General features: G+C 74.6%; 42 protein-coding genes (1 of these 42 running past the window's edge). 28 read left to right on the plus strand and 14 right to left on the minus strand.

The window, feature by feature from the left end; all coding sequences use genetic code 11:
- The 5 genes from ABD296_RS21055 to ABD296_RS21075 all read left to right on the plus strand — a co-directional run.
- Positions 1 to 1,592 (plus strand): sensor histidine kinase (locus ABD296_RS21055; protein ID WP_407061494.1); only part of this gene is annotated, 1,592 nt, incomplete at its 5' end.
- Between the two features lie 165 nt (positions 1,593 to 1,757).
- Positions 1,758 to 2,378, plus strand: a complete 621-nt coding sequence (locus ABD296_RS21060) for a TetR/AcrR family transcriptional regulator (protein WP_344269566.1) — start codon at positions 1,758 to 1,760, stop codon at positions 2,376 to 2,378.
- 87 nt (positions 2,379 to 2,465) lie between these two features.
- Positions 2,466 to 3,281 carry an IclR family transcriptional regulator gene (locus ABD296_RS21065; protein WP_344269570.1) on the plus strand — a complete coding sequence of 272 codons (816 nt, stop codon included), beginning with the start codon at positions 2,466 to 2,468 and terminating at the stop codon, positions 3,279 to 3,281.
- 130 nt (positions 3,282 to 3,411) lie between these two features.
- On the plus strand, positions 3,412 to 4,434 hold the full coding sequence (locus ABD296_RS21070; protein WP_344269572.1) for an aromatic ring-hydroxylating dioxygenase subunit alpha: 1,023 nt from the start codon (positions 3,412 to 3,414) through the stop codon (positions 4,432 to 4,434).
- Entirely contained in the window at positions 4,431 to 4,592 is a 162-nt protein-coding gene (locus ABD296_RS21075) for a hypothetical protein (RefSeq protein ID WP_344269575.1), read from the plus strand. Before ABD296_RS21070 ends, ABD296_RS21075 begins: the two co-directional genes overlap by 4 nt.
- Before the next feature lie 49 nt (positions 4,593 to 4,641).
- Here the strand turns inward: ABD296_RS21075 and ABD296_RS21080 are convergent, their stop codons facing one another.
- From ABD296_RS21080 to ABD296_RS21090, 3 genes are read right to left on the minus strand one after another with little or no spacing between them, the layout of a single operon-like run.
- Positions 4,642 to 6,279 (minus strand): ABC transporter permease, encoded by a 1,638-nt coding sequence (locus ABD296_RS21080; protein ID WP_344269579.1) that lies wholly within the window; start codon positions 6,277 to 6,279, stop codon positions 4,642 to 4,644.
- Positions 6,276 to 7,193, minus strand: coding sequence for an ABC transporter ATP-binding protein (locus ABD296_RS21085; protein ID WP_285913739.1), 918 nt, complete (start codon positions 7,191 to 7,193; stop codon positions 6,276 to 6,278). The genes ABD296_RS21080 and ABD296_RS21085 overlap by 4 nt, the downstream gene beginning before the upstream one ends.
- Complete coding sequence (locus ABD296_RS21090) at positions 7,190 to 7,891, minus strand: TetR/AcrR family transcriptional regulator (RefSeq protein ID WP_344269585.1); 702 nt, start codon at positions 7,889 to 7,891, stop codon at positions 7,190 to 7,192. Before ABD296_RS21090 ends, ABD296_RS21085 begins: the two co-directional genes overlap by 4 nt.
- Before the next feature lie 146 nt (positions 7,892 to 8,037).
- On the opposite strand from ABD296_RS21090, the gene ABD296_RS21095 reads away from it, so the two are divergent.
- From ABD296_RS21095 to ABD296_RS21105, 3 genes are all read left to right on the plus strand, one after another.
- Positions 8,038 to 9,099 (plus strand): FecCD family ABC transporter permease, encoded by a 1,062-nt coding sequence (locus tag ABD296_RS21095; protein WP_344269588.1) that lies wholly within the window; start codon positions 8,038 to 8,040, stop codon positions 9,097 to 9,099.
- Positions 9,096 to 10,124 (plus strand): FecCD family ABC transporter permease, encoded by a 1,029-nt coding sequence (locus ABD296_RS21100; RefSeq protein WP_344269591.1) that lies wholly within the window; start codon positions 9,096 to 9,098, stop codon positions 10,122 to 10,124. Before ABD296_RS21095 ends, ABD296_RS21100 begins: the two co-directional genes overlap by 4 nt.
- 68 nt (positions 10,125 to 10,192) lie before the next feature.
- Entirely contained in the window at positions 10,193 to 13,552 is a 3,360-nt protein-coding gene (locus ABD296_RS21105; protein ID WP_344269594.1) for a non-ribosomal peptide synthetase, read from the plus strand.
- A 66-nt stretch (positions 13,553 to 13,618) separates the two neighbouring features.
- Here ABD296_RS21105 and entS read toward each other — a convergent pair whose 3' ends face one another.
- Positions 13,619 to 14,869: an enterobactin transporter EntS gene (gene entS, locus ABD296_RS21110; RefSeq protein WP_344269597.1), complete on the minus strand. Its 1,251-nt coding sequence runs from the start codon at positions 14,867 to 14,869 to the stop codon at positions 13,619 to 13,621.
- Between the two features lie 79 nt (positions 14,870 to 14,948).
- On the opposite strand from entS, the gene panD reads away from it, so the two are divergent.
- Both panD and ABD296_RS21120 read left to right on the plus strand, forming a co-directional pair.
- A complete protein-coding gene (gene panD, locus ABD296_RS21115) occupies positions 14,949 to 15,356 on the plus strand; it encodes an aspartate 1-decarboxylase (protein ID WP_344269600.1) in 408 nt (135 codons plus the stop codon).
- Positions 15,357 to 15,361: 5 nt separating this feature from the next.
- The gene (locus ABD296_RS21120) at positions 15,362 to 16,936 is read left to right on the plus strand and encodes a (2,3-dihydroxybenzoyl)adenylate synthase (protein ID WP_344269603.1); all 1,575 of its coding nucleotides are present in this window, start codon (positions 15,362 to 15,364) and stop codon (positions 16,934 to 16,936) included.
- A gap of 221 nt (positions 16,937 to 17,157) precedes the next feature.
- On the opposite strand, the gene ABD296_RS21125 is transcribed toward ABD296_RS21120, so the two are convergent.
- On the minus strand, positions 17,158 to 18,480 hold the full coding sequence (locus ABD296_RS21125; RefSeq protein ID WP_344269606.1) for a salicylate synthase: 1,323 nt from the start codon (positions 18,478 to 18,480) through the stop codon (positions 17,158 to 17,160).
- A gap of 142 nt (positions 18,481 to 18,622) precedes the next feature.
- On the opposite strand from ABD296_RS21125, the gene ABD296_RS21130 reads away from it, so the two are divergent.
- The 4 genes from ABD296_RS21130 to ABD296_RS21145 all read left to right on the plus strand — a co-directional run bounded on the left by ABD296_RS21130 (position 18,623) and on the right by ABD296_RS21145 (position 33,278).
- Positions 18,623 to 30,679: an amino acid adenylation domain-containing protein gene (locus ABD296_RS21130; protein ID WP_344269609.1), complete on the plus strand. Its 12,057-nt coding sequence runs from the start codon at positions 18,623 to 18,625 to the stop codon at positions 30,677 to 30,679.
- A 99-nt stretch (positions 30,680 to 30,778) separates the two neighbouring features.
- Entirely contained in the window at positions 30,779 to 31,795 is a 1,017-nt protein-coding gene (locus tag ABD296_RS21135) for an iron-siderophore ABC transporter substrate-binding protein (protein WP_344269612.1), read from the plus strand.
- Positions 31,795 to 33,081, plus strand: a complete 1,287-nt coding sequence (locus ABD296_RS21140; protein ID WP_344269615.1) for a lysine N(6)-hydroxylase/L-ornithine N(5)-oxygenase family protein — start codon at positions 31,795 to 31,797, stop codon at positions 33,079 to 33,081. The genes ABD296_RS21135 and ABD296_RS21140 overlap by 1 nt, the downstream gene beginning before the upstream one ends.
- The gene (locus ABD296_RS21145; protein WP_344269618.1) at positions 33,081 to 33,278 is read left to right on the plus strand and encodes an MbtH family protein; all 198 of its coding nucleotides are present in this window, start codon (positions 33,081 to 33,083) and stop codon (positions 33,276 to 33,278) included. The genes ABD296_RS21140 and ABD296_RS21145 overlap by 1 nt, the downstream gene beginning before the upstream one ends.
- A 67-nt stretch (positions 33,279 to 33,345) precedes the next feature.
- Here the strand turns inward: ABD296_RS21145 and ABD296_RS21150 are convergent, their stop codons facing one another.
- The 4 genes from ABD296_RS21150 to ABD296_RS21165 form a co-directional block, all read right to left on the minus strand.
- The gene (locus tag ABD296_RS21150; protein ID WP_344269621.1) at positions 33,346 to 34,218 is read right to left on the minus strand and encodes an alpha/beta hydrolase family esterase; all 873 of its coding nucleotides are present in this window, start codon (positions 34,216 to 34,218) and stop codon (positions 33,346 to 33,348) included.
- Between the two features lie 96 nt (positions 34,219 to 34,314).
- Entirely contained in the window at positions 34,315 to 35,583 is a 1,269-nt protein-coding gene (locus ABD296_RS21155; protein WP_344269624.1) for an MFS transporter, read from the minus strand.
- On the minus strand, positions 35,580 to 36,047 hold the full coding sequence (locus tag ABD296_RS21160) for a MarR family winged helix-turn-helix transcriptional regulator (protein ID WP_344269627.1): 468 nt from the start codon (positions 36,045 to 36,047) through the stop codon (positions 35,580 to 35,582). Before ABD296_RS21160 ends, ABD296_RS21155 begins: the two co-directional genes overlap by 4 nt.
- 188 nt (positions 36,048 to 36,235) lie before the next feature.
- Positions 36,236 to 37,918 carry an MFS transporter gene (locus ABD296_RS21165; RefSeq protein ID WP_344269630.1) on the minus strand — a complete coding sequence of 561 codons (1,683 nt, stop codon included), beginning with the start codon at positions 37,916 to 37,918 and terminating at the stop codon, positions 36,236 to 36,238.
- Positions 37,919 to 38,382: 464 nt separating this feature from the next.
- On the opposite strand from ABD296_RS21165, the gene ABD296_RS21170 reads away from it, so the two are divergent.
- From ABD296_RS21170 to ABD296_RS21180, 3 genes are all read left to right on the plus strand, one after another.
- A complete protein-coding gene (locus ABD296_RS21170; RefSeq protein ID WP_344269633.1) occupies positions 38,383 to 39,423 on the plus strand; it encodes a phosphotransferase family protein in 1,041 nt (346 codons plus the stop codon).
- 115 nt (positions 39,424 to 39,538) lie between these two features.
- Positions 39,539 to 39,991, plus strand: a complete 453-nt coding sequence (locus tag ABD296_RS21175) for a MaoC family dehydratase (protein WP_344269636.1) — start codon at positions 39,539 to 39,541, stop codon at positions 39,989 to 39,991.
- Positions 39,992 to 40,026: 35 nt separating this feature from the next.
- Entirely contained in the window at positions 40,027 to 41,673 is a 1,647-nt protein-coding gene (locus tag ABD296_RS21180; RefSeq protein WP_344269640.1) for a long-chain fatty acid--CoA ligase, read from the plus strand.
- A 124-nt stretch (positions 41,674 to 41,797) separates the two neighbouring features.
- Here ABD296_RS21180 and ABD296_RS21185 read toward each other — a convergent pair whose 3' ends face one another.
- A complete protein-coding gene (locus ABD296_RS21185; RefSeq protein WP_344269643.1) occupies positions 41,798 to 42,403 on the minus strand; it encodes a TetR/AcrR family transcriptional regulator in 606 nt (201 codons plus the stop codon).
- A gap of 230 nt (positions 42,404 to 42,633) precedes the next feature.
- Between ABD296_RS21185 and ABD296_RS21190 the strand changes: the two genes are divergently transcribed.
- The 8 genes from ABD296_RS21190 (at position 42,634) to ABD296_RS21225 (ending at position 49,201) form a co-directional block, all read left to right on the plus strand.
- Positions 42,634 to 43,416 (plus strand): ABC transporter ATP-binding protein, encoded by a 783-nt coding sequence (locus ABD296_RS21190; protein ID WP_344269646.1) that lies wholly within the window; start codon positions 42,634 to 42,636, stop codon positions 43,414 to 43,416.
- Positions 43,409 to 44,116: an ABC transporter ATP-binding protein gene (locus ABD296_RS21195; RefSeq protein WP_344269649.1), complete on the plus strand. Its 708-nt coding sequence runs from the start codon at positions 43,409 to 43,411 to the stop codon at positions 44,114 to 44,116. The genes ABD296_RS21190 and ABD296_RS21195 overlap by 8 nt, the downstream gene beginning before the upstream one ends.
- Positions 44,116 to 44,994, plus strand: coding sequence for a branched-chain amino acid ABC transporter permease (locus ABD296_RS21200; RefSeq protein WP_344269652.1), 879 nt, complete (start codon positions 44,116 to 44,118; stop codon positions 44,992 to 44,994). Before ABD296_RS21195 ends, ABD296_RS21200 begins: the two co-directional genes overlap by 1 nt.
- 4 nt (positions 44,995 to 44,998) lie before the next feature.
- Positions 44,999 to 46,192: a branched-chain amino acid ABC transporter permease gene (locus ABD296_RS21205; RefSeq protein WP_344269654.1), complete on the plus strand. Its 1,194-nt coding sequence runs from the start codon at positions 44,999 to 45,001 to the stop codon at positions 46,190 to 46,192.
- On the plus strand, positions 46,074 to 47,426 hold the full coding sequence (locus ABD296_RS21210; protein WP_344269657.1) for an ABC transporter substrate-binding protein: 1,353 nt from the start codon (positions 46,074 to 46,076) through the stop codon (positions 47,424 to 47,426). The genes ABD296_RS21205 and ABD296_RS21210 overlap by 119 nt, the downstream gene beginning before the upstream one ends.
- A gap of 144 nt (positions 47,427 to 47,570) precedes the next feature.
- On the plus strand, positions 47,571 to 48,170 hold the full coding sequence (locus ABD296_RS21215) for a sulfite oxidase-like oxidoreductase (RefSeq protein ID WP_344269659.1): 600 nt from the start codon (positions 47,571 to 47,573) through the stop codon (positions 48,168 to 48,170).
- Entirely contained in the window at positions 48,140 to 48,892 is a 753-nt protein-coding gene (locus ABD296_RS21220) for a ferredoxin reductase (RefSeq protein WP_344269662.1), read from the plus strand. The genes ABD296_RS21215 and ABD296_RS21220 overlap by 31 nt, the downstream gene beginning before the upstream one ends.
- Before the next feature lie 3 nt (positions 48,893 to 48,895).
- The gene (locus ABD296_RS21225) at positions 48,896 to 49,201 is read left to right on the plus strand and encodes a DUF6510 family protein (protein ID WP_344269665.1); all 306 of its coding nucleotides are present in this window, start codon (positions 48,896 to 48,898) and stop codon (positions 49,199 to 49,201) included.
- Between the two features lie 26 nt (positions 49,202 to 49,227).
- Here the strand turns inward: ABD296_RS21225 and ABD296_RS21230 are convergent, their stop codons facing one another.
- Entirely contained in the window at positions 49,228 to 50,043 is an 816-nt protein-coding gene (locus ABD296_RS21230) for an SAM-dependent methyltransferase (protein WP_344269668.1), read from the minus strand.
- 233 nt (positions 50,044 to 50,276) lie between these two features.
- Between ABD296_RS21230 and ABD296_RS21235 the strand changes: the two genes are divergently transcribed.
- From ABD296_RS21235 to ABD296_RS21245, 3 genes are all read left to right on the plus strand, one after another.
- On the plus strand, positions 50,277 to 52,298 hold the full coding sequence (locus tag ABD296_RS21235; RefSeq protein ID WP_344269670.1) for a bifunctional phosphatase PAP2/O-acyltransferase family protein: 2,022 nt from the start codon (positions 50,277 to 50,279) through the stop codon (positions 52,296 to 52,298).
- Entirely contained in the window at positions 52,298 to 53,179 is an 882-nt protein-coding gene (locus ABD296_RS21240; protein WP_344269672.1) for a DMT family transporter, read from the plus strand. The genes ABD296_RS21235 and ABD296_RS21240 overlap by 1 nt, the downstream gene beginning before the upstream one ends.
- Before the next feature lie 101 nt (positions 53,180 to 53,280).
- The gene (locus ABD296_RS21245) at positions 53,281 to 54,177 is read left to right on the plus strand and encodes an alpha/beta hydrolase (RefSeq protein WP_344269674.1); all 897 of its coding nucleotides are present in this window, start codon (positions 53,281 to 53,283) and stop codon (positions 54,175 to 54,177) included.
- Positions 54,178 to 54,190: 13 nt separating this feature from the next.
- Here the strand turns inward: ABD296_RS21245 and ABD296_RS21250 are convergent, their stop codons facing one another.
- The 3 genes from ABD296_RS21250 to ABD296_RS21260 all read right to left on the minus strand — a co-directional run.
- Positions 54,191 to 55,399 (minus strand): PucR family transcriptional regulator, encoded by a 1,209-nt coding sequence (locus tag ABD296_RS21250; protein WP_344269676.1) that lies wholly within the window; start codon positions 55,397 to 55,399, stop codon positions 54,191 to 54,193.
- A 171-nt stretch (positions 55,400 to 55,570) separates the two neighbouring features.
- Positions 55,571 to 56,896: an acyltransferase family protein gene (locus ABD296_RS21255; protein ID WP_344269678.1), complete on the minus strand. Its 1,326-nt coding sequence runs from the start codon at positions 56,894 to 56,896 to the stop codon at positions 55,571 to 55,573.
- A gap of 127 nt (positions 56,897 to 57,023) precedes the next feature.
- Positions 57,024 to 57,671: the 3' portion of an SAM-dependent methyltransferase gene (locus ABD296_RS21260; RefSeq protein WP_344269679.1), read on the minus strand. Its footprint extends 177 nt past the window's final position; only the last 648 of its 825 coding nucleotides appear in the window; its start codon lies beyond the right edge, outside the window; its stop codon occupies positions 57,024 to 57,026.

The following is a 57,671-nucleotide window of genomic DNA, read 5'->3' on the forward strand; positions in this document are numbered from 1 at the left end:
CGGGGCGGCTCGGCCGGCGGACCGGCGCGGCGTTCACCGCCGGCGCGGCGGTGTGGGCGCTGACCTGGGCGGCGAGCTGGAACGCGGGCGCCGGGCCGGTGGCGTCGGTGTTCGCCCAGTCGGTGTTCTTCGTGACGATCGGGGTGGGCGTGCTGGTATACCCGGGCGGCCGGCTCGACGGGACGGTCGCCCGGCTGTGGACGGGTGTCACGGCCGTCGTCATGATCGGCGGGCAGGCGCTGCTGTGCGCGGTGTCGCGGCCCGCGTGGAACGGGTTCGCCGCCTCGGCGGCGTGGCCCACGGTCGCCCCCGAACGCGAGGCGTTCCAGTGCGCGTACCGCGCGATCACGACCGTGGAGGCGGTGCTGGCCGGCGCGCTGGTGATCATCCTGCTGCTCCGGCTGCCGGGGACCGGCCGGCTGGACCGCCGCTTCACGGTGCCGATCGCGGCCGCCGTCACGGTCGGCGTCGCCGGCGCGCTGGCGGTGCAGGGGTCGCTCATCGGCGGCCACGTGACCCTGGACGACGTGATGGAGGTCTACCTGTTCCAGGGCGTGTCCGCGACGGTGCTGCCGCTGGCGTTCCTCGCCGCGGCGCTGCGCGCACGGCTGGCCGAGCTCACCGCCGCCGCGCGGATGCAGCGCCTCACCGGCCACCCGGTGTCGGTGGAGAAGGTGCGGGACGCGCTGCGCCGCGTCCTGCACGACGGCACCCTCGCCCTGTGGCTGTGGGCCGACGGCGGCTACGTCGACACCACCGGCCGCCCCATCGCCGCCGGGCCCGGGCCCGGCACCGCCGCCGGGCCCGCCGCGGGCCGGTGGCGGCACGCGGTCCGCACGTCCGGCGGGGAGCCGCTCGCCACGGTCGACGCCGACGACCGGCTGCGCGGCCACGAGGCGCTCGTCGAGGCGGCGCTGGTCGCCGGGGGCCGCGCGCTGGAGACCGTCCGGCTGCAGGCCGCGGCGCGGGCGCATCTGGAGCGGGCGCGGGACGCGCGGGAGCGGCTGGTCCGCGCCCAGGCGGCGGAGCGGGAACGGGTCGCGGCGCAGCTGCAGCGCAGCGCCCAGCAGCGGTTGCGTGCGCTGGAGACGCTGCTCGCCGGGCTGGAGGCGGCGGCCGGCCCGCGGGCCCGCGAGCAGGCGCGCGCGTGCCGCCGGGAGCTGACGGAGGCGGCCGCGGAGCTGGACGGCCTGGCCCGCGGCGTGCATCCGGCGGTCCTGACCGACGCGGGACTGGCCGCCGCGATGCGGCCGGTCGCCGCCCGCGCCGCCGCGTCCGTCCGGCTCGACCTGCCCGCCCGCCGGTACCCGCCGGAGGTCGAGTCGACGCTGTACTTCGCGCTCTGCGAGGCGCTGGCGAACGCCGCCAAGCACGCCGGCGCCCGGGAGGTCCGGCTGAGCGTGCGGGACGAGCCGGGCCGGGTGGTCGCCGAGGCCCGCGACGACGGCGCGGGCGGCGCCCGCCCGGCCGACGGCGGCGTGCTCGCCGGCCTCACCGACCGGGTCCGCGGGCTGCGCGGCCACGTCGACGTCGAGAGCCCGCCCGGCGCGGGCACCACCGTCCGGATCATCCTGCCGGCGGCCGATGATTGACCGGCCGACGCACCTCGCAACGGTCGCGGGGGCGCTCCGGTCCGCCTGCTCTGACCTCGTCGCGGCAGGGCGCGGACGGCCGCCGTTCTGGAACACTGGGACGCGCCCGCCGCGGGGAGCACGTCACCGGGCGGCGGCGGGCGATGAGGGCGCGGACAGGGAGACATGGGCGAGCGGGTGCGGGTGCGCAAGGACCGTGACGAGCGGCGCGAGCAGATCCTGGTGTGCGCGCGGGAGCTGTTCAGCGAACGGCCGTACGAGGAGGTGTCCAACACCGAGATCGCGGCGGTGGCGGGCGTCAGCCGCGGCCTGCTGAACCATTACTTCGGCACCAAGCGGGAGCTGTACCTGGCGGTGGTGGAGCGGATGCTGCAGATCCCGCCGGTGCCGGTGCCCGCCTACGAGCCGGGCGCGAGCGTCCGCGAGCGGGTGACCGAGAGCATCACCGGCTGGCTGGAGCTGCTGGAGCGCAACGCCGGGACCTGGCTCGTCGCGCTGGACATGGCGGCCGGGTCGGCGGGCGACGACGAGCTCGCCCGGCTGGTGGACGCGGCGCGCGAGGGCGCCGTCGACCACGTCACCGAGGTGGTCGGGCTGTCCCGGCTGGCCGCCGGGCACCCGGAGGTGCGCTCGGCGCTGCGCGGGTTCAGCGGGATGGCGGAGGCGGCCACCCGCGAGTGGCTGCGGCACGGCCGGCTGACCCGCGCCCAGGTGCACGTGCTGCTGGAAGAGACGATCATGCATCTGATCGAGGAGACCGTGCCGAAGATGACGGCGGCGGACTGAGCCCGCGGGGCCGACGTTCTGCACATAATTGACAGCTGTGCGCATTGCGCCTAATTTCTGGGTCGACGCTCGGAGAGGACGGTCCGCATGCGCAACGGAGGACTCGCCGCCCGGCCCGCGCCCGCGCCGCCGCGTCCCACCGTGACCAGCCGGGTCCTGGACATCATCGGCGCCTTCACGCCGGACCGCCCGGCGCTGACGATCACCCAGATCGCCCGCCGCGCCGGGCTGCCGCTGTCCACCGCGCACCGGCTCGTCGGCGAGCTGACCTGCTGGGGCGCGCTGGAGCGCGACGGCACGGGCCTCTACCGGATCGGCCTGCGGCTGTGGGAGGTGGGCGCGCTCGCCCGGGGCCCGGTGCTGCGCGAGGCGGCGATGCCGTTCCTCGAGGACCTGTACGAGGCGACCCACGAGAACGTCCACCTCGCCGTGCTGGACGGCCTGGACGTCGTCTACATCGAGCGGATCTCCGCCCGCGACGCCGTCCACGTCTTCTCCCGCGTCGCGGGCCGCTGGCCGGCGCACGCGACCGGGGTCGGCCTGGCGATGCTCGCGCACGCCGATCCGGAGCTGCAGGAGCGGGCGATCGCCGGGCCGCTGCGCGGGTTCACGCCCAGGACCATCACCACCGGTCCCGAGCTGCGCCGCGTCCTGGCCGAGGTCCGCCGCACCGGGGCCGCGGTGAGCGACGGGCAGGTCGAGACGTTCGCGATGTCGGTCGGCGCGCCCGTGTTCGGCCCGGACGACACGGTGGTGGCGGCCGTCGCGATCGTGGTCCCGGCGTCCGGCTGGGAGGCGCGCTCGCTCGTTCCGGTCGTGCGGGCCGCCGCCCGAGGCATCTCCCGCGCCCTCGGCGCCCCGCGGGCCCTGCGCCGCCCGGAGTCGGCGCGGCGCGAGGGCTGACGGCCCTCCTCCCGCAGGGCGTCGCGGGCGGCTTCTTCCGCTGGACGGAATCGGTGTGGTCCGGCCTCGCGGGCGGCGGCGAAGGTCGTGGCGACCGCACCGCCCGCCGTTCACCGCCGAGGAGCAGCCCATGGCCATCGCGCGCAACCAGTGGTACGTCGCCGCCTACAGCGAGGAGGTCGGCGACGGCCTGCTCGCCCGGACGATCTGCGGGGAGCCGCTCGTCTTCTACCGGACGGGCGCGGGGCAGGCCGTCGCGCTCGCCGACCGGTGCGTGCACCGCCGCTTCCCGCTCTCGGAGAGCAACCGCGACGGCGACCGGATCGTCTGCGGCTACCACGGCTTCACCTACGCGCCCGACGGGGCGTGCGTCGCGGTGCCGGGGCAGACGCGGATCCCGCGCACCGCCCGCGTCCCCGCGTACCAGGTCGTCGAGCAGGACTCGCTGGTCTGGGTGTGGATCGGCGACGGGACGGGCGACGCCGCCGCGATCCCGCGCGCCCCCTGGCTGAGCTCCCCGGACTACACGACCGTCCGCGGCATGGAGCCGCTCGCCGCGCGGTACGAGCTGCTCGTCGACAACCTGCTCGACCTGTCGCACGAGACCTACCTGCACGCGGGCTACATCGGCACGCCGGAGGTCGCGCAGACCCCGATCACCACGGAGGTGGACGACGAGGCCGGCGTCGTCTACGTCAGCCGCCGCATGAAGGACGTCGAGTGCCCGCCGTTCTACTCGGAGTCGACCGGCATCGAGGGCCGCATCGACCGGTGGCAGGACATCGAGTACCACCCGCCGGGCTTCTACCTGCTGCACAGCCGCATCGCGCCGACCGGCGTGGAGCCCGGCCCGGACGGCGACGACCCGCGCGCCTTCCACGTGGAGGTCGGCTACGCGATCGTCCCGGAGACCGAGACCACCACGCACGACTTCTGGTGGGTCGCCCGCGACTTCGCGCTCGACGACGAGCGGGTGTCGGAGTTCCTGCACGAGAACAACCGCACCGTCGTCCTGCAGGACGTCACGGCGCTGAACACCCTGGAGAAGGTGATCGCCGCCGAGCCGGAGGGCTACCAGGAGCTGTCCATCAACATCGACACCGGCGGCCTGGCCGCGCGCCGCCTGCTCCAGCGGCTCACGGCGGCGCGGTGAGCGCCGGCACGGCGGGTGGGGGCCGCCTGCGGGTCGAATGGTCCCCGGGCTCGGACCGGCTCACCGGCATCTGCCACTGCGGCGCCCGCCGCACCGCCGAGGACCCGGCCGAGATCTGGGCGTGGCTGCTCTCCCACCCCGGCCACGACGCCGGCTGACCCGGCAGGGGCGGACCGCTCCCACCCCGGCCGGGCCGTGCCGTGCCGGTCAGGCGATGTCGCGGCGGCGGAAGGCGAGCAGGCCGGCCGCGGCGGCGGCGACCGCGACGGCGGTCAGCGCGGCGACCGGCAGGACGTCGAAGCCGCCGCCGGGCAGCTTCGGCGTGTGCGTGAACGGCGAGACGTCCATGACCGCCTGCGGCAGCTTCAGCAGCGGCCCGACCTGGCCGAGCAGCAGGCAGACGGTCAGCACGCCCCACCCGGCGGACGTCGCGCGGGGCACCAGGCCGAACAGCAGCACGGTCACCGCGGCGATCACCCAGACCGCCGGCAGCTGGACGAGCGCCGCGCCGAGCTGGCGGGGCAGCTGCCCGCCGAGGTCGCCGGAGCGGGCCCCGTGGACGACCCCGATCGCGAGGCCGGTGGCGCCCAGCAGGACCACCGTGCCCGCGACGGTGACGGCGAGGTTCGCGGCGGCCCAGCGGACCCGGCCGACGGCGGTGGCGAGAACCGGCTCCAGGCGACCCGCGCTCTCCTCGGCCCGCATCCTGAGGACGCTCTGCACCGCGTAGGCCGAGGCGAACAGGGCCATGAGGCCCATGGCGGTGGCGAGGAACGCGTCCGCGAGGTCCTGCTGCCCGCCGATCTTGCGGATGTCGTCCAGGACGGCGTCGCTGCCGTTGACCAGGTCGTCGACGCCGTCCACGACACCGCCGATCGCCAGCCCGTACACCAGGAACGCCGCGGACCAGCCGGCCAGCGTGGCCCGCTGCAGCCGCCACGACAGGGCGAGCGGGCCGCGCAGCGACGGTGCGGCCCGCGCGGGACCGGGCGCCGGTGCCAGGATCCCGGCGCCGAGGTCGCGGCGCTCGGCCAGCGCGTAGGCGGCGGCGACCAGGAGCAGGAAGGCGGCGAGGGGGAGCAGGAGCACGGCCCAGCGGTCGCCCGCGTGCGGCCGCACCAGCTGTGCCCAGCCGATCGGCGACAGCCACGCCGCCCAGTGCGCCGAACCGGCGTCCGCCACGCCCCGGACCAGGTAGGCGGCGCCGAGCACCGCGAACGCCAGCCCGTTGGCGAGCCGGGACGTCTCCGCGAGCTGCGCGGTGACCGCGGCGACCCCGGCGAACACCAGCCCGGCGCCGAACCAGGACAGTCCGAACACGACCGATCCGGCGATGGGCAGCCCGAACACCATCATGACGACCGCGACCACGGCCGCCAGGGTGGCGGCGGCCGTCACGGCGGCGGCCAGGGCCGCGGTCAGCGGCGCGCGGCGCCCGACGGCGGCGGCGCCGACCAGCTCCAGCCGTCCCGTCTCCTCTTCGGCGCGCGTGTGCCGGACGACGAGCAGCACGCACATCACGGCGGTGAGGGCGGCACCGGTCGCGCCGACCCGCCACGCGCTGACGCCCGCGGCCGTGTGCTCGTTCAGCACCGGCCCGTACATGGCCCGCATGGACGGGTTGTCGTTGATGCCGCGCGCGAAGCTCTCCAGGGACCCCGGCGCGTCGTACCCGTTCTTGAAGCTGTAGACCGTGCTGGAGACGAGCGCGGTCAGCCCGTAGATCCACGCCGGCATCATGACGCGGTCGCGGCGCAGCCACATCTTCAGCAGCGTGCCCAAGCCGGCGAGCGCGCCGTCCGCGCGGGCGTCGCGCGCGGACGGGCGCACGGTCGTGGCGGTCATGACACGCCGCCTTCCTGGAGGGCCCGCCCGGCGTGGTCGTTCTCGTAGTGCCGCAGGAACAGCTCTTCGAGGGTCGGCGGGCGGCTGGTGAGGGCGCGGACGCCGATCTCGGTGAGCTGCCGCAGCGCGGCGTCCAGCTCGGACGTCTCGACCTCGAAGGTGACGGTGTTGCCGTCGATGTGGACGTCATGCGCGCCGGGCAGCGGGACGCCGTCGGGCGGGCCGGCGAGCTCGGCGCGGATGGAGGTGCGGGTGAGATGGCGCAGCTCGGAGAGCGTGCCGGTCTCCACCGTGCGGCCCTTGCGGATGATGGTGACCCGGTCGCAGAGCGCCTCCACCTCGCTGAGGATGTGGCTCGACAGCAGCACCGTCCGCCCGGCCGCGCGCTCCTCCTTCACGCACTCCTGGAACGCCTCCTCCATGAGGGGGTCGAGGCCGGAGGTGGGCTCGTCCAGGATGAGCAGCTCCGCGTCGGAGGCGAACGCGGCGACGAGCGCGACCTTCTGCCGGTTGCCCTTGGAGTAGGCGCGCCCCCGCTTCTTCGGGTCGAGTTCGAAGCGGTCGAGCAGCTCGGTGCGGCGGCGGTCGTCCTGCCCGCCGCGCAGCCGCCCGAGCAGGTCGATGACCTCGCCGCCGGACAGGTTGGGCCACAGGGTGACGTCCCCGGGCACGTAGGCGATGCGCCGGTGCAGCGCGGTGGCGTCGCGCCACGGGTCCCCGCCGAGCAGCCGGGCCGTCCCGGCGTCGGCGCGCATCAGCCCGAGCAGCACGCGGATGGCGGTGGACTTCCCGGCCCCGTTGGGACCGAGGAAGCCGTGCACCTCGCCGGGCGCCACGCGCAGGTCGAGCCCGTCGAGCGCGCGCGTCCGGCCGAACGTCTTGACCAGGCCCTCGGCCCGTACCGCCTCAGTCATCCTGCCTTCTCTCCTGGGCCTTCCTCGGTGTTCCCGGTGCGAGCGGCCGGCCCGAAGGCGCCGCTCTCGTACTCCCGCATGGTGGTGCGGGCGCGTGCCGCGAGTTCCCGGCTCAGCAGCCGGTCGTCGACGATGTCGAAGAGGGCGCGCCGCAGCCGCAGCGAGCCTTCGGGGGTGAAGGTGTCGACGCCCAGTACCCGCGACAGGTGGTCGTGCAGCACCTCCATGCCGATCGTCATCGCGACGAGCGCGGCGGAGTAGGCGTGCACGTCGGTGGTGACGGGCGCGTTGATCCCGGGCGGCAGGTCGGAGGCGAAGTAGGTCTCGGTGGTGTCGACCAGGTCGTCGAACACCCGTGCCGCGGCGGGGGAGCCGTCGACGAGCGCGCGGGCGAGGTAGCGGCGCACGGGAAGGTCGATCCGCATCGCCCGCGCCAGGAAGCCGGGGTCGCCGATCCCGTCGATCTTCTCCGAGCTGAGCCGGCGGATCGTGTCGAGCGCGTAGGCGTCGCAGGCCTCCCGCAGCTCCTGCTTCGAGCCGAAATGGTGCTGGACGAGCCCGACCGACACCCCGGCCGCCTCCGCGATGCCGCGGAACGTCGCGCCCTTCATCCCGTGCTCGGCGAACATCTCCAGCGCGGCGTCCCTGATCCGTGCGCGCGCCGTCAGGTCTTCCTGTGCCGGGCCCGTCTCCGTCACGCTTCCGAACCCTCCAATACAAGCGTTCAATCTCCAATACGCATGTATACCATACGCACGTATTGGCACTGGCGCGAGGAGATCCGGAAAATCGGGAACGGGGAGGGGTGGAGGCGTCGAGTTAGCTTAGGCTAGCCTTACTAACCGTGCTGCCCCTCGCGCGGAGAACCCCCCGCACACCCCCGGCGAAGGAGGCCGCCGCGCCTCCGGTCCGGCGCCCGGCGGGCCGCTGGGCCGGGCTCGGCGCCCTCGCCGTCCTCCTGCTGCTGGCGGCCGCGGCGAGCCTGGCCGTCGGCGCCGAGCACATCCCGATCGGGAAGGTCGCGCCGGCCGTGTTCGCGCCGGACGGGTCGCGGGACGCGCTGATCGTGCGTGAGCTGCGGCTCCCGCGCACCCTCCTCGGCATCGGCGCCGGCGTCGCGCTCGGCCTCGCCGGCGCGGTGATGCAGGCGCTCACCCGTAACCCGCTCGCCGAACCCGGCCTGCTCGGCGTGAACGGCGGCGCCGCGCTCGCGGTCGTCATCGTCATCGGGGCGTTCCGCGCCGACGACGTCCTGGTCTACGTGTGGGCGGCGTTCATCGGGGCCGCCGGCGCCGCCGTGCTCGTCCACACGATCGGTGCGCGCGGGCGCGGCGGGACCTCGCCCGCGCGGCTGGTGCTGGCGGGCGCCGCCGTCAACGCCGTGTTCAGCGCGCTGACGGCCGGGCTGATGCTGCTCAGCCCGCGCGCCTTCAACGGCTTCCGGTTCTGGCAGGTCGGCAGCCTCGCCGGGCGGGACACCGGGGTGTTCCTCCGGGTACTGCCGTTCATCGCCGCCGGGACGGTGCTGGCCCTGCTGCTCGCCCGGCCGCTGAACGCCCTCGGCCTCGGCGACGAGGCGGGCCGCGCGCTCGGCGTCCATCCGGGCCGGACGCGGGCGCTCGGCGCGCTGGCCGTCGTGCTGCTGTGCGGGGCGGCGACGGCGGCCGTCGGGCCCATCACGTTCCTCGGCCTCGCCGTCCCGTACGCGGTCCGCGCGTTCGTCGGCCCCGACCAGCGCTGGGTGCTGCCGTACTCGCTGCTGCTCGCGCCCGTCCTGCTGCTCGCCGCCGACATCACCGGACGCGTCGTCACGCCCGGCGAGCTGCAGACCGGGATCGTCACCGCGTTCCTCGGCGCGCCGCTGTTCATGCTGATCGTCCGGCGCGGAAGGACCCGTGACCTATGAGCCGTGTCATGCGGGCCGGCGGGGTGTCGGTGCGGTGGGAGCCGCGGGCGGCGCTGGTGTGCGGGCTGGTGGCGCTGGTCGCGGTGGGCGCCGCCGTCTTCGTGGTCGGATCCGGTGAGTTCCCCATCTCGCCGGTGGACGTGGTGCGCTCGCTCGTCGGGCAGGGCGACCAGGCGACCGACTTCATCGTCCGCACGCTGCGGCTGCCGCGCGCCGTCACCGGGCTGCTCGCCGGGCTGGCGCTCGGCATGAGCGGGGCGATCTTCCAGAGCATGTCGCGCAACCCGCTCGGCAGCCCCGACCTCATCGGCTTCACCACCGGGTCGGCGACGGGCGCGCTGCTGCAGATCCTGGTGTTCGGCGGCGGCGCGGTCGCGATCACCGTCAGCTCGGTCGCGGGCGCGTTCATCACCGCCGCGGGCGTGTACATCGTCGCCTACCGGCGGGGCGGCGGCGTGCACGGCGTCCGCCTGGTGCTGATCGGGGTCGCCGCCGCCGCGATGCTGGAGGCCGCCAACTCCTACCTCATCACCCGCGCCGAACTGCGCGAGGCGTACGAGGCCGCGTTCTGGCTGACCGGGAGCCTGAACGGGCGCGGGTGGGCGCAGGCGGTGCCGCTCGCCATCGCGCTCGCGGTGCTCGTCCCGATGGCGCTGCTGCTCGCCCGCCCGCTCGGTATGGGTGAGATGGGCGACGACGCGGCGCGGGCGCTCGGTGTGCCCGTCCAGCGGACGCGCGCGCTGCTCGTGGTGGTGGGCGACGGCCTCGGCGCGGCGGCGACGGCGGCGGCGGGCCCGGTGCCGTTCGTCGCGCTCGCGGCGCCGCAGCTGGCGCGGCGGCTGACCCGCCGCCCCGGCGCGCTGCTGCTGCCCGCCGGACTGACCGGCGCCGCGCTGCTGGCCTGCGGCGACCTGATCTCGCTGCACCTGCCGGTGGCGATGCCGGTCGGGGTGGTCACCGGCGTGCTCGGCGGCGCCTACCTGGCGTGGCTGCTGCTCACCTCCGGACGCCGCGCGGCCGCCTGAAGGCGCCCGCATTGACGGTGGGACGGCGATCAATTTAGGTTAGCCTTACCTAAGTTGAGGGGAGTTCTGTGCTGACCTGGGATGAGCTGCACGCCGCGCTGACCGACGTGCTGGGCGAGGACGCCGAGCCGGGCGACAACCTGATCGAGCTCGGGATGGACTCGATCCGCCTCATGCAGCTGACCGGGCGGCTGCGCCGCCGCGGCGTCGAGGTCCGCTTCGCCGAGCTGGCCGAGCGGCCCACCCTCGCAGGCTGGTGGGACCTGCTCGCCGAGCGCGGCCAGATGGAGGCCCGCCCGCCCGAGCCCGCTCTGGAGCCGGACGGAGGGGAACCCGACGGGCCGTTCCCGCTGGCCCTCATGCAGCACGCGTACTGGATCGGCCGCGACTCCGGCCAGTCCCTCGGCTCGGTCGCCGCGCACCTCTACGTCGAGCTGGACGGCCGCGCCATCGATCCGTCCCGCTTCGAGCCGGCCGTGCGCGCGCTCGCCGACCGGCACCCCATGCTGCGCGTCGCCGTCGGCGACGACGGGACGCAGCGGATCCTGCCGGAGCGCCCCGGGCCCGCCGTGACCGTCCACGACCTGCGCGAGGCCGCCGACCCCGGCGCCGAACTGGACCGGATCCGCGCCGAGATGTCGCGGCAGCGGCTCCCCATCGAGGACGGCCGCGTCTTCGACGCCCGCCTCAGCCTGCTCCCCGAAGGGATCGCGCGGCTTCACCTCGACGTCGACATGGTCGCCGCCGACGCGATGAGCTACCGCGTCATGCTCGCCGACCTCGCCGCGCTCTACGAGGGCGAGGCGCTCGCCCCGATCCGCTACGGCTACGCCCGCTACCTCGCCGACGACCCGCGCGCCGACGCCCGCGGGCAGGACCGGCGGTGGTGGGCCGACCGGCTCGCCGACCTGCCCGGCCCGCCCGAGCTGCCGGTCGTCCCCGAACCGGGCGACGAGGTCGAGCGCCTGCACCACTGGCTGCCGCCGGAGGAGAAGGCCCGGCTCATCGCCCGCGCGCACGCCGAGGGCATCACCCCGGCGATGGCGCTCGCCGCCGTGTTCGCCGAGGTCATCGGCGCGTGGTCGGCGACGCCGCGGTTCCTGCTCAACCTGCCGCTGTTCCACCGCGAGCCCGTCCACCCGGACGTGGACTCCGTCGTCGGCGACTTCACCGGCTCCATCATGCTGGAGGCCGACCTCACCGAGGAGCTGCCGTTCGCCGCGCGGGCCCGCGCCCTGCAGGCGAACCTGCACACCGCCGGCGCGCACAGCGACTACTCCGGCCTCGAAGTGCTGCGCGACCTGTCGCGGCTGCGCGGCGAGCAGGTCCTCGCCCCGATCGTCTACACCAGCGCACTGAACCTCGGCGAGCTGTTCGGCGACGCGGTCCGCGAGCGGTTCGGCGAGCCCGCCTGGATCATCTCGCAGGGCCCGCAGGTGCTGCTGGACGCCCAGGTCACCGAGGTGTCCGGCGGGCTGCTGCTGAACTGGGACGTGCGCCGCCCCGCGTTCCCGGACGGTGTCGCCGAGGCGATGTTCGCCGCCTACACCGCCGCGATCACCCGGCTCGGCGCGGACGGCGCCGACTGGGACGCGCCGCTCGGCATCGGCGCGACGCCGGAGCAGCTGCGCGTGCGGCACCGTCTCAACGCCACCGAGGCCCCTCCGCCCTCCACCCTGACCAGGGGATTCTTCGAGCATGCCCGTCGTACCCCCGGCGCCTCTGCCCTGCACTGGGGCGACGACGGCACGCTCACCTACGGCGAACTCGCCGATCGGGCACTGCGCATCGCGTCGGCACTCGTCGCGCTGGGCGTCCAGCCGGGCGACCGGGTGTCGATCGAGCTTCCCAAGGGGCCCGGCCAGGCCGCCGCCGCGCTCGGCGTCCTCGCCGCGGGCGCCGCCTACGTCCCGATCGGCCCCGAGCAGCCGGCCGCGCGCCGCGAGAGGATCCGCGCGAGCGCCGCCGTCGCCGCGTCCGTGACCCCGGCCTTCGAGCCGGGCGCCGAACCACTGTCCGAACCCGTCGCGGTCCGCCCCGACCAGGTCGCGTACGTGCTGTTCACGTCCGGGTCGACGGGCGAGCCGAAGGGCGTCGAGGTCTCGCACGGCGCCGCGATGAACACCATCGGCGACCTCGTCGGACGTTTCTCGATCGGATCCGACGACGTCACCCTCGCCGTCTCCGCCCTCGACTTCGACCTGTCGGTGTTCGACCTGTTCGCCCCCTGGACTGCGGGCGGTGCCGTCGTCGTCCCGGACGAGGACGAGCGCCGCGACGCCGCCCGCTGGAACGCCCTCGCGGCCCGCTGGTCGGTGACCGTGCTGAACAGCGTGCCGTCCGTCCTGGAGATGCTGCTGCGCTCCGGGCCCGTCCCGTCCCTGCGGCTGGTGCTGCTCGGCGGCGACTGGGTCGGCACGCACCTGCCCGCGCTGCTCGCCGAGCGGGCGCCGGGCGCCCGGTTCGTCGCGCTCGGCGGCACCACCGAGACCGCGATCCACTCGACGGTGCAGGAGGTCGCGGGCGAGGTCCCGGCCGACTGGCGCGCCGTCCCGTACGGTGTGCCGCTCGGCGGCGTCGCCTGCCGCGTCGTGGACGACCTGGGCCGCGACCGCCCCGACTGGGTCGCGGGCGAACTGTGGATCGGCGGTGCCGGGGTCGCCGACGGCTACACCGGGGATCCCGAGCGGACCGCCGACCGGTTCGTCGTCCGCGACGGCGTCCGCTGGTACCGGACCGGTGACCTCGCCCGCTACCGCCCGGGCGGCAGGCTGGAGTTCCTCGGCCGCCGCGACCACCAGGTGAAGGTCCGCGGCTTCCGCATCGAGCTCGGCGAGGTCGAGGCGGCGCTGCGCGACCACCCGGCCGTCGAACGCGCGGTCGCGCTGCTCGCGGGCGACCGCCTCTGCGCCGCCGTCACGCCCCGGGTCGTTCCCGCTGACGCGGTGCTGGCGCGCGTTCGCGATCTGCTGCCGCCGCACATGGTGCCGGAGGTGCTCGTACCGGTCGCCGAGCTGCCGCTCACCGCCAACGGCAAGGTGGACCGCAAGGCGCTCGCCGCGCTCGCCGCCGCCGAGGCCGGCGAGGACGCCGCGCCCTACGCCGAGCCCGAGACGTCCCTGGAAGGGGTGCTGGCCCGGATCGCCGCCGAGGTGCTGGGGAGGGAACGCGTCGGCGCGGGCGCCGACTTCTTCGCCCTCGGCGGCGACTCCGTCCTCGCCACGACCTTTGTTGCGCGGCTGCGCGAGGCGCTCGACACCTCCGCCCTGCCGGTCCGGGTCCTGTTCGCCGAGCGGACGATCGCGCGCATCGCCCGCCGCTTCACCGAGCTGGAGGACGTTCCGGGCCGCCTGGAGGCGGTCGCCGCGATCTGGCTGGAGATCGACTCCATGTCCGACGAAGAGGTCGAGTCGCACCTGGCCGGCTGACCGAACCCCGTTCACTTGCGGCGAGTCGTCGTTATGAGGCGTTCCATAACGACGACTCGCCGCAACTCAACGTTCGGGTTCGGCGGCGGGGGCGAGGGTGGCGGTGCGGAGGGTCGTGAGGGTGACGGCGAGCGCCAGGGCGAGGACGGCGCTGACCGTCCCGTAGACGACGATGGCCGGGCCCGGGGGCATGGCGCGGCCGAGCGCGCCGGCGCCGAGCGAACCGATGGCGGAGCCGCCGGTCTCCTGCGCCGCCCACAGGGAGTTGACGCGACCCAGATGGGAGTCGGGGGTGTGCGACTGGATGAGGCCGTACCGCAGGATCTCCTCGACGGACGCGGCGAACCCGTACCCGAACAGGATCGCGACGGCGAGCGCGGGATGCCGGGCCAGACCCGTGCACGCCAGCGCGACGAACCCGGTCACGGACGCGGCCAGCAGCGCGAGGCCCGGGGCCTTGACCGAACCCGCCCACCCGCTGGTGACGGACGCGAGCACCGCGCCGCAGGCGGGTGCGGCGTACAGCAGGCCGACGGTGGTGGGGCCGCCGTCCAGGCCGCGTTCGGCGAACGCCGGCATCAGCACCGGGACGCCGCCCGCGACCATGAACAGCAGGCCGAGCAGCATCAGCGAGCCGACGACCCGGTGGGAGGCGACGAAGCGCAGCCCGCCGCCGATCGACTTCAGCGGATGCGCGTCCGTCTCGTCTCCGCGCGCGGGTTCCAGCTTCGGCAGGGAGGTCAGCAGGCCGAGCGTGCCGAGGGTGCCGGCGGCGGCCGCCGCGTAGTTCCAGCCGACGCCGAACGCCGACACCACGAGCCCGCCGAGCGCGGGCGACAGCATCGACCCGAGCCGGACGGTCAGGGCGTTCAGCGCGCCCGCCGCGACGAGCTTGTCCGGGCCGACGAGCGCGGGAGTCGCGGCGAGCAGCGCGGTGACGGCGACGCCGGTGGCGAGGCCGTCCCAGGTGGCCAGCGCGTAGAGCGCCGCGGACGACGGGGACGGCAGGAACGCGTTGAGCGCGAGCAGCGCGAACGCGATCCCGGAGGCGGTGCGGGCGCGCAGCATGAGTCGCCGCCGGTCCTGCCGGTCGGCGAGCACGCCGCCCCACAGGAACCCGACGAGGAGCGCGAACCCCTCGGCGGCCGACACGGCGCCGACCTGCACGGTGGAGCCGGTCAGGTCGTAGACCTGCACGGGGACGGCGACGGCCAGCATGCCGATCCCGAAGACCGAGACGGTGCGGGCGATGAACACGTTGCGGAACGGCCGGCTGTCGCGCAGCGGGCCGATGTCCAGGGCGAGGCGCCGGAGCATCGTCGGGGGTTCTCCTCGGATGGGGGAGTAGCTAAGGTAAGCCTATCCTTAGTTGATCGTGAGAGAAGGGGACCTCCCGGTGCAGCGCACGCTGATGAACGGAAAGATCCACCGAGCGACCGTGACCCAGGCCGACCTGCACTACGTGGGCTCGCTGACGATCGACGCGGACCTGATGGAGGCCGCCGGCATCGCCGAGGGCGAGCAGGTCCACCTCGTCGACATCACCAACGGCTCCCGCCTGGTCACCTACGCCATCACCGGCGAGCCCGGCAGCGGGGTCATCGGCGTGAACGGCGCCGCGGCCCGCCTCGTCCAGCCCGGCGACCTGGTCATCGTCATCACCTACGCGGCGCTGGACGAGGCCGAGCTGTCCGCCCACCGGCCCCGCGTCGTCCACGTGGACGGCGCCAACCGCATCGTCGCGCTCGGTTCCGACCCGGCCGAGCCGGTCCCCGGCGCCGCCGCCCAGCTCGCCGGACGCTGAGCGCCATGGACGGCTTCACCCCCTGGCCCGCCGACCTGGAAGCACGCTACAAGGCCGAAGGCCACTGGAAGGACCGCGTCCTCGGCGACGTCCTGCGCGGCGACCCGGACCGCGTCGCGCTCGTCGCGGGCGACGACCGCCTCACCTACGCCGACCTCGACCGGCGCGCCGAACGCACCGCCGCCGGATTCCTGCGGCTCGGCGTCCGCGCAGGCGACCGCGTCGTCGTGCAACTGCCCAACACCGCCGGCTTCGTCATGGCGTTCCTCGCGCTCGTGCGGATCGGCGCGGCGCCCGTCCTCGCGCTGCCCGCGCACCGCGAGAGCGAGATCCGCTACCTGTGCGAGCTGGCCGAGGCCCGGGCCTACGTCTGCGGCGAGACCGACGGCGACTTCGACTACCGGGCGATGGCCCGGACGCTCCCCGTCGAGCACGTCGTCGTGGACGGCGACGCCCAGGAGTTCACCGCGCTCGCCGACCTGGACGCCGAGCCAGTCGAGCACCCGCGCCCGGATCCCTCCGACGTCGGCGTCCTCCTGCTGTCCGGCGGGACGACGGGGCTGCCGAAGCTCATCCCCCGCACGCACCGCGACTACGTCTACAACCTGGAGGCCAGCGCGGAGGTGTGCGGCTTCACCCGCGACACCGTCTACCTCGTCGTGCTGCCCGCCGCCCACAACTTCGCCCTCGCCTGCCCAGGCCTGCTCGGCGTGTTCGCAACCGGCGGGACGGTGGTGCTCGCGCCGTCCGGGTCGCCGGACGAGGCGTTCCCGCTCATCGAGCGCGAGAGCGCCACGGCCTGCGCGGTCGTACCGCCGATCGCGCTGCTGTGGCTGGACGCGGCCACCTGGTCCGACGACGACCTGTCCTCGCTGGAGCTGCTGCAGGTCGGCGGCGCCAAGCTGGCCGCCGAGCGCGCCGCCGAGGTCCCCGGGGTCCTCGGCTGCCGCGTGCAGCAGGTGTTCGGGATGGCGGAGGGCCTGCTCAACTTCACCCGCCTGGACGACCCGCCCGAGCTGGTGGAGCGGACGCAGGGCCGCCCGCTGTCCCCGGCCGACGAGATCCGCGTCGTGGACGCCGACGGCAGGACGGTCGCGCCCGGCGAGGTCGGGGAACTGCTCACCCGCGGCCCCTACACGCTGCGCGGCTACTACCGCGCGCCCGCGCACAACGCCCGCGCGTTCACGCCGGACGGCTACTACCGCACCGGCGACCTCGTGCGGCAGCTGCCGTCCGGGCACCTCATCGTGGAAGGCCGCGAGAAGGACCAGATCAACCGGGGCGGCGACAAGGTCTCGGCCGAGGAGCTGGAGGACCACCTCCTCGCCCACCCGGCGATCCACGACGCCGCCGTCGTCGGCGTCCCCGACCCGATGATGGGGGAGCGGACCTGCGCGTTCCTCATCCTCCGCGACGCCGCGAAGGCCGCGCCGCCGACGCTCCGCGACATCAAGGACTTCCTCCGCGACCGCGGCTTGGCCGCCTACAAATGGCCCGACCGCCTGGAGACCGCCGACGCCTTCCCGCGCACCCCGGTCGGCAAGGTCAGCAAGAAGGCCCTGGCCGCCGACCTGACCTGAACCGGTCGAGCCCCCTCTGAGCAAGGCTCAGAGGGGGCTCCTCATGGACCCTCGCGGACCGGAACGTCCGCACGTCCTAGACCTCAACCGTCAACGACCCGAGCGTTGCGATCGCGTGCGAAGCCAGGTTCGAGCTTGCGAGAACCTGATCGCGCAGCGAGCCCCCAGGGCGAGCCGGAGCGATGCAGCGATCGCCGCAAGGCCCGCCGAAGGAAGGCGCCCTAGCGCCTGACGCCAAGGGCCTTGCATACATAGGGAGCGATGCTCGACAGCTTTTCGCAGGTCTCCTCGTATTCGCGGTCGGGCGTCGAGCCGCTGACGATGCCGGCGCCGGCGCGCAGCCAGGCCTGCCCGTTCTCGTTGTAGAGGGCGCGCAGCACGAGCGCCGCGTCGAGCGCGCCGGTGTGCGACACGGCGGCGACGGCGCCCGCGTACAGGCCGCGGCGCTCCTCCAGCTCCCCGATCGCCTCGATCGCCTCGGCCTTCGGGATGCCGGACGCCGTCACGCCGGGGAACAGCGCGTCGAGCGCGTCCCAGCAGGTGCGGCCCGGCGCGAGGACGCCGCCGACGCTGGAGCCGAGGTGCTGCACGCTGCCCCGCTCCTTCACGGTCATGAACCCGGTGACGTGGACGCTGTCGGGGTCGCACACCCGGTACAGCTCCTCCTGCGAGGTGCGGACCGACACGGCGTGCTCGAAGATCTCCTTCGGGTCGGTCTCCAGCTCGCGGCGGGTGCGCGCGTCGGCGTCGCCGCCGAACCCGAACGCGCGGGTGCCGGCGAGCGGCTGCGTCATGACGCGCCCGCCGTCGTCCACGCTCGCGAGGACCTCGGGGCTGAACCCGGTGGCCTGGAAGCCGCCGAGGTCGAGCAGGAACGACCGCGCCGGGGTGTTGGCCGCCCGCCCGCACGCGTAGGTGGCGGCGACGTCGACGGGGTAGGGGACGTCCAGCCGCCGCGACACGATGATCTTCTGGTAGCGGCCCGCCGCGATGTCGTCGACGGCCCGGGCGACGCGCGCGCGGTAGACGTCGCCGCCCTCCCGCACGTCCACCGGCGAGGGGGCCGGGGGAGCGGGCGGGACGTCCGCGGCGAGCAGGTCCGCGACGCGCTCGACGTCACGCGGGTCGGCGCCGGCGATGCGGGCCGCGCCGTCCTCCACGTGGACCTCGACGCGCGGGACGACGAAGTGCGCGAGCCGTCCGGACGGACGGGCCGAGGCGAACTCGAACGCGATCCACCCGTAGGCGTTCCAGGCCGGGAGCGGCGCGGCGGCGAACGTCTCGCGCAGCGCGGCGGCGGGCCGGCCGGTGTACGGCGCGGTCTCCGGCGCGCGGCCCGGCCAGCGGGCGTGCACGGCGCCGGAGTCGAGGACGACCTCGCCGAGCACGCCGCCGGCGAACGTCCAGCGGCCGGGCCGCTCGTACACGACGTGGTCGGTGAAGAGGCCGGATCCGGCCAGCCGGGTCATCAGGTCGAGCGGCGCGCGGGCGGCCTCGACCACCCGTTCCGTGGGCTTCTCGTCAGTGCGCAGACCGGGGGACAAGGCAGTGGGCTCCCTTGGGTGACGAAATCCGACCGAGTCGGGAATCCGGGCGAAAACTTAGGTAAGCCTAACCTTGTGCGATTTTCGTAGGCAAGGCTAACCTAACTTTTGCTGATCAAGCCGACGACGAAAGAGCTGGGGCGTGCAGGAGCAGACGACGACGGCGGCGCAGGGTCACCGACTGCGGCGAGAGCTGATGCGGCGGCGGATGGCGGAGGCCGGCCTCCCGGCGGACCGGGGCGGACCGGACGCCGGGAGCCCCGGCCCGCGCGAGACCGGCGGGCCCGCGCCGCTGTCCTACGCGCAGCAGAGCATGTGGCTGCACCACCGGGCGTTCCCGGCGAGCCCCGCCTACAACGTGTGCCTGCTGATCCGCATGGCGGGACCGCTCGACGCCGCCGCGCTCCGTGAGGCGCTGCGCGGCCTCATCCGGCGCCACGCCGTCCTGCGGACCGTCTACGCCGACGACGGCGAGGACGCCGTGCAGATCGTCACGGACGACGACTCGCTCGACCTGGTGCCGGTCGCCTGCGCCGACCCCGACGCCCGCGCCGCCGAACTGGCAGCGACGCCCTTCGACCTGCGCACGGAACGGCCCGTCCGGCTGGAACTGCTGCGCGTGGCCGACGACGAGCACGCGCTGGTCCTGGTCGTCCACCACATCGCCTGGGACGGCATGACCTGGGGCTCGATGTCGCGCGACCTGTCGGCCCTCTACCGGGCGGTCGTGACGGGCGAACCCGACGGCCTGCCCGCACTCGGCGTCCAGTACGCCGACTTCGCCGACTGGGAGCAGAAGCGGCCCCTCGCCGAGGACGACCTCGCCTACTGGCGCGCGCGGCTCGACCCGCCGCCCCCGCCGCTCGACCTGCCCGCCGACCGGCCGCGCTCCGCCGCCGCGTCCGAGCGCGGCGGACGCCGCGCCCGCCGCTTCGGCGACGACGTGACCGAGGGGCTCGGCCGGCTCGCCAAGGAGGAGAACGTCACGCCCTACACGGTGATGCTCGCCGCCTACTCCGTCCTGCTGCACCGCTACACCGGCTCCGGCGACGTGGCGGTCGGGTCGTCGGTGATGAACCGCGAGCACGTGGAGGTCGAGCGGCTCGCCGGCAACTTCGGCAACACGCTCGTCATGCGGACGGACCTGACCGGCGGGCCGACGTTCCGGGAGGCGCTGCGCCGCACCGGGCGGACGGTGACCAACGCGTTCGCGCACCAGGCGACGCCGTACGACGCGCTCGTCCGCGAGCTGCGGCCCGCGCGCGGGCACGGCCGGTCGGCGTTCTTCGACACCATGCTGCTGTTCCTCGCCCAGGAGATCGGCGAGCTGGAGCTGCCGGGCCTCACCACGTCCTGGACGCACGTCCACAACGGCATGACCCACTTCGACCTGTCGCTGGAGGCGTTCGTCCGGCCGCAGGGCATGACGGTGGAGGCGACCTTCCGCCGCGAGCTGTTCGACGACGAGCGCATCGACGCCCTCCTCGCCCATCTGGAGACGCTGCTGCGCGGCGCGATCGCCGACCCGGACCGCCCGGTCGGCGCGCTCGCGCTCATGGACGCCGCCGAGGAGGCCCGGCTGGAGGCGGCCAACGCGACCGCCCGCGACGTCCCCGGCCCCGGCGTCGTCGCGCTGTTCGCCGAGCAGGCCGCCCGCACGCCCGGCGCGCCCGCCGTCGAGTCCGAGTCCGGCGAGCCCCTCACCTACGCCGAGCTGGACGGGCGGTCGTCCGCGCTGGCCCGTGTCCTGCGGGCGCGGGGCGCCGGGCCCGACGCCGTCGTGGCTCTCGCGCTGCCGCGCACCGCCGACCTCGTCACCGCCGTCCTCGCGGTGCTGAAGTCGGGCGCCGCCTACCTGCCGCTCGACCCCGGCCATCCCCGCGACCGCGTCTCCTACATGCTGAAGGACGCGGGCGCGCTGTGCGCCGTCGCGGCGCCGGAGACGGCCGGCCTGCTCCCGGACGAGGCCGACGCCATCGTCCTCGACGGCGATCTCGACGCCGCCGAAGGCGCCGAGGAAGGCGTTCCCGAGCCGCACCCGGACGACCTCGCCTACGTCATCTACACCTCCGGCTCGACGGGCCGGCCCAAGGGCGTCGCCGTCCCGCACCGCGCCCTGACGAACCTCCTCGCACGGATGCGGCACGAGCACCCGCTCGGCCCCGGCGACCGGTGGGCGGCGGTGACGACCATCGCGTTCGACATCGCGACGCTGGAGATCCTCCTGCCGCTGGTCACCGGCGCGGCGATCGTCCTCGCCTCGCGGGAGACCGTCCGGGATCCGGCGGTGCTGGCACGCCTCCTCCGGCGCGGCGTCACGCACCTGCAGGGCACGCCGTCGCTCCTCGGCACCCTGGACCCGGCCGCGCTCGACGGGCTGCGGATCATCACCGGCGGCGAGGCGCTGCCCGCCGCGCTCGCCGGCGAGATGACGGCCCGTGCGCGCAGCGCCGCGAACATGTACGGGCCGACCGAGACGGCCGTCTACGCGACCGCCGCCGTCCTGCCGGAGCCCGGCATCGGCCGCCCGCTGTGGAACACCCGCGCGCACATCCTGGACGCGTCGCTGCGGCCCGTCCCGGCGGGCGTCCCCGGCGAGCTGTACCTGTCGGGCGCGCAGCTCGCCCGCGGCTACGCCGGACGCCCCGACCTGACGGCGGAGCGGTTCGTCGCCGACCCGTCCGGCCCGCCCGGCACCCGCATGTACCGGACCGGCGACCTCGCGCGGTGGACTCGGGACGGCTCCATCGAGTACCTCGGCCGCACCGACGACCAGGTGAAGATCCGCGGATTCCGGATCGAGCCCGCCGAGGTACAGGCCGTTCTGGGGGCGCTGCCGGGCGTCGCGCGGGCCGCCGTCGTCGTCCGCGAGGACCGGCCGGGCGAGCCGCGCCTCGTCGGCTACTACGTCCCGGGCGCCGATGCCCCCGACGATGCCGGGCTGCGGGCCGCGCTCGCCGCCGAACTGCCCGCCTACATGGTGCCGGGTGCGCTCGTCCGGCTCGACGCGCTGCCGATGACCGCCAACGGCAAGCTCGACCGCCGCGCGCTCCCCGCCCCCGGCGCCCGCACGGACGGCCGGGCGCCGCGCGACGCCCGCGAGGCCGCGCTGTGCGACCTGTTCGCCGAGCTGCTCGGGTACGAACGCGTCGGCGTCGACGACGACTTCTTCGCGCTCGGCGGCCACTCGCTGCTCGCCGCCAAGCTCGCCGCCCGCGTCCGGACCGTCCTGGACGCCGAGTTCTCCATCGCCGACGTGTTCGAGGCCCCGACCGTCGCCGCGCTCGCCCCGCGGCTGGTGGCGCGCGGCGGCGTCCGCGTCCGGGACGTGGCGCGGCCCGCGGTCGTCCCGGCGTCGGCGGCGCAGCGCGGGATGTGGCTGGAGGAGCGGCTGCGCGGCCCGTCGGCGTCCTACGCGCTGCCGTTCGGCCTCCGGCTCGCCGGCGCCCTCGACGCCGGCGCGCTGCGCGCCGCGTTCGCCGACGTCGTGGCCAGGCACGAGGCGCTGCGGACCCTGCTGGTCGAAGGCGAGGACGGGCTGCCCGTCCAGCGGATCCTGGACGCCGGCACCCCGGTGACCTTCTCCGTCGTCGACGCCCGCGCCGAGACGCCGGAGCGCCGCGCCGCCATCGAGCGGGACGCCGCGTCGCACGTCTTCGACATCGCCGCCGACCTGCCCATCCGGGGCACGCTCGTCCGGACGGGCGACGAGGAGTGGTCGCTGATCCTGCTGCTGCACCACGCGGCGGCCGACGAATGGTCGTTCACCCCGCTGCTCGCCGACCTCGCCCGCGCCTACGAGGCGCGGCGGGCAGGCGAGGCGCCCGGCTGGGAGCCGCTGCCCGTCCAGTACGCCGATTACGCCGCCTGGGAGCGGGCGGCCTCGGCCGACCTCTCCCAAGGACTCGGCCACTGGGAGCGGGCCCTCGCCGGACTTCCGCAGGAGACCGTGCTGCCGTTCGACCGGCCGCGCCCGGCGGAGCCGAGCCACCGCGGCGGCCTCGTCCCGTTCCGGCTCCCGGCCGCGGGCGCGCGGCGGCTCGCCCGCGCCACCGGCACCAGCGTGTTCATGGTGCTGCACGCGGCCGTCGCGGCGCTGCTCCAGCGCAGCGGCGCGGGCGACGACGTCGCGCTCGGCTCGCCCATCGCCGCCCGCGCCGACGAGGACCTGGCCGGGCTGGTCGGCGTGTTCGTCAACCCGCTCGTGCTGCGCACCGACCTGTCGGGCGACCCGTCGTTCGCCGCGCTGCTGGAACGGGTCCGCGCCGCCGACCTCGCCGCGTTCTCGCACGCCGGCGTCCCGTACGAGCGCGTGGTGGAGCGCCTCGCGCCGGAGCGGTCGCTCGCGCGCAACCCGCTGTTCCAGGTGATGATCGTCCACCAGCGGCTGGACGACGTGCGGCTCGCGCTGCCCGGCGTGCGCGCCGAGCCGTTCCTGCCCGGGACCGGCGGCGTCAAGTTCGACCTCGACCTGTACTTCGCCGAAGGGGACGAGGACGTCGAGGGGTTCGCCGCCTACGCCGAAGACCTCTTCGACGCCGCCACGGTCGAAGGGCTGCTGGACGACCTGGCCCGCATCCTCGACCAGGTCGCCGAGGACCCCGACCGCCGCCTGTCCGCACTCGGCGCCCCCGTCGAGCACCCGGAGACGACCTGCGGCCTCCCGGCCGCGACGGCCGCCGCGCTCTTCGAGGCGCAGGCCGCGCGGACGCCCGACGCCACGGCACTGGTCTTCGGCGACACCGCGATGACCTACGCCGAACTGGACCGCCGCGCCGAAGCCCTCGCGGACCGGCTCGCGGCGGCCGGCGCGGGACCCGAACGCGTCGTCGGCATCGCCCTGCCGCGCTCCGGCGCGTTCGCGGTCGCGCTGCTGGCCGTGCTGAAGACGGGCGCCGCCTACCTGCCGGTCGACCTGTCGTACCCGCACGCACGGATCGAGGCGATGCTCGGTGCCGTCCGGCCGCTGCTCGTCCTCGGACGCGAGGAGCCGCCCCTCGACGCGCCGCCCCGCGAACGGCCGGACGTCCGGCCCGGCCACCTCGCCTACGTCGTCTTCACCTCGGGCTCGACCGGGACGCCCAAGGCCGTCGCCGGGACGCAGGGCGCCCTGGCCAACCGGCTCGCGTGGGGCGCCGGGCTCACCGTGCCCGGCGTCCGCGTCGCCAAGAGCTCGCCCGCGTTCATCGACGGGACCACCGAACTGCTCGGCGGTCTCGTCGCCGGCGACACCGTCGTGATCGCCGAAGACGCGACCGCGGCGGACGCCGTCGCGCTCGGCGACCTCATCGAACGGCACCGCGTGCGGACCGTGACGCTCGTCCCGAGCCTGCTCGCCGCGCTGGTGGAACGCGGCCTGCCACCGTCCGTCACCACCTGGATCAGCAGCGGCGAGGCCCTGCCCGCCGCGCTCGCGGCCGAGGTGCCCGCCCGGATCGTCGACCTCTACGGCTGCTCTGAGGCCGCCGGGGACAGCCTGATCGCCGAAGACGGGGGACTGGCCCCGATCGCCAACACCCGCGCCTACGTCCTGGACGCCGCGCTCCGCGAAGTGCCCGTCGGCGAGCTGTACCTGGCGGGCGACGGCCTCGCGCGCGGCTACCTCGGCGACCCGGCCCGCACCGCCGAGCGGTTCGTGGCGAACCCGTTCGGCCCGCCCGGCTCCCGCCTCTACCGCACCGGCGACCGGGTGCGCCGCCGCCGCGACGGCGGCCTGGCCTTCCTCGGCCGCGCCGACGACCAGATCTCCCTGCGCGGGTTCCGGATCGAGCCCGGCGAGGTCGAGGCGGCCCTGTCCGCTCAGGACGGCGTCCGCCGCGCCGCCGTCGCCGTCCACGGGACGCGCCTGGTCGGCTACGTCACCGGCGACGTGGACGACGGCGCCGTGCTGGACCGGCTGCGCGCGACGCTGCCGGGCCACTTCGTCCCCGCCGAGCTGGTCGTGCTCGACGAGCTGCCGGTGAACCCGAACGGCAAGCTCGACCGGCGGGCGCTGCCCGAACCCGGACGCCCCGCCGCCGGCCGCACGCCCGCGACGGAGGCCGAACGCGTCCTCACCCGCCTCGCCACCGCCGTCCTCGGCCGCGACGGCATCGGCGCCGACGACGACTTCTTCCGCTCCGGCGGCGACAGCATCGGCGCGGCGCTGCTCGTCGCCCGCGCCCGCCGAGCCGGGCTGTCGTTCACGGTCCGCGACGTGTTCCGGCTGCGGACGGCCGAGGCCCTCGCCCGGGCCGCCGAGACCCCCGCGGCCGTCGATGTCGCCTCGGACGCGAGCGCCGGCGAGCTGCCGCTGTCGCCGCTCCAGGAAGGCCTTCTCTTCCACCTGATGATGGCCGGCGAGGGCCGCGATATCTACGTGCAGCAGGCCGTCGTGTCGCTGTCCGGCCCGATCGACCCGGCGCGGATGGCGGACGCCGCCCGCGCCGTCCTGGAGAAGTTCCCCAACCTGCGCGCCGGGTTCCGCACCGACGGCGACCGCGCCGTCCAGTTCGTCCCGGACGAGTGGGAGACCCCCTGGACGCACGCCGAGGTGTCCGGCCCGGACGGCCTGGACGCGTTCGTCGACGCTCAGCGCGCCGAGCCGTTCGACCCGGCCGCGCCGCCGCTGATCCGGTTCGGGCTCGCGAGCCTCGGCGAGCACGACCATCGCCTGGTGCTGACGTCCGAGCTGATCCTGCTGGACGGCTGGTCCGGCGGACTGCTCGTCACCTCGCTGCTGAACGCCTACACCGACGCCGCCGCCGAGGCCGCCCGCCCTGTCCCGCCGTTCCGCGCCTACCTGGACTGGATCGCCCGCCAGGACCGGGACGCCGCCGTCGACGCGTGGCGCCGCGCCCTCGACGGCTTCGACGAACCGGCCCTCGTCCGCCCGGGCCTTGCCGACCGTCCCGCCGACCTCGCCACCGCCGGGGAGGTGCACCGCGCGCTGCCCGCCGGGCTCGCGGACCGCCTGCACGCGGTCGCCCGCGACCACGGCGTCACCCCCGGCACCCTGTTCGAGACGGCGTGGGGCCTCACGCTCATGGGCATGACCGGCCGCGACGACGTGGTGTTCGGCGCCTCCGTTTCCGGCCGCCACCCGGACGTGGACGGCGTCGAGTCCATGGTCGGGCTGCTGTTCAACACCGTCCCGATCCGCGTGCAGGCCGGCCCGGCCGACCCGCTGACCGCCGTGCTCGAACGCGTCCAGGCAGCGCGGTCGGAGCTGTTCGACCACTCCTACGTCGCGCTCGCCGACGTGCAGCGCGCCACCGGCCTCGGCGCCCTGTTCGACACGCTGTTCGTCTTCCAGAACTTCCCCGGCATGCCCACCGACCGGGGCTTCGGCCCGGACGGGACGCTCCGCGTCACCGGGCGCGAGGTCCGCGACGCCACCCACTACCCGGTCACCATGGTCGTCGACCCGGGCGCCGCGCTCCGCGTCATGTACCGGGGCGACGCGTTCACCGAGGCGGAGGCCGAACGGGTCACCGACCGGTACATCCGGGTGCTGCGGCAGATCGCCGACGCCCCCTGCGCGCCGTGCCACCGCCTCGACCTGCTCGTCCCGGAGGAGCACGACCGGTTCCGCCGCGACCGGGACGACGCCTGGCAACCCGTCCCCGAGCTGACCGTGGCGGAACTGCTCGCCGAGCGCGCCGCCGAGCAGCCCGGCGACACCGCGCTGGTTTCGCTGCCGGACGTCCGCCTCGGCTACGGCGAGCTGAACGCCGAGATCAACCGTCTCGCCCGGCTGCTGCTGGCGAACGGCGCCGGCCCGGAACGCGTCGTCGCGCTCGCGCTGCCGCGCTCCGCCGAGATGGTCGTCGCGCTGTTCGCCGTCCTGCGCACCGGCGCCGCCTACCTGCCGCTCGAACTCGACCTCCCGGCCGACCGGCTCGACTACATGATCGCCGACGCCTCGCCGGCGGTCCTCGTCTCGCACCGCGACATCGCCGCCGGCCTCGCGTTCTCCGGAACGACCCTCGCCCTGGACGATCCCGGCACCTCCCAGGCGCTCGACGGCCTGCCGGGCGCCGACCTCGAACCCGGTGAGCTGCCCGGCTTCGCGCCCGGCACCCCGGGCCGCCTCGACCACCCCGCCTACGTGATCTACACGTCGGGCTCCACAGGCCGCCCCAAGGGCGTCGTCACCCCGTACCGGGGCCTGACGAACATGCAGTTCAACCACCGCGCCAACATCTTCGACCCCGTCGTGAAGGGCGCGGGGCGGCGGCTGCGCATCGCGCACACCGTGTCGTTCTCCTTCGACATGTCGTGGGAGGAACTGCTGTGGCTCATCGAGGGCCACGAGGTGCACGTCTGCGACGAGGACCTGCGCCGCGACGCCGAAGCGCTGACCGCCTACCTGCGCGAGCACCGCGTCGACGTCATCAACGTGACCCCCACCTACGCCCAGCAACTCCTGGACGAAGGACTCCTCGACGGCGGGCACCGCCCGCCGCTCGTCCTGCTCGGCGGCGAGGCCGTTCCCGCCTCCGTCTGGGACCGGCTCGCGGAGGCCGACGGCGTCCTCGGCTACAACCTGTACGGGCCCACCGAGTACACGATCAACACGCTCGGCGGCGGTACCGAGGACAGCGCCACCCCGACCGTCGGGAAGCCGATCTGGAACACCCGCGCGCACGTCCTGGACGCGTGGCTGCGGCCCGTCCCGCCCGGCGCCCCCGGCGAGCTGTACATCGCGGGCGCCGGCCTGGCACGCGGCTACCTCGGCCGTCCCGACCTGACCGCGGAACGCTTCGTCGCCGACCCGTTCGCCGGCGGCCGCATGTACCGGACCGGCGACCTCGTCCGCGTCCGCGAGGACGGCAACATCGACTTCCTCGGCCGCACCGACGACCAGGTCAAGATCCGCGGCTACCGCGTCGAGCTCGGCGAGATCGAGACCGCGCTCGCCGCCGAGCCCGGCGTCGGGCAGGCCGCCGTCGTCGCCGCGGCCACCGACGTCCCCGGCGTCAAGCGGATCATCGGCTACGTCGTCCCGGACGGGGCCCGCGACGGCGCCGCCGGCGAGCAGCTCGCCGAATGGCGGCAGATCTACGACGCCGAGTACACCGAGGTCGGCACCGTCGTCCACCATGAGGAGTTCGCCGGCTGGAACAGCAGTTACGACGGCGTGCCGATCCCGCTCGACGACATGCGCGAATGGCGGGACACCACCGTCGAGCGCATCCGCGCGCTGCGGCCCCGCTGCGTCCTGGAGATCGGCGTAGGCGCCGGCCTGCTGCTCACCCGCCTCGCGCCCGGCAGCGAGGAGTACTGGGGCACGGACTTCTCCGAACCGGTCATCGCCAAGCTCCGCGCCGACCTCGGCCCGGACTCGCCGGTCCGGCTGAGCCACCGTCCCGCCCACGATACCGAGGGCCTCCCCGAGGGCCACTTCGACACGATCGTGATCAATTCGGTGGCGCAGTACTTCCCGGGCGCCGCCTACCTCGAAGACGTCGTCGCCAAGGCGATGCGCCTGCTCGCGCCTGGCGGGAGGCTTTTCCTCGGCGACGTCCGCGACCTGCGGACGATCCACCACCTGCACGCCGCGATCCAGCTCGGACGGGGTGACACCGACCTGCGCACGGTCGAACGCGCCGTCCGGATGGAGAAGGAACTCCTCCTCGACCCCGCCTTCTTCGCCGCTCTGGACGGCCCCGTCCGCGTCGACGTCCTCACCAAGCGGGGCGTCCACCACAACGAACTGACCCGCCACCGGTACGACGTCGTCCTCTGGAAACCCGGCCCGGACGTCCCACCCGCCCCCGAGACGCCCGTCGTGGACTGGGCCGCGTTGGACGATCCCAACGCCGCCGGAGACGCCCGTCGCCTCGCCGTTCTCCGCGCGCTCGCCGGTGGGGCGCCGAGCGGGCCGCTGCGGGTGCGGGGGATTCCCGATCCGCGGCTGTCCGGGGAAGCGGCGGCGCTGCGCGTGCTCCGCGACGGGGGATCGCCGGACGAGGCGCGCGAAGCGCTCGCCGCCGCGCCCGAAGGCGTCGAACCGGAGGCGCTCTACGCGCAGTACCCCGACGTCGTGCTGACGCCGTCAGCGCAGGCAGGGTGCTACGACGCCGTCTTCGGCGGCGGCGCGGCGAACCTTCCGGTCGAGCCTGGCCGGGCGCCCGCGTCGTACGCGAACGACCCGGTGGCGGCGCGCGATCACGGCGTCCTCGGCGCGCGGCTCCGCGAGAGCCTGAAGCGGCGGTTGCCCGGCTACATGGTGCCGAGCGCGATCGTCACGCTGGACGCGCTGCCGCTGACCGTGAACGGCAAGCTCGACCGTCGCGCCCTGCCCGAGCCCGGCCGCGACGGGCCGCGCCGCGCGGGCGGGCGCCCGCCGCGCACGCCGGTCGAGCGGGTGCTGTGCACGCTGATCGCCGAGGTGCTGGCCGCGCCGGGCGTCGGCGTGGACGACGACTTCTTCGACCTCGGCGGGCACTCGCTGCTGGCCACGCAGGTGATCGGCAGGGCGCGCGCGGCGCTCGGCGCGCCGCTGGCGATCCGCGACCTGTTCGAGACGCCGACCGTGGCGGAGCTGGCCGAGCGGATGCGCGGCGGCGCGATCGAGGCGCCGCGCCCGGCCCTCGCGGCGCGGGAGCGTCCCGAGCGCATCCCGCTGTCGCCGGCGCAGCGGCGGCTGTGGCTGCTCGACCAGCTCCTCCGCGAGGACGACGGGCCGCGCGACGGCTACCACCTGCCGCTCGCCGTCCGGTTGAGCGGCGACCTCGACTTGGCGGCCCTGGAGGCGGCGATCGGCGACGTCACCGCGCGGCACGAGGCGCTGCGGACGGTCTTCCCCGAACACGACGGCACGCCCTACCAGCGGATCCTCGACCCGGACGAGGCCCGTCCCGCCCTGGAGGTCGCGTCGGCCGCGCCGGAGGAGGTCATCGCCCGCCCGTTCGACCTCGCCCGCGACATCCCGCTGCGCGTCGCGGTCTTCCCGGAAGGGGAGCGGGAGCACCTCCTCCTGGCCGTCTTCCACCACATCGCGTTCGACGAGTGGTCGTTCGGGCCGTTCGCGCGCGACGTCGCCGAGGCGTACGCCGCGAGGCTGGACGGGGCGCCGCCCGCGTGGGAGCCGCCGGCCGTCCAGTACGCCGACCACACGCTGTGGCAGGCCGAGCTGCTCGGCGACCCGCGCGATCCGGGCAGCGTCCACACCCGGCAACTCGCCCACTGGGTGCAGGCCCTCGCGGGGTCGCCCGAGGAGATCCCGCTGCCGGCCGACAGGCCGAGGCCCGGCACGGCGGGCCAGCGCGGCGGGACCCTCACGGCTGACCTGCCGCCCGCGCTGACACGGAGGCTGCGCCGTGTCGCGCGGGACGCGGGCGCCACCGTGTTCATGGTCTGCCAGGCCGCGGTCGCGGCACTCCTCCACCGCACGGGGGCCGGCGACGACATCCCGCTCGGCAGCCCGGTCGCGGGACGCACCGAGGAGGCCGCCGCGGACCTGGTCGGCTTCTTCGTCAACACGCTCGTCCTGCGGGCCGACCTGTCGGGGGAGCCGACGTTCGCCGAGCTGCTCGGACGGGTCCGCGAGGCGGCGCTCGCCGGCCTCGCCAACCAGGACCTGCCGTTCGAGGCCGTCGTGGAGGCGCTGCGCCCGAGGCGCGTGCCGGGACGCAACCCGCTGTTCCAGGTGATGGTCGGCCACGAGAACCAGGACCCCGGCGAGGTGCGCTTCCGCGGCCTGGAGCAGGGGGAGGCGTCGTTCGGGCCGTCCGCCGCGAAGTTCGACCTGGACTTCATCTTCCGCGAGCGCGGCGACGATCTCCGGCTGGTCGTCGACTACTCCGCCGACCTGTTCGACCGGGAGACGGTCCGGACGATGGCCGGCGGCCTGGTGGCGCTGCTGGAGACCGTCGCGGACGATCCCGCCACGCCCGTCGGTGCACTGCCCGCCGTCCTCACCGCCCGCGCCGTCACGGAGACGGGGGCCCCGCCCGCGCCCGCGGCGGTGCGGCGCGGGGACGACCGGGAGGCGGCGCTGTGCCGGATCTTCGCCGAGGAGCTCGGCGTCCCCGAGGTCGGGCCGGACGACGACTTCTTCGACCTCGGCGGGCACTCGCTGCTGGCGATGCGGCTGGTGCGGCGGATCCGCCGCGAGCCCGGCTGCGCGGGGCTGCGGATCGCGGCGCTGATGGCGGCGCCGACCGTCGCGGGCCTGCTGGCCCGGCTGGACGAACCCCAAGGAACGGGGTGAGACGGGTCATACTTCGCAGGGCATTGAAAAGTAAGGTAAGGCTAACCTAAGATCACTCCCCGACAGCCCCCTGGAACATCTGGAAGGACACCGGTCCTCATGCGCACACTGACGCGGCGTCTGGCCGCCACCGGCGCGCTCGTCCTCGGTCTCGCGCTGACCGCGGCGTGCGGCGGCGACGACGAGCCCGCCAAGGCCTCCTCCGGCGGCGCCGCCGGCTCGTTCCCGGTCACGATCACCGACAAGCTCGGGTCCGCCACCGTGAAGAGCGCGCCGAAGCGGATCGTGGCGCTCGGCGAGGTCGACCAGGACGCGCTGCTCGCCCTCGGCGTCGAGCCGGTCGGGATGGTGGAGCTGACCGGGGTCCAGGCGGACGGCCTCGCCCCGTGGAGCGCCCCGAAGGTCGGCGGCGGGAAGCCGAAGCTTTTGAAGACCGGCGACTCCGGCTTCGACCTGGAGCAGATCGCCGCGCTGCGGCCCGACCTGATCCTGGCCGGCGGCGACTTCACCATCGACAAGGAGTACGGCAAGCTCTCCAAGCTCGCGCCGACCGTCGCCTACCAGACCGGGCCCGCCGAGGACTCCTGGCAGCAGATCACCCGGCAGGTCGCCAAGGCCGTCGGCCGGCCCGCCGACGGGGAGAAGATCGTCTCCGGCGTCGAGGCGAAGATCGCGTCGGTGAAGACCTCGCACCCCGAACTGCAGGGCAAGGGCTTCGCGTTCACCAGCGTCTTCCCGAACGGCAACATCGGCGTCATGAAGTCGAAGGACGACACCAGCGTCAAGATGCTCCAGCAGTTCGGCATGGTGCTGCCGGACAGGCTGAGCAAGCTGCCCGGCGACGGCTTCGCCGCCGAGCTGAGCATGGAGAAGCTGTCCGTGCTCGACACCGACGTCCTGCTGAGCTACTACAACGACGACCCGGCGACGCAGAAGAAGTTCGAGGGCAACAAGCTGTTCTCCGGCCTGCCCGTCGTCAAGCGCGGCTCGTACGTGCGCCTCGACCTGAAGTCGTTCTGGCCGCTGCGCACCCCGACCGCGCTGTCGGTCCCGTACGTGGTCGACCAGGTCGTCCCGCAGATCGCCAAGGCCGCGGCCGCGGGCAAGGCGGCCTGATGCCGGGGGAGACGCACCCGCCCGTCCGCGACGTCGTCGGCATCGGATTCGGCCCGTCCAACCTGGCGCTCGCCGTCGCGCTGGAGGAGGCGCACCCGTCGGCGGACGCGGTGTTCTTCGAGAAGCAGCCCGCGTTCGGCTGGCACCGCGGCATGCTGATCGACGGCGCGACCATGCAGGTCCACTTCCTCAAGGACCTGGTGTCCCTGCGGAACCCCTCCAGCCCCTACTCGTTCCTGTCCTACCTGCACGCCAAGGGCCGCCTCGTCGACTTCGTCAACCACAAGACGATGTTCCCGACGCGGATGGAGTTCCACGACTACCTCGAATGGACGGCCGCCGCGTTCGCCGGCCGTGTCCGATACGGGGCGGAGGTCGTCGCGCTGCGCGAGCACGACGCCGGGACGCTGGAGGTCGTCGTGCGCCGCGACGACGAGCTGGAGACCCACCTCGCCCGCAACGTGGTGATCGGCGCCGGCCTCGACCCCGTCCTGCCCGAGGGGGTCCGCCAGGGGGAGCGGATCTGGCACACCGAGGAACTGCTGACCCGGCTGGACGCGCGGCTCGGCTGGGAGCCGCGCCGGCTCGTCGTCGTCGGTGCCGGTCAGAGCGCCGCCGAGGCCGTCGAGTACCTGCACCGCACCTACCCGTCGGCGGAGGTCTGCGCGGTCTTCGCCCGCTACGGCTACTCGCCCGCCGACGACAGCGCGTTCGCCAACCGCATCTTCGACCCCGCCGCAGTCGACCACTACTACGCGGCGCCGGACGAGGTGAAGGAGATGCTGTTCGGCTACTCCCGCAATACCAACTACTCCGTCGTCGACCTCGACCTCATCGACGAGCTGTACCGGCGCGCCTACGCCGAGAAGGTCGCCGGCGCCGAACGGCTGCGGATCCTCAACGCGTCCCGCGTCCTCGGCGTCCGGGAGGAGACCGGCGGGGTGCGGATGCGGGTCGCCTTCCTGCCCACCGGCGAGACGGCCGACCTGGACGCCGACGCCGTCGTCTACGCCACCGGATACCGCGAGCGCGACCCGTTCGGCCTGCTCGGCGAGGCCGGCGCGCGGTGCCGGACGCGCCCGGACGGCCGTCCCGCCATGGAGCGCGACTACCGCATCGCCACCGAGCCCGGCCGCGAATGGGGCGTCTACCTGCAGGGAGCCACCGAGCACAGCCACGGCATCGCCTCGTCGCTGCTGTCGATGACGGCGGTGCGCACCGGAGAGATCGTCCAGTCCATCGCGGCGCGCTCGGCGCGCCTCGCGAGCGTCCCGCAGGAGGCGTGATGACCAACCCGTTCGACGACCCCGACGGCACGTTCCTCGTCCTGGTCAACGCCGAGGGGCAGCACTCGCTGTGGCCGGAGTTCGCCGACGTCCCGTCCGGCTGGACGACGGCGTTCGGCCCGGGCGCCAGGTCCGACTGCCTGGCCTACATCACCGAGAACTGGACGGACCTGCGCCCGCGGAGCCTCACGGCGTGACCCCCTGAGCCGAGGGCGGGCCCGGGGGTGGGCCCGCCCTCGCCGCGCCGGCGGCCGGCGCGACTCGTCAGGCCGCCGGTTTCGGCAGCGATGGACGGGAGTCGAAGAACTCGCCGATCAGCTTGCTGGCGTAGTCGGGCCATTCGTGGCCGCCCTGCTGCTTCGTGCACAACGCGACCTCGACGGCTCCGGGGCCGGTGCCGACGCAGCCTTCCGGGCCGTCCGGCACGGGCCATGAAAGCGCTGGAAGTTTGTCCACCCATCTCCAGAACTCCATCAGCACCTGCACGCCGATGAACGGGAAATGCACGTCGGCGTCCATGTTCCCGCCGCCCGTATAGGGCACGGACGGGTCCCACGTCCCGTGGAAGGCCAGGACCGACACCGGCCGCTTCGGGGTGCAGCCGATGGCGAGCGCGCCCGACACCACGGCGATCCCCGCGACCTTGTCGGACCGCTCGCACGCGTAGCGGTAGGCCATCCCGCCGCCGTTGGAGAACCCGGTCATGAAGACCCGGCCGGGATCGGCGACGCCCTGTTTCACCAGCGTGTCGATGAGCTTGTCGAGGAACCCGACGTCGTCGACGCCCGCCCAGCGGGCGAACCAGCAGCAGGCGCCGGCGTTCCAGGTGCCGAGCAGCCCGTCGGGGTAGGCCACCGCGTAGCCCTCCTCGTCGGCGACCTTGTCGAGCCCGCTCTGGTTCTCCACGTACGCGGCGTCGTTCAGCCCGCCGTGCAGCGCGACGATGAGCGGAAGCCGCTTCCCGGGTTTCAGGTTCGGCGGCGTGTGCAGCAGGTAGGGGCGATCCCAGTCGCCCATGGCGATGGTGTGCTCGGTGGTTCCAGGAGCGTTCTGTGCCGCTCCGGCGGGCAGGGGGTGGGCGATGAACGCGGCGAGCAACGCCGCCACGATCATCGCCGCCCGCACGGCGATCTTCATGGGGTGATCCAACCCCGCCGCCGGGCCGTCCGGCTACGCATCCGGCCGCACAAAAGATCGCGGCGATTTCGTGCCCGGCGCACAGAAGGCGGGCCCCTACGAACCGGACCCCGAGCCCGCCTCGGCCGCCTCGGTGACCTCGGCGTCCGGCCCGCCGCCGGACGCCTCCGCGTCGACCTCGGCCTGGTTGCGCTCCGCGCGCGTGAGGTCACCGTGCCCGATGGCGAGGACGACGATGCCGAGCGCGATCGCGGCGGCGCCGACGGCGAACGGGACGTGGATGTTGGCGTGCTCGGCCATCTTCCCCGCCGCGAACGGGGCGAGGCCGCCGCCGATGAACCGGACGAACCCGTAGGCCGCCGACGCGACCGGACGCTCCACCGGCGCGACCATCATCACCGCCTGCGTGGTCACGGTGTTGTTGACGCCGATGAACACCCCCGCGACGATCACCGCGACGATCAGCGTGGCCTGCGAGTTCACGAAGATCGCGATGACCGCCACGTCCACCGCGAACAGCGCCAGGTTGAAGTACAGGGTGCGGGCGAGGCCGAGCCGGCGCTGCAGCCACGGCGCGCCGAACACCGCGAAGACCGCGACGAGCAGGCCCCAGCCGGTGAACACCAGGCCGAGCCTCAGCGCGCTCAGGTGCATCGGGAACGGCGCGTAGCCGAGGACGGTGAAGAAGCCCCAGTTGTAGCAGAGCGCGGTCAGGCTCATCACCAGCAGGCCGCGGTGCCGCAGCGCCTTGATCGGGTCGGCGATCGAGGTCTTGCGCGCCGGCTTCGGCTGCGGCCGCACGAGCGTGATCGTGGCGATCAGCGCGATCGCCATCAGCACCGCGACGCCGTAGAAGGGACCGCGCCAGCTGACGTCGCCGAGCAGCCCGCCGAGCAGCGGCCCGACCGCGATGCCGAGCCCGAGCGCGGACTCGTAGGCGATGATCGCGCCGCTGAGCCCGCCGCTGGCGGACGCCACGATGACTGCCAGGGACGTCGCGATGAACAGCGCGTTCCCGAGGCCCCAGCCGGCCCGGAACCCGATGATCCCGGCGATGCTGCCGGACGTCCCGGCGAGCGCGCTGAACACCACGATCAGGGCGAGGCCGGCGATGAGGGTGCGCTTGGCGCCGATCCGGCTGGACACGAACCCGGTCACCAGCATGGCGACCGCGGTGACGACCAGGTAGCTGGTGAACAGCAGGGTGACCTGGCTGGGCGAGGCGTGCAGGTCCGCGGAGATCGCGGGCAGGATCGGGTCGACCAGGCCGATGCCCATGAACGACACCACGCACGCGAACGCCACGGCCCACACGGCCTTCGGCTGCTTGAAGGGGCTCTGCGCGCCCGCGGACGGCTGACTCATTCGCACTCTCCGGAAGCAGGTGTGTCGGGGACGCCGGAGGCGGCGCCGGCCAGCCGGTCCAGGGCCGGCAGTGCGGCGGCGATCGCCTCCCGGTCGGATGCGGGCAGCCCGGCCAGCAGCTCGGCCAGCCGCTTGGCCTGCCCCGCCCGCCGGCGCGCCAGGTCGGCGCGGCCGGCGTCGGTGAGGTGCACCGCGACGACCCGGCGGTCGCCGGGCAGCGCGCGGCGCTCGGCCATCCCCTCCCGTTCCAGCCGGGACACCAGCTGCGTCATCGCCGGCTGCGTGACGCCCTCCAGCGCGGCCAGCTCGGTCACCCGGCACGGGCCGCGGCGTTCGAGCGTGGCCAGCGTCGACACGGTCGTCATGGACAGGTCGCGGGGCAGCGACAGCGAGCGCATCAGCGAGTACAAGCGGCCGAGACCGGCCGCCAGCTCCAGCTCGTCGAGCGGAGACTGCGCATCCATGTCCGACATATATCACTTACTTCTATAAGGTGCCTATAGGTTCGCCTGGCTAAGTTCCCGGCGAGGCCCGGAAAGCAGCGATCCACCGGCCGGGACGTCCCGGCCGGTGGATCGGCTCGTCTCGCGTCCCGCCGCCGGGCGTCCCGGCCTGGGGCGTGCGTGTCGGATCAGTGCGTCGGACCCGTGCGTCAGCCGAGCGCGGCCATCTCCTGCTCGATGGCCTTCTGGTGCGCCTCGGCGTCCTCACGCGCCTTCCGCGGGCTCCAGCGCCCGCTCATGATGAAGATGAACGGGATGAACACGACCTGGCCGCCCAGCGCCACGTACCACCAGGTCTGCCACTGCCCGGGGCCGTCCTTGGCCGCCTTCTGCACCTCGGTGCCGTGCTCCTTGAGGATCTTCAGCTGCGGCTGGGCCTTGGCCACCGCCTGCAGGCCGGGCACGCCGACCTCCTGGGCCGCCCGCGCCTGCAGCTCCGGCGGCGCCTGCCCGGGCGGGTACTTGCCGAGCTCGGCGAAGATCTGCGGGTGCGCGGTCGTGATCGCGAGGGCCTGCTGCGCCTGCGCCGACGCGGCCTTCACCTCCGCGCCGTGCTCCACGATCGGCGTCACCGAGTTCACCACGATCGGCACGAACAGCGCCGAGCACGCCACGACGATGCGCAGGATCCAGCCCCACACGGCCAGGCCGGTCGCGGTCGCCGCCGGGTTGTGCTTCTCCACCGTCTCGGTGAAGCCCGCCATCCACGGCGCGTACGCCAGCCCGCCGAAGATCCCGATCCCGACGAACAGCCAGGCGAAGTCGTAGTAGCCGGTCTTCGGCTCGGTCGCCCAGGAGGCGAAGACCGCCGTGCAGACCACCGAGCCGATGCCGCCGACCAGCATCAGCGGCTTGCGGACCTTCAGCCGGTCGGAGATCAGGCCGGCGACGACCAGCGCGATCGCGTTCGCCGCCCAGTACCAGTTGCCGAGCGCGTTGGTGCGCTGCTCGCTGTAGCCGAACGTCGCGGAGAAGTAGACGACGAAGTTGCCGACCGCCGCGTAGTACAGCAGCAGGTAGACGCTGATCGCGAAGGCCGAGCCGACGACGTCCAGCCGCATCATCTGCCGCCAGCTGCCCTTCAGCTGCGCCTCCGGGTCGATGCCCCGGGCCCGCGCCTCGATCAGCGCGCGGTCGCGCATGGACACCATGACCTGGTCGCGCAGCGCCGGGGACAGCTCCCGCAGCCCGAACAGCGCGATGACGAACACCACGAGCGCCGCGATGCCCGAGAAGGTCAGCTCGTCCTGCCAGCTGGAGGAGTCGAGGGTCGCGCTGGTCACGGTCGTGACCACGAGGCTGCCGATGACCGGGCCCATCGTCCAGTAGCCCATCGCGGTCGCGCGGCCGAGCTGCGGGGAGAAGTCGCGGATCAGCGCCGGGGTCGCGACGAGCACGATGCCCTCGATCAGGCTGAGCACCGCGAACAGCGCCAGGTAGACGCCCTTGTTGGGGGAGTGCGGCAGCACGAGCACGATCACGCCCGCGACCAGCAGGCCGTACACGACCAGGTTCGCGCGGCCCCACCGGTCGGCGAGCCCGGCGAACAGCGACGCGAACGCCCCGATCGCGTTGCCGATCACCGACAGCATGATGAAGTAGCCGAAGGTCATGCGGTAGTGCTCCATGATGGAGGTCGCCACCGCGTACTGGATGTAGAGCAGGTAGTACAGGACGATCGTGGTGAGCACCACGATGCCCAGGTACAGGTAGCGGCGCCCCGTCTCCGGGTAGTGCGGCAGGTCGCGCCGCCACAGCCGTGCCGCGAGGCCGGGCGGGGCCGCCGCGCCGCCGGGCGCGACGCCGTCGTTGGTGGACGATGAAACGGACATGTAAGGGACTCCTCCGGGCGCTGGTCTCCCCCGAGAACCGGTCCTGCGAAGGGAGCGGGCCGCCGGCCGCGGACTCCCCGGCTTGCGCCGGGCCGGGTCCGCGTCCATGGCCGCTCCCGTACGGGGTGCCTTGGGCGATGGCGAGTGCCGCGTCGCCGCCGCCGTCGCGGGGACGGCTGCGCGGACGGGGCCGAAGACCTCCTCCTGCTCCTGCTCGGCCACGGTGGCGAAGCTCACACCGCTTCGCGTGTGCCGCAAAAGTAATGCCGCCAACCGAGAATGGCAATGGGGATTCGGCTATTGCATACCAACTGGTCGGTATGGTGTCATCGGCGCACCGATGCCTGCCTGGTGGGGGCGCAGACCGGGAGCCTCCGGCTCATCGCGGTGAGCGTTCCCAACTCGTTATCTTGCGCCATACCGACCGGACGGTACAAGTGCTTGGATCGGCCAAGGAGGGCGCATTGCGGGTATTCGAAGACGGGGACGTCCCGGGCCTGCCGCTCGACCGGTTCCGCCGCCGCCTGGAGCGGTCCGCGGCGGGCGCCCCGTGGCCGGCGGGCGCGGGCCCGCTGCGCGCCCGGGTGGTCGCCGGCGGACGCTCGAACCTGACCTACGAGGTGACCGACGGGTCCCGCTCCTGGATCGTCCGGCGCCCGCCGCTCGGCCACGTCCTGGCGACGGCGCACGACATGTCCCGCGAGTACCGGGTGATGACGGCCCTGGCCGGCACGGCCGTCCCGGTCCCCGAGACCTACGCCCTCTGCGAGGACCCGGACGTGCTCGGCGCCCCGTTCTACGTGATGGAGATGGTCGAGGGGACCCCCTACCGCAGCGCGTCCGAGCTGGTCCCGCTGGGCGCGGAGCGGGTGGCGGCGATCGCCGGGCGGATGATCGACACGCTGGTCGACCTGCACCGCGTCGACCCGGCCGAGGTGGGACTGGCCGATTTCGGACGGCCCGCCGGCTTTCTCGAACGCCAGGTGCGCCGCTGGAAGAAGCAGCTCGACGCGTCCCGCAGCCGCGAGCTCGACGGCGCCGCCGAACTGCACGCGCTGCTGGAGGCGAACATCCCGCCCGAGTCGCCCCCGGCGATCGTGCACGGCGACTACCGGCTCGACAACCTCCTCGTCGGCGCGGACGACCGGATCGCGGCCGTCCTGGACTGGGAGATGGCGACGCTCGGCGACCCGCTCACCGACCTGGCGCTCCTGCTGGTCTACATGCGGCGGACGACGCCGTCCTCCGCCGAGGCCGACGCGACGCGGGCGCCCGGCTTCCCGCCGCCTGAGCAGGTGGTGGCCCGCTACGCCGAGCGCAGCGGCCGCGACCTGTCGGCGATCGGGTTCTACGTCGGGCTGGCCTGCTTCAAGCTCGCGGTGATCTCCGAGGGCATCCACTACCGCTACCTGCACGGCCAGACGGTGGGGGAGGGGTTCGACGCCATCGGGGCCGCCGTCGAGCCGCTGCTGCGCTCGGGCATCGCCGCGCTCAAGGGCGCCTGACCGCCCTCCGGACCGTTCCGGCCCGCCCGCTCCCGACGTTGCATACCAACCGGTCGGTATGTTGTCATCATGGCGTCCACGGAGCGGGCGCGCGCCCGGCGGAGGAGGCAACGCGGTGAGGACTTTCCAGGGCATCGACGAGTACGAGAAGGCCGTCGGCACCCATCTCGGCCACAGCGAATGGCACACGATCACGCAGGAGCAGGTGAACGGGTTCGCCGACGCGACCGGCGACCACCAGTGGATCCACGTCGACCCCGAGCGCGCGGCGAACGGCCCGTTCGGCGGCACGATCGCGCACGGCTACCTCACCCTGTCGCTCCTGCCCATGCTGATGTCGGAGATCTCCCGGGTCGAGGGCCTGCGCATGGGCGTCAACTACGGCTCGGACAAGGTCCGCTTCCCCGCTCCCGTCCCGGTCGGGTCGCGGGTGCGCGCCGGCGCCGAGCTCGTCTCGCTGGAGCGCACCGCGCAGGGCGCGCGGGCCAAGGTCCGCGTGACCGTCGAGCGCGAGGGCGGCGACAAGCCCGTCTGCGTCGCCGAGGTCCTGTCCGTCCTGGTCGGCTGACCGCCTCCCGCCCCCCACCCACCGGAGAGACCGCCATGATCCCCAGCACCATGCAGGACTTCCCGCTGTCGGTCGCCGCGATCCTGCGGCACGGCCGCCGCGTCTACGGGCGCAGCGAGTGCGTGACGTGGACCGGCGGCGGCGAGCCGCGCCGCGCCACCTTCGCGCAGGTCGCCGAGAACGCCGAACGCCTCGCCGCCGCGCTGCAGCGGCTCGGCGTCCGGCAGGGCGGCCGCGTGGCGACCTTCTGCTGGAACGACCAGGAGCACCTGGAGGCGTACTTCGCGGTGCCCGCGATGGGCGCCGTCCTGCACACCCTCAACATCCGGCTGTTCCCCGAGCAGCTCGCCCACATCATCAACCACGCCGACGACCAGGTGATCGTCGTCGACGACAGCCTCGTCCCCCTCCTGGCACGGGTGGTGGACGAACTGCCCGCCGTCGAGGCGTTCGTCATCGTCGGCGACGGCGACGGCGCGCCGCTGGAGGCCAACCGCAACGGCGCCCCCGTCCTGCGGTACCACGAGCTGCTCGCCGCCGAGGAGCCCGGCTACGAATGGCCGGAGGTGGACGAACGGTCCGCCGCGTCCATGTGCTACACCAGCGGCACCACCGGCGACCCCAAGGGTGTCGTCTACTCGCACCGGTCGACGTTCCTGCACGCCATGGCCGTGCAGTCGGCGTCGCTCGTCGGCATCACCGAGTCCGACCGGGTGCTGACGATCGTCCCGATGTTCCACGTCAACGCCTGGGGCCTGCCGTACGGGGCGTTCCTTTCCGGCGCGACGCTGCACATGCCGGGCCCGTTCATGCAGCCGCAGCACCTCACCGAGTTCATCGCCCAGGAGAGCAGCACGCTCGCCTCCGCCGTCCCCACCATCTGGAACGGCATCCTCGCCCACGGCGAGCAGCACGAACTCGACTTGTCCTCGCTGCGCGCCGGCACGTCCGGCGGCGCCGCCGCGCCCCGCTCGCTGCTGGAGGCGTTCCAGGACCGGTACGGGCTGCGCATCATCCAGGGCTGGGGCATGACCGAGACCAGCCCGCTCGGCGGCATGGCGTTCCCGCCGCCCGAGGTGGAGCCCGGCACGTCCGAGGAGATGGACTGGCGGCTGAAGTCCGGCCGCGTCGCCGCCGGCGTCGAGATGCGCATCGTCGACGACGCGGGCCGCGAGCTGCCCTGGGACGGCGAGTCCGTCGGCGAGATCGAGGTCCGCGGCCCCTGGATCACCGGCGCCTACCACCGCGACCCCGCGCCGGAGAAGTTCCACGACGGCTGGCTGCGCACCGGCGACATCGGCACCATCGACGACCGCGGCTTCTACCAGATCACCGACCGCGCCAAGGACGTCATCAAGTCCGGCGGCGAATGGATCAGCTCCGTCGAGCTGGAGAACCACCTGATGGGCCACCCGGCCGTCGCGGAGGCCGCCGTCATCGGCGTCCCCGACCCGCGCTGGGACGAGCGGCCCCTCGCCTGCGTCGTGCTCCGCCCGGACGCCACCGCGTCCGCCGCCGAGCTCGCCGACCACCTCGCCGCGAAGGTCGCCCGCTGGCAGGTCCCCGAGTACTGGACCTTCATGGACGAGATCCCCAAGACCACCGTCGGCAAGTTCGACAAGAAGCCCCTCCGCGCCCGCCACCAGAACAAGGACCTGAAGATCGAGCACATCGAGCGCTGACCCACCCTCGGGGCCCTGCCCGACGGCCGACAGGCCGTTTCACCGCGGAGCGCCAGCGGAGCGGAGAAACGGCCTGTCGGCCGCAACGGGGGTTCCAGGGGGTCGTCCCCCTGGGAAAACAGGGCTAAGCCTGCTTCAGCCCGTTGAGGAGCAGGTCGACGTAGTGCTCGGCGATGGTGCGGGTCTTGAGGCGGCCGCCGGGGCGGTACCAGGCGCCGATCTGGTGGACGGTGCCGAAGAAGAAGTGGACGGCGATGTCGGCGGGCGTGTGGGCGCGGAGGGAGCCTTCGCGCTGGCCCTCCTCGACCAGGTCGCGGAAGCACTCGTGGTAGCGGCGCCGTTCCGCGCGGACGGCCTCGCGGCGGTCGCGGGGGAGCAGGTGGGTGGAGCGGAAGAAGACGGTGAAGTCGTCCAGGTAGAGGAACGAGGTCTCCAGGACGTCGAGGGCCGCCGCGCGCAGCCGCTCCTCGGCGCTGCCGGTCCCGCCGGCGATCTGCTCCAGCCGGCGCATCTGCAGGCCGAGCAGCCGGTGGTAGATCTCGTAGAGGAGGTCGTCCTTGGAGCCGAAGTAGTGGTACATGGCGCCCTTGGTGACGCCGGCGGCGTTGACGATCTCCTGGACCGAGGTGCTCTCGAAGCCCTTCTCGGCGAACATCCGGGTGGCCACGGCGAGCAGCCGATCGGGCAGGGGCACGTCGTCGGACAAGCGCCCCGCTGACGTCTGCGTCAAGACTCCACCTCCGTCCGGGGCCGGGGCCCCGCGCCGCCACGCCGCCGCCCGTGATCAGTCGTCAGCCTACCGGTCGGGAACGCGATCCAAGAACGGTGCCGCCGAGGCGGGTAGAAACCGGCTGTTGACGGCGCCGCCCCCCGATTCTATCTTCAGTGGAATCCGACCAGTCGGTATGTACAAATGGCCTCGGGGGAAGTCGCGCGAGTTTCGTCCGGCGAGGTGACGACATGTCCGGCGGCCCGTCGCAATCCCTGGAACTACGAGAGGTGACCGTCCGCTTCGGCGGGCTGGTCGCGCTGGAGAAGGTGTCGCTGTCGGCGCCGCCGGGCCGGGTCACGGGCGTGATCGGGCCGAACGGGGCGGGCAAGACGACCCTGTTCAACGTCGTGTGCGGGTTCGTCCGGCCGCGGTCGGGCGAGGTGCGCTGGCGCGGCCGGGCGCTCGGCCGGCACCGGCCGCACCGGCTGACCCGGCTCGGCATCGCCCGCACCCTGCAGGGGCTCGGGCTGTTCCCCGGCCTGACGGTGCTGGAGAACGTCATGGTCGGTGCCGACCGGCACGCGCGGGCCGGGTTCGGCTCCGGGCTGCTGGCGCTGCCGCGCGCCGACCGCGACGAGGCCGCGCTGCGCGAGCGGGCCCTGGCCCGGCTGGACGAGCTGGGCGTCGCCGGGGAGGCGGCACGGCGGCCCGGCGAGCTGCCCTACGGCGCGCAGAAGCGGGTCGCGCTGGCCCGCGCGCTGGTCGCCGACCCGGACCTGCTGCTGCTCGACGAGCCCGCCGCGGGCCTGTCGGCGGCCGAGATCGAGGAGCTGGCCGCGCTGATCAGGGGCCTGCGCGGCGGACCGGTGGTGGTCCTGGTCGAGCACCACATGGACCTGGTGATGGGCGTGTGCGACCAGGTCGTGGTGCTGGACTTCGGGAAGGTCATCGCGTCCGGCTCGCCCGCCGAGGTCCGCGACGACCCGGCCGTCCTGGACGCCTACCTCGGCGAGGAGGTCCGCGATGCTTGAGGTCGCGGGCCTCACCGCCGGGTACGGCGCCGTCCGGGCGCTCGACGGGGTGGACCTGACGGTCGAGAAGGGGTCGCTCACCGCCGTGCTCGGCGCGAACGGCGCCGGCAAGACGACGCTGCTGCGGACCGTGTCCGGCCTGGTCCGGCCGCGCGCCGGCCGGATCGCGCTGGACGGCCGGGACCTCACCCGCATGGCCGTCGAGGAGATCGTCCGGCTCGGGGTGGCGCACGTGCCGCAGAGCGGCGGCGTCATCACCGAGCTGACCGTCGCGGAGAACCTGCGGCTCGGCGGGCTCTGGCGGCGCGACCGCAGGGCGCTCGCCCGCCGGATCGCCGAGATGTACGAGCTGTTCCCGCCGCTCGCGGCGCGCCGGTCCCGCGCCGCCGCGACCCTGTCCGGCGGCGAGCGGCAGATGCTCGCGCTGGCCCGCGCCCTCGCGGGCGCGCCGCGGCTGCTGCTGGTCGACGAGCCGTCGCTCGGCCTGGCGCCGCGCGTCGTCGCCCGGCTCATGGCGGTGCTGCGCCGGCTGTGCGACGAGGACGGCCGGACCGTCCTGCTCGTCGAGCAGAACGCGCGCAGCGCCCTGTCGGTCGCCGACCGCGCCGTCGTGCTCGACCTCGGCGCGGTGGTGGCGTCCGAACCCGCCGCCGTGCTCGCCGCCGACGCCCGGCTCCGTCACGCCTACCTGGGGTTCTGATGGTCCGCTTCGTCAATCTCACGCTCGCCGGGATCACGCAGGGCGCGGTGTTCGCGGCGGTCGCGCTGGCGCTGGTGCTGATCTGGCGCGCCACCCGCGTGGTGAACTTCGCGCAGGGCGGCATGCTGATGTTCACCACGTTCCTGGCCTGGACGGTCGTCCACGACGGCGGGTCGTACTGGCTCGCGCTCGGCGTCGCGCTGGCGTCCGGGCTGGTCATCGGCGCGGTCGCCGAACGGGTGCTGGTGCGGCCGGTGGAGGGGAAACCGCCGCTGAACGCCGTGATCGTCACGCTCGGGCTGTACGTGCTGCTGCAGGCCGCCGCCGGCATGATCTGGGGCGACACCCCGCACTCCTACCCGCCCGCGTTCACCATCAAGGGCCTGTCGGCGGGCGGGACGCGGCTGCTGCTGTCGCCGTTCGACCTGTTCGTCATCGGCGCGGTCGCCGTGGTGACGGCCGCGCTGACCCTGCTGTTCGTCCGCACCGGGCTCGGATTGAAGCTGCGGGCCGCCGCGTTCGCGCCGGAGATCGCCCGGCTGCAGGGGGTGCGGGTCGGCCGGATGCTCACCCTCGGCTGGGCCCTCGCCGCGCTCGTCGGGTCGCTCGCCGGGGTGCTGGTCGCCCCGTCGGTGTTCGTCGGGCCGTCGCAGTTCGACGCGATGCTGGTGTTCGGGTTCACCGCCGCCGTGATCGGCGGGCTGGACAGCCCGGCCGGCGCCGTCGCCGGCGGGCTGCTGCTCGGCTGCGCGCTCAGCTACGTGTCCGGCTACGTCAGCTCCGACCTGGTCACGTTCGGCGCGCTCGCCGCGCTGATCACCGTTCTGATGATCCGGCCGAGCGGGCTGTTCGCCGCGCGCGCCGGACGGAGGGTGTGACGTCATGGGCGCCTTGCGCTCCACGCTGGCGCGCCACCTCGCGGGCGCGGCGGCGGGCCTGCTCGCGCTGTACGTCCTGACGACCTCCGTCGGCCCGTACCGGGACCTGCAGATCGCCCAGGCCGCCTACCTCACCTGCGCGGTCGCCGGGCTCACCGTGCTGACCGGGCTCGGCGGCCAGATCTCCCTCGGGCACGGCGCGTTCATGGCGGTCGGCGCGTACACGGCCGCGCTGGTGTCCGCCCACTGGGGCTGGCCGCTCGCCGCGATGCTCGTCGCTGCGGCCGCGGTGACCGCCGTCGCCGGGGTCCTCGTCGGCTCGGTCGCGGCCCGGCTGCAGGGCCCCTACCTGGCCGGGGCCACCCTCGCGTTCGCCGTCGGACTGCCCGGCCTGGCGAACTACTCCCATCTCACCGGCCTGCTCGGCGGGCAGAACGGGCTGACCGTCACCCCGCCCGTCCCGCCGGCCGCGCTCGGCGAGACGTTCCCGCTGGAGCGCTGGCAGGCGTGGATCGCCTGCATCGGCGCGGTCGTCACGCTGTTCCTGCTCGCCAACCTCACCGGCGGCCGGTTCGGGCGGACGCTGCGGGCCGGCCGCGACGACGAGATCGCCGCCGCGCTGTGCGGCCTGCGCGTCGCGCGGCTGCGGATCGCCGCCACCGTGGTGTCGGCCGCGTGCGCGGGCCTGGCCGGCGGTCTGCTGGCGGTCGTGGCGACCCTCGCCGCGCCCGGCGCGTTCCCGCTCACCCTGTCGCTGCAGCTCATCGCGGCGATCATCATCGGCGGGCTCGGCACCCTGCCGGGCGCCGTGTGGGGCGCGCTGATCCTGGTCTTCGTGCCGTCGTGGGCGTCCGATACGGCCTCCTCGTCGGGGCTGTCGCACGACGTCGCCTCGAACCTGCCCCTCGCCATCTACGGCCTCGTCCTCATCGCGGTGACGCTGGCCTTCCCGCGCGGCCTGCAGGGCGGGCTGCGCGACATCGGCGGCGCCGTCCGGCGCCGCCTCCCGCCGCCCGTCCGGCGGTTCGCGCCGGGCGGCGGCGCACCGGGGGTACCGGCAACGCACCGAGGAGGAGCAGATGAGCCGACCACCGAACGAACGGACCCATCGGGGCCCGCAGGGCCGGACGCGGCGCGCGGTCGCGCTGACGACGGCGGCGACGGTGCTGGCGGCCACGGCGAGCGGCTGCGGCGGTAGCGGCGGCGGGGACGGCAAGTCGTCCGCGCCCGGCGTCACCGCCACCACCGTCACGATCGGCAGCCACCAGCCGCTCACCGGCCCCGCCGCGCCCGGCTACAGCGCGAACTCCGCGGCGTCCAAGGCGTTCTTCGACTACGTCAACGCCCACGGCGGCGTGCACGGCCGCAAGATCGTCTACAAGTACGTGGACGACGCCTACAACCCGACGCAGACGGTCGGCGTGGTGCAGAAGCTCGTCCTCCAGGACAAGGTCTTCGCGATCTTCAACGGGCTGGGCACGCCCACGCACTCCAAGGTCGTCGACTACCTCAACGCCCAGCGCGTGCCGGACCTGTTCGTCGCGTCCGGATGCGGCTGCTGGGACGAGCCGAAGAAGCACCCGCAGACGTTCGGCTGGCAGGTCGACTACATCCGCGAGGGCAAGATCCTCGGCGACCACATCAAGAGGACCTACCCCGGCAAGAAGGTCGCCTACTTCTACCAGAACGACGACTTCGGCCAGGACGGCGTCAAGGGCCTCGACAAGTACATCCCGTCCGGGCAGGTCGTGTCGCGGCAGACCTACCAGCCGGGCGCCACCGACGTCAGCGCGCAGGCCCAGGCGATCGCGCAGGCCAAGGCGGACGTGGTCGTGCTGTTCAGCATCCCGACCTACACCGCGCTGTTCCGGCTGGCGTCGCTGAAGCTGAACTTCAAGCCCACGTTCGCGGTCAGCAACGTCGGCTCGGACCCGATCACCCTCGACGGGCTGCTGGAGAGCTTCGCCAAGTCCGGCGGGACGAAGCTGCAGGGCAGCCCGCTGATCCAGGGCATGGTCACCGACGGGTACCTGTCGTCGCCGGGCGACGCGTCCAACAGCTGGGTCCAGCTGTTCCGCAAGATCCACGACCAGTACATCCCGAAGCTGCCGTTCAACGGCAACATCGTGTACGGGATGTCGGCCGCCTACACCTTCGTCCAGGCGCTGCAGAACGCCGGGCAGAACCCGACCCGCAAGAGCCTGGTGGACGGGCTGGAGAAGACGAAGCTGACCGGTCCCGGCCTCGTCCCGTTCGCCTACAGCGCGCAGTCGCACGCCGGGTACACCGGCGCGCAGATGGGCGTGATCAAGGGCGACGTGATCGTCCCGCAGGGGCAGCCGGCGACCACCGACGACGGCGACGGCCCCATCCAGCCGTACACCGCCCCGCAGCCGCAGGCGCCCGCCAACGGCGTCCCGCCGGCGGGGTGACGGCCCCGCCGCCGTCCCGCGCGGACCGCCCCCCGGCCGCGGGACGGCGGCGGCCCGGCCGCCCTCCGGCTCCCCGGAGGAGTCGGACCGCCCCTGACCGGGAAGGATGCCGGGATACGAGCGTCCGGACGAACAGGAGCGGAAATGGGCATCGTCTCGCCGGGCTTCCACGGCAGGCGGCGGCGGTCCGACGTGAAGCTGCCGCCCGGCCAGTACCTCACCGAGGACTTCCCGGTCCTGTCGGCGGGCCCGACGCCCCGGGTCGGCACCGACGCGTGGGAGTTCGTCGTCACCACCGAGACGGGGACGCGGCACCGGTGGTCGTGGGCGGAGTTCCGCGCGCTGCCCGCCGAGACCCCCACCGTCGACATCCACTGCGTCACCAAGTGGTCCAAGCTCGCGACGACATGGACGGGCGTGTCCCTGGACACCCTCCTCGCCGACGTCGAGACCACGGCCGACTACGCCCTCGCCCGCTCCTACGGCGGCTACACCACCAACCTCCCCCTGCAGGACCTGGTGGACGGGCAGGCATGGCTGGCCTACCGCTTCGACGACGAGGACCTGGCCGCCGAGCACGGCGGCCCGGTACGGCTGCTGGTGCCCCATCTGTACTTCTGGAAGTCGGCCAAGTGGATACAGGGCCTCGACCTGCTCACCGAGGACGAGCCCGGCTTCTGGGAGACGGCCGGCTACCACGACTACGGGGACCCATGGCTGGAACAGCGGTACCAGGGGGACTGAACCGGCTGCGGTGGCGGGTGGCGCGGCTGGCGGAGGCCCGCGACGAGACGCCCACCGCGCGGACCCTCGTGCTCGACGTCCCCGGATGGCCGGGCCATCTGGCGGGCCAGCACGTGGACGTCCGGCTCACCGCGGACGACGGCTACAGCGCCCAGCGCAGCTACTCGCTCTCCGCCCCGGCCGGCGGCGACCGCGTCGAGCTGACCGTGCAGAACGTCCCGGACGGCGAGGTGTCCCCGTACCTGACCGAGGTGTTCTCCACCGGCGACCCGGTCGAGGTCCGCGGCCCGGTCGGCGGCTGGTTCGTGTGGCGCCCGGACGACCCGTCGCCCGTCACGCTGGTCGCCGGCGGGGCCGGCGTCGCGCCGCTGATGGCGATGGTCAGGGCCCGGCGCGCGGCGGGGTCGAAGGTCCCGTTCAGGCTGGTGTACTCCGTCCGGGCGCCCGGGGAGCGGTGGTACGCCGGCGAGCTGCGCCGCCCCGACCCGGGTGTCGAGGTCTTCCCGCTGTACACGCGCGCGGCGCCGGACGGCTGGCCCCGGCCGCCGGGACGGCTGGCGAAGGCCGACCTGGCCGCGTCGGTGTGGCCGCCGGAGTTCGACCCGGCCTGCTTCGTGTGCGGGCCGACCGGGTTCGTGGAGGCCGCGGCCGACCTGCTGGTCGCCCTGGGGCACGACCCGCGCAGGATCAGGACCGAGCGCTTCGGGCCGAGCGGAGGCTGAGACATGCAGGCGGAGGAACCGGGCCGGCAGGCCGTCGTCTACGAGGACACGGGCGCGTACCAGGACGGCAACGCGCTCGCGGGGCCGCTGAGCGAGGTGTTCGGCGTGGACGTCACCCGGGCGGCGGTGCGGTGCACGGAGTGCGGGCTGGCGGGCCCGCTGCCCGCCCTGCGCGTCTACTCCCGCGCGCCGGGCGCCGTCGCCAGGTGCCCGGGCTGCGAGAACGTGGTGCTGCGCCTGGTCATCGGCAACGGAACCGCCTGGCTCGACCTGCGCGGCACCGTCGGCCTCCGCATCCCCCTCGCGTAGCGCGCGGACGTGCTGCGGCGCCGAGGCTAGGGTTTGCGGGCGACGCCGCTGAACTCGTCCACGTCCTCGGCGTCCTCGGCCGACGGGTGCGGCCGCCAGCGGTTGCACGGGACCACACCCGGCTCCAGCAGGTCGAGGCCGTCGAAGAAGCGGGTGATCTCCGCGCCGCTGCGCAGCGTCATCGGCGGCTTCACCCGCTCGTTCCGCAGCCGCACGACCTCCTCGGTCGCCGCGCCGTGCACCTCGCTGGTGCTGTGCGCGATCACCAGATGGCCGCCGGAGGGCAGCGCGTCCTTCAGCGTCCGGACGATCGAGTACGCGGTGGGCGTGTCGTCGATGTAGATCAGCACGCCGAGCAGCATCACCGCGACCGGCCGGGAGAGGTCCAGCGTCCGGGCCGCCTCCGCCAGGATCCGCCCGGGCTCGTGCAGGTCCGCGTCGATGTAGGCGGTGGCGCCCTCGGGAGTGCTGGTCAGCAGCGCGCGGGCGTGCGCCAGGACGAGCGGGTCGTTGTCGACGTACACGATCCGCGACTCGGGGGCGAGCGCCTGCGCGACCTGATGGGTGTTGTCGGCGGTGGGCAGCCCGGTGCCGATGTCGAGGAACTGCCGGACGCCCTCCTCCAGCACCAGGTGCCGGACGGCCCGGCCGAGGAACTCCCGGTCGGCCCGCGCCAGCCGGACGATGCTCGGGTACATCGCGGCCATCTGGTCGCCGACGCGGCGGTCGGCGGCGTAGTTGTCCTTGCCGCCGAGCCAGTGGTTCCAGATCCGCGGGGCGGCCGGCACGGTCGGGTCGATCCCCTCCGGCGCGGTCTCCTCCGGCGGCGGGACATCGGTCACGGCTGCGGCCCCTCTCGTCGGGTCTCGTCCGCGGGCGCGCGCCCGGGATCCCAACGTAGATCACCGCCGTCCGGCGGACCACCGGCTTCGCCGGAAAGTCCTGGTCGAAGCGGTTCTGTGGGGCTGCGCCGCGGAACCGGCGGCGATCGGCCGCCCCCCGCATGGTCGTCGCGATCGATCGTGGGGAGGATGATCGGAGGGGGTGGTGCGATGGCCGAGGCGGGAGGAGCGGCGTGACCCGGTGCGAGGCGGCCCCGTCCGGTGCGCGCGGGGAGGGCCGCGGGCGCGCCGCCGCGGCGGCGCGGGAGATCGCCGGCGGGCTGGTCGTGCTGGCGGTGTACCTGACGTTCACGCACGCCTTCGCCGGATCGCGGGCCGTCAGCGACGCGCACGGCCGGTCGCTGCTGGCCCTGGAGCGCTGGGCGCATCTGGACGTCGGGCACCAGCTCAACGGCGTGCTGATCCGGCACGGATGGCTCGGCGCCCTCGCCGCGTGGGAGTACGCGACGACGTACGTGCTCGCCACGTTCGGGTTCCTCGGCTACCTGTGGTGGCGGCGGAACCCGGCCTACCCGTGGGCCCGCAACATGCTGATCTGGATCACCCTCATCGCGATCTGCTGCTTCGCGGCGTGGCCCTCGACGCCGCCGCGGCTGCTGGCCGGCGAGGGGTACACCGACATCATCGCGCTGCACCATCCGCCCGCCACCTGGGGGACCGGCGCGGTCTCGGCGGGCGCCAACCCGTACGCGGCGATGCCCAGCCTGCACATCGGCTGGGTGGCGTGGATCGGCGTCACGGCCGTCCGCGCCCGGTGCGGGGCCGCCGTCGCCTGGCTGTGCGGCCTGCACCTGGCGGTCACCGGCCTGGTGATCGTCGCGACCGCCGCGCACTACGTCGTGGACATCCCGGGCGGGCTGCTGCTCGTCCCGGCCGCGGCCGGCGCCGAGGCCCTCCGCTCGCGGCTCGTCCGGGGCGGGCTCGGCCGGAGCCGCCGTCAGGGGCAGAATCCCCGTGAGGGCGCGGAACCGGACATGCCCTCCGCATCGCGGACGGCCGCCGGCGCGCTCTCCCCATCCGCCGAGAGCCCGGAGGTGCCGCAGGTCGTGGGAGCCGTCGCGGAGTTCGCCGGGCCGGGGCCCGCGGCCGGGCGCGTGCGGGCGCTGCTGGCCGAGCGGCTGCCGGACGTCCCCCGCCTCACCCGGCGGCCCGGCCGGGCCGGTGCACGTAGCGCGCGCGGGGAGAACGCGGGCGAACTCGACCTGGCCTGGCACGTCCGGGAGTCAGGGGTGCCGGCGCCCGGCGACCGCCGCGCGCTGGACGGCCTGGTCGCGCGGCTGGCCGCGGAGCCGTTCGACCCCGGCCGTCCACCGTGGCGGCTCCACCTGCTCCGGGGCGGCGGCGAGCGCCCGGACGCCGTGGTCGTCCTCGTCCACCGGGCCCGCGCGGACGGCGCCCGCCTCCTCGAACTGCTGCGCGGCGTCCTCGAGCGGCCGGGGGAGACGCGGGAGCCCGCCGGATCCGCCGAGCCGTCCCGCACGGCCGTGCTGCCCGTGCCCGCGCCGCCCGCCCCGCCCGACATGGCTCTCCCGCCTGACAAGGCCGTCCCGGCCCCGGGCCCCGGGCACGGCTTCGGGACCGTCACACTTCCGCTCCAGCGGGTCCGGGAGGTCGCCCGCGCCGCCGGCGCGCGGGTCGCCGACCTGCTGGCGGCGATCGCCGGGGATGCGCCCGCCGGGCGGGGGGCCGGACCGCCGGGCGGCTGGACGCTGCGTGTGGCCGTCCCATCGCGGAGGTGGCCGGGCGAGGGACGCGCCGCCGCCCTGGACGGGCTCGACGGCGCGCGCTGGCTGGACGTCCCCGTCGACGCCAGGCCGCTCCGCGAACGGCTCGAAGCGGTCCGCAGGCAGGCCGGGGAACGGGGACGTCCCGCAACCCGCCCCGGCGTGCGCGGGGACGCGTTCGCGGGCGCCGTCGTCGCGAACGTGCGCGGACCGTCCGGGCGCCTCCTGCCGGCCGGGGCGCCGGTCGGCGACGTGCACCTCGTCCTGCCGCCCGCCGGAGGCCTGCCGGTCGCGGTGGCCGCGCTGAGCCGGGACGGGTCCCTGCACGTCTCGGTGATGGCCGAGGCCCGGGTGCTGCCCGAGCCGGACCGGTTCGCCGACGGCCTGCTGCGGGCCTTCGAGAAGCTGGCGGCGGAGTTCGGCGCGGGCGCCGGGCCCGGCCGCAGCGGCGAGCGGACCGGAACGCCCTGATGGCCTGGTCCGCCGCGTTCAGCGTGCTGGCGGCGCTGCTGTTCGCGGGCGCCGCCGCGCTGCAGTACCGGGCGGCGCGGCGCGCGGTGGGCGAGGGCAAGGGCCGGGTGCCCGCCGTCCGGCTGATCGGGGCGCTGCTGCGCGACCCGGTGTGGCTGGCCGGCTGGGCCTCGAACCTGGCCGGGTTCATGAGCCAGGCCGTCGCGCTGCACTTCGGCTCCACCGCGCTGGTCCAGCCGCTGCTGGTCACCCAGCTGGTGTTCACGATCCTGCTCGGCGCCGCCGTGGTCGGCCGCCGCCCGGCGCGCGGCGACCTGGTCGGCGGGATCGCCGTCACGGCGGGCCTGGCGGTGCTGTTCACCGTGCCGGGCGCGATCCCGTCGCAGGGCGAGCCGTCCCGGCCCCGGCTGATCCTCGCCGGCCTGGTCGCCGTGCCGTTCGTGCTGGCGCTGTCGCGCGCCGCGAACATCCGCCGCGGGACGATCCGGGCGGTGCTGCTCGGGGTCTGCTCCGGCCTGATGTTCGCGGCGACCGCGGTGCTCATCAAGCTCACCACCGCCGACCTGGTCGAGCGCGGCGTCGCCGCGACGGCCCTCGACTGGCCCGGGTACGCGCTCGCCGGGTCCACGCTGCTCGGGCTCGTGCTGGAGCAGAAGGCGTTCGCCGCCGGGTCGCTGCCCGCCGCGATGACCGCGATGACGATGACCAACCCCGTCGCGTCCTACGTGCTGGCCGTCTTCGCCTTCCACACCGAGCCGCCGCACTCGTTCTCGGCGTTCGCCGCGGTCGGCCTGAGCGCCGTCCTGCTCACCGCCGGGGTGACCGTGCTGTCGCACTCGCAGTCCGCGCCCGGCCGCACCGGCGAGCCCGCCGCCCCCTGACCGGCGGCGCGCCTGTAGCGGACGAAAAGGGCCGCCGGCGGAACCTTCCCGGCGTTCCGGAGATCCAACCGGGCGTCGGATCCCTCCCGGAAGGACGTCCTGTGATCTCCAGACGCGCGCTGCTGATCGGCGGCCTCGGCGGGCTCGGCGCCTTCGCGGCGGCGGGCGGGACCGGCTACGCCCTGGTCGAGAACGACGTCCTGCCCGGCAGGGTCCGCCTCGACAGGGCGCTGGGCAGGTGCGGGGACGTGCCGGCGGCGCCCGCCGCCTCCACCGCCGTCCGGCGGCTGACCTGGCACTCCGCGCACCGCCGCACCGACGTCACCGCGACCGTCGTGCTGCCCGCGGCGACCCGGTCGCTGCGCGGCCTGCCCGTCGCCGTCGCCCTGCACGGCAGCGGCGGGACCGGCGCGTCCGCCGTCCGGTCGCTCGCGCTGGACCACTACCTCCCGGACGCGGTCGCGCACGGCGGCGTCCCCCCGTTCGCGATCGCCGCGGTCGACGGCGGCCCCGACTCCTACTGGCATCCCCGGGCCGACGGCGACGACCCCCTGGGCATGATCGTGGACGAGTTGCTCCCCCGCCTGGGCAAGGAAGGCGCTGAGACCGCGCGGATCGGCGCCATCGGCTGGTCGATGGGCGGCTACGGGGCGCTCGTGCTGGCCCGCAGGCTCGGCGCGGGCCGGACGGCCGCCGTGGTCGCCTCGTCGCCCGCCCTCTTCGCGTCCTACGAGGACGCGCACGGCACCAACGCGCGGTCCTTCGACGGCGCCGCCGACTTCGCCCGCAACGACGTCTCCACCGCCCTGGACGCGCTGAAGGGCGTCCCGGTCCGCGTCGACTGCGGCACGAGCGATCCCTTCGCGCCCATGGCCCGCAAGCTGCGCGACCGGATCCGCCCGGAGGGCTCCATGGGCGGCGGATGCCACGACGGCGCCTTCTGGCGCCCCCGGCTCCCCGCGCAGCTGGCCTTCCTCGGCCACCACCTCGCCGGTTAGCAGGGCGCGCCGGTCAGGCGGGCTCCTCCGCGCGCCCGGACCGCACCAGCCAGCTCAGCATCAGCAGCACGTCGAGCCGGTCGTCGAGGCCCGAGAACCGGCCGCCGGTCAGCTCGGCGATGCGCCGCAGCCGGTACCGGACGGTCTGCTCGTGGATGTGTAGCCGCTCCGCCGCGACCACCGCGTTGTCGCCGGACTGCAGGTAGGTCAGCAGCGTCTCGGCGAGCGGCTGCCGGCGCGCCGGCGCCAGGTCCAGCAGCGGGCCGAGCACGGCCGCGGCGGTCGCGCCGACCAGTTCCTCCGCCGCGAGCGTCGCCAGCGGGGCGATGTGGTCGACGCATCGGACGGGCTCGCCCGCGGGCAGCAGCCCCCGTTCGACCAGCGTCAGCGCGTGCCGCGCCCACCGCAGCGACACCGCGCCCTGCGTGAGCGGCACGGTCGGCCCGATCGCGGCGGTGCCGAGCCGGCGCAGTGCCGGCCAGATCCGGTCCTGCCCCGGCCCCTCAGGGTCGGGGACGACCAGGAACGGCACGGGCGCGTCCCAGGCGGCCAGCACGGCCGGCGGCAGGATCCGGGCGCCCGCCGGGGCGCCGGCGGGCAGCGCGACCAGCCCGATGCTGCGCGGCGGGTCCCAGCGGGCCGCGATGGCCAGGTCGGCGATCGCGTCGTGCCCCGGCGACGGCTCGGCCACCAGCGCGTCCCGCAGCCGTTCGCGGCGCCGCTCCCGCTCGCTCGCCAGCTGCCCCTGCTCGCGGGCGTAGCCCTGCGCCGCGGCGTCGGCGACCCGCGCCACCAGCATGAACAGCGAGTCGGTCAGCCGGCCGAGGGTCTCGCGCGACCAGCCGAGCCGGTAGGCGTCCTTGATGAAGCGGCGGCAGGCGATCTGGCTGCTCACCCGCATCGCGTTCTGCAGCGGCTCCAGCCCGCGGCCCTGCCGGGCCTCCAGCTCGCCGAGGTGCATGTACAGCTCGGTCAGGTGCCGCGCGTCGGCGTCGGGGTGGTCGACCGAGTCGACGAAGAACGCGACCGTCTCGCTGACCGTCCGCTCCACCCGCAGGGCGTACTCGCCGTCGTCGTCGCCCGCGTACTCGGGCACCTGGTCGCGGATCTCCCGCTCCATCTCCTCGACGGCGGCCTGCAGGTGCTGGCGCAGCAGGTCGGGGAGCTCGGCGGGCATGGGCCCTTGTGGCATCCGGCGTCCGTTCGGCAGGGGACTGACCATGGGGCCTCCCTCCGGGAGGGGTGAACCGGGCCTCACCCTAGGGAAGAAAGTGATCGCTGTCACCGTCCGGCCCACTCGCCGTGAAGGCGGGTGTCCGGACGGGAGACATCCGGGGGACGCCTCCGTCATGCGTATCACGTGCCCCGGCGCCCGCGGCCGTGCCCCCGGCGGCTAGGGCGCGACGGGCTCCGGCCGGGCCGCGGGCGGGACCGGGGGCGGTTCGGCGGGCGGTTCGGGGGCGGCGCTCGCGCGGCGGGACAGCCGGCGGCCGAGGCGCTGCGCGGGCCGCTCGATGTAGCGGTGCGCGAGCCCGGCGACGGCGAGGACGCCGGCCAGCAGCACGCCCTCCCAGGCCAGCCGCACCCAGAGCGGCATGGAGTCGCGGTCGCCGGCGACCCGCCAGACCGCCTGGACGACCATCGGGTGCAGCAGGTAGACCGAGTAGCTGACCAGCCCCAGCCACATCAGCGCGCGCGGCATGCGCCTGCGGCGCAGCGCGAGGCCGCCGAGGAAGGTCAGCCATGCCGCCGCCACGGCGAGCGACCAGTCGACGCCGAGCGTCGGCGCGGTGCCGTGCCCGCCCCAGGCGACCGGCGGGCGCAGGCCCGCCAGCAGGGTGAGCACCGGGACGACGGCGATCATCGCGGCGGCGCGCCGCACCGGCAGCCGGCCGTCCTGGATGCCGCGCACCGCCGTCCCGGCGAACATCGTGGCGATGATGCACAGGCTTTCGACGCCGCCGATCCGGCTGTCCAGCACGAGCAGCGTCAGGGCCAGCCCCGCCACGATCGCGACGCCCGCGCGGCGGACGGACCGGCGGCCGCTGACCATGGCCGCGATGCCGCCCGCGAGGGCGAGCGCCGCGACCGTCGGCGTCGCGCCCGGCCACTTGGCGGCCAGCAGCTGCTGCGGCAGCGACACGCCGAGCATCGCGGCGGCCACGCCGAAGCCGAGCGAGACCCGCGCGCTCGCGCCCTTCACGCCTGCGATGAACATCGCGGTGATGAGCAGGTAGAACACCATCTCGTAGGACAGCGTCCAGAAGACGTTGACCACGTTCGGAACGCCGAGGAGGTCCTGGAGCATGGTCAGGTGCGCGATCGCGGAGATCCACGGGCGCTCGCCGAGGCCCGGCGGCAGCCCCCACGACACGCCGGTCGCGCCGAGCGCCAGCATGAGCCCGACGGCCGCCAGCCAGGCCGGGTAGAGCCGGAAGAGCCGGCCGACCCAGAACGCGCGGACGCTGCCGCGCCGGATGAGCGAGAACGGCACCACGTAGCCGCTGATCAGGAAGAACAGGAAGACGCCGTACCGCCCGAAGTCGAACCACGGGCTGGCCGTCCGGCGGACCTCGGGGAGCAGCACGTCAAGGGAATGCTCGAACACCACCACCAGCGCGGCCAGGCCCCGCAGGGCGTCGAGCCAGCCCATCCGGGGCGCCGTGGCCGGGGGCGCGCCGTTCGCCTTCGTTTCCGTGGTGAGAGTGTTCGTCGGCATCCGGGCCACCCTAGGGGCCCTTGCTCCATGTTCTCCACAGACCCCCTGAACATCACCTGAACGCCGTGTGACCGGCATGCCGCGTTCGGCGACGTGTCGCGCGGGGGCTGCGCCCTCGCCGCCCGCGCTACGGCCGGATCCCCACGCCCGCGTACAGGACGGCGTCGCCGGGCGGCGGCGTGGTGCCGGCGTTCCAGTGCCCGGCCGGTACGAGGCCTGGAGGCAGCAGGGCGAACGGGCCGAACAGGCGGGCGATCTCGGCGGCGCCGCGGAGCACCAGCGGCCCGGCGCCCGCCGCCGCGTACCGCCGTGCCGCCTCGGCGACCGCGGCGCGCGCGTGGTCGGCGGTGGCGTGCGAGACGACCAGGGCGCTGCCCGGCGCCGCCGCCGCGCCCACCGCCGCCACCGGGGCGTACGGGTCGGGCAGGAAGTGCAGGACGCAGGAGAACACCAGCGCCACCGGCTCGGCCGGGTCGATCAGCCGCCGCACCTGCGCGGCGCCCAGGATCGACTGCGGGTCGCGCAGGTCGGCGCGGAGCGCGGCGATGTGGCCGTCCTCGATCAGCAGCGCGCGGGCGTGCGCGATGACCAGCGGGTCGGCGTCGACGTAGACGACGCGCGTCCCGGCCGCGTGCCGGGCGGCCATCTGGTGCAGGTTGTCCGCGGCGGGCAGCCCGCATCCGAGGTCGAGGAACTGCCGGATGCCCCGCTCGGCGCACGCGCGGACCGCGCGGGCGAGGAACGCCCGGCCGTCGCGCGCCGCGGCGGCCGCCTG

The organism is Actinomadura napierensis, from assembly GCF_039529375.1.
GTDB lineage: Bacteria > Actinomycetota > Actinomycetes > Streptosporangiales > Streptosporangiaceae > Spirillospora > Spirillospora napierensis.

Coding starts and splice junctions, on each gene's coding strand:
- ABD296_RS21145 (WP_344269618.1), top strand. CDS start 33,081: ATGACCAACCCGTTCGACGACCCCGACGGCACGTTCCTCGTCCTGGTC.
- ABD296_RS21250 (WP_344269676.1), bottom strand. CDS start 55,399: ATGGTCAGTCCCCTGCCGAACGGACGCCGGATGCCACAAGGGCCCATG.
- ABD296_RS21215 (WP_344269659.1), top strand. CDS start 47,571: ATGGGCATCGTCTCGCCGGGCTTCCACGGCAGGCGGCGGCGGTCCGAC.
- ABD296_RS21065 (WP_344269570.1), top strand. CDS start 2,466: ATGCGCAACGGAGGACTCGCCGCCCGGCCCGCGCCCGCGCCGCCGCGT.
- ABD296_RS21200 (WP_344269652.1), top strand. CDS start 44,116: ATGGTCCGCTTCGTCAATCTCACGCTCGCCGGGATCACGCAGGGCGCG.
- ABD296_RS21240 (WP_344269672.1), top strand. CDS start 52,298: ATGGCCTGGTCCGCCGCGTTCAGCGTGCTGGCGGCGCTGCTGTTCGCG.
- ABD296_RS21225 (WP_344269665.1), top strand. CDS start 48,896: ATGCAGGCGGAGGAACCGGGCCGGCAGGCCGTCGTCTACGAGGACACG.
- ABD296_RS21220 (WP_344269662.1), top strand. CDS start 48,140: ATGGCTGGAACAGCGGTACCAGGGGGACTGAACCGGCTGCGGTGGCGG.
- ABD296_RS21080 (WP_344269579.1), bottom strand. CDS start 6,279: ATGACCGCCACGACCGTGCGCCCGTCCGCGCGCGACGCCCGCGCGGAC.
- ABD296_RS21180 (WP_344269640.1), top strand. CDS start 40,027: ATGATCCCCAGCACCATGCAGGACTTCCCGCTGTCGGTCGCCGCGATC.
- ABD296_RS21150 (WP_344269621.1), bottom strand. CDS start 34,218: ATGAAGATCGCCGTGCGGGCGGCGATGATCGTGGCGGCGTTGCTCGCC.
- ABD296_RS21255 (WP_344269678.1), bottom strand. CDS start 56,896: ATGCCGACGAACACTCTCACCACGGAAACGAAGGCGAACGGCGCGCCC.
- ABD296_RS21120 (WP_344269603.1), top strand. CDS start 15,362: ATGGACGGCTTCACCCCCTGGCCCGCCGACCTGGAAGCACGCTACAAG.
- entS (WP_344269597.1), bottom strand. CDS start 14,869: ATGCTCCGGCGCCTCGCCCTGGACATCGGCCCGCTGCGCGACAGCCGG.
- ABD296_RS21165 (WP_344269630.1), bottom strand. CDS start 37,918: ATGTCCGTTTCATCGTCCACCAACGACGGCGTCGCGCCCGGCGGCGCG.
- ABD296_RS21140 (WP_344269615.1), top strand. CDS start 31,795: ATGCCGGGGGAGACGCACCCGCCCGTCCGCGACGTCGTCGGCATCGGA.
- ABD296_RS21100 (WP_344269591.1), top strand. CDS start 9,096: ATGAGCCGTGTCATGCGGGCCGGCGGGGTGTCGGTGCGGTGGGAGCCG.
- ABD296_RS21190 (WP_344269646.1), top strand. CDS start 42,634: ATGTCCGGCGGCCCGTCGCAATCCCTGGAACTACGAGAGGTGACCGTC.
- ABD296_RS21205 (WP_344269654.1), top strand. CDS start 44,999: ATGGGCGCCTTGCGCTCCACGCTGGCGCGCCACCTCGCGGGCGCGGCG.
- ABD296_RS21210 (WP_344269657.1), top strand. CDS start 46,074: ATGAGCCGACCACCGAACGAACGGACCCATCGGGGCCCGCAGGGCCGG.
- ABD296_RS21160 (WP_344269627.1), bottom strand. CDS start 36,047: ATGGATGCGCAGTCTCCGCTCGACGAGCTGGAGCTGGCGGCCGGTCTC.
- ABD296_RS21135 (WP_344269612.1), top strand. CDS start 30,779: ATGCGCACACTGACGCGGCGTCTGGCCGCCACCGGCGCGCTCGTCCTC.
- ABD296_RS21070 (WP_344269572.1), top strand. CDS start 3,412: ATGGCCATCGCGCGCAACCAGTGGTACGTCGCCGCCTACAGCGAGGAG.
- ABD296_RS21060 (WP_344269566.1), top strand. CDS start 1,758: ATGGGCGAGCGGGTGCGGGTGCGCAAGGACCGTGACGAGCGGCGCGAG.
- ABD296_RS21195 (WP_344269649.1), top strand. CDS start 43,409: ATGCTTGAGGTCGCGGGCCTCACCGCCGGGTACGGCGCCGTCCGGGCG.
- ABD296_RS21085 (WP_285913739.1), bottom strand. CDS start 7,193: ATGACTGAGGCGGTACGGGCCGAGGGCCTGGTCAAGACGTTCGGCCGG.
- ABD296_RS21155 (WP_344269624.1), bottom strand. CDS start 35,583: ATGAGTCAGCCGTCCGCGGGCGCGCAGAGCCCCTTCAAGCAGCCGAAG.